Origin of the sequence: Streptomyces sp. NPDC005808, assembly GCF_042871385.1 — a bacterium.
Taxonomy (GTDB): domain Bacteria; phylum Actinomycetota; class Actinomycetes; order Streptomycetales; family Streptomycetaceae; genus Streptomyces.
On sequence record NZ_JBIAIK010000002.1, the window covers coordinates 285,097 to 341,433 of the forward strand.

Below are 56,337 nucleotides of genomic sequence, written 5' to 3' on the forward strand. Positions count from 1 at the left end.
GTGAACTCACCGACGGGCGCCACCGGTTCGTCACCGGACCCCGGCTCTCGCCGGACGGCGGGCGCGCGGCCTGGCTCGCCTGGGACCATCCGCGGATGCCCTGGGACGGCACGGAACTGATCGTCGCCGAAGTGGCCGACGACGGCACGCTCCAGGAGGCCCGCACGGTCGCCGGCGGGCCCGACGAGTCGATCGCCCAGGCCGAATGGGCCCCCGACGGCTCGCTGCTGTACGCCGGGGACCGCACCGGCTGGTGGAACCTGTACCGGGACGGTGTGCCACTGTGCCCGCGCGAGGAGGAGTTCGGCGGCCCGCTGTGGAAGATCGGCTACCGCTGGTTCGCTCCGCTGGAGGACGGGCTCATCGCCGTCGTCCACGGCCGGGGTGCCACCGCGCTCGGCATCCTGGACCCGGAGACCGGCGAGGTCGTCGACGCGGCCGGCCCCTGGACCGAGTTCGCCCCGACGCTCGCCGCACACGGCAGCCGCGTCCTGGGCATCGGGGCCGGCCCCCGCAGCGCCTACGAGGTCGTCGAACTCGACGCCCGCACCGGGCGGACCCGGGTGACCGGCGCCGCACACGTCGACCCGGTGGACCCCGCGTACTACCCGGAGCCGCAGATCCGCACCTTCACCGGACCCGCCGGACGCGAGATCCACGCACACATCTACCCGCCGCACCACCCGGGCCATGTCGCACCCGACGACGAACTGCCGCCGTACGTCGTCCACGCGCACGGCGGCCCCACCAGCCGCGCCCCTCTCGTACTCGACCTGGAGATCGCCTACTTCACCTCACGCGGCATCGGCGTCGCCGAGGTCAACTACGGGGGATCGACCGGGCACGGACGGGAGTACCGCAACCGGCTGCGCGAACAGTGGGGCGTCGTCGACGTCGAGGACTGCGCGGCCGTCGCGCTCGCCCTCGCGGACGAGGGAACCGCCGACCGGCGACGGCTCGCCATCCGCGGGGGCAGCGCGGGCGGTTGGACGGCCGCCGCGTCCCTGACGAGCACCGACGTGTACGCCTGCGGCACCATCCTCTACCCGATCCTCGACCTCGCCGAATGGGCGTCGGGGGAGACCCACGACTTCGAGTCGCAGTACCTGGAGACCCTGGTCGGGCTGCTCGCCGAGGTGCCGGCCAGATACGCGCAACGGTCACCGGTCGAGCACGCCGACCGGATCAACGCGCCCTTCCTGCTGCTCCAGGGCCTCGACGACGTCATCTGCCCGCCCGCGCAGTGCGAGCGGTTCCTCGCCCGGCTGGAGGAGGAGGGGCGCCGGATCCCGCATGCCTACATCGCCTTCGAAGGAGAGGGGCACGGCTTTCGGCGGGCCGAGACGACGGTACGGGTCCTGGAGTCCGAACTCTCGCTGTACGCACAGGCCCTGGGACTGAACCCGCCCGGCATCCCGACTTTGGAGCTCGCCAAGTGAAGCCGACCGTCCCCACCACGGAGTCCGCCCAGTGAAGTCCCTGACCCGCCCCGCCCGTCTCGTACCCGGAGCCCGCGTCGCCGTCGTCGCGCCCAGTGGGCCCGTGATCGAGGAGCGGCTCCAGGCCGGCCTCGACATCCTGCGCGGCTGGGACCTCGACCCCTTCGTGGCGCCCCATGTCCTGGACCGGCACGCCGAGTTCGACTATCTCGCGGGTACGGACGCCGACCGGGCCGCCGACTTCCAGGCCGCCTGGTGCGATCCGGACGTGTCCGCGGTGCTCTGCGCGCGGGGCGGATACGGGACGCAGCGCATGGTCGATCTGCTCGACTGGGACGCGCTGCGGACCGCCGGCCCGAAGGTGCTCCTCGGCTTCAGCGACATCACCGCGCTGCACGAGGCGTTCGCGAATCGCCTTGGGCTGGTCACGCTGCACGGGCCGATGGCCTCGGCCGTCGACTTCCTCAAGAACGCGCGGGCGCAGGAACATCTGCGGGCGACGCTCTTCGAACCGGAGTCGGTGCGGACCATCGAGTCCGCCGGGCGCGGGGTACTGGTGCCGGGGAGAGCCCGCGGAGTGACCCTCGGCGGCTGTGTCAGCCTGCTGGCCGCCGACCTGGGAACTCCGCACGCCCGGGCCGGTGCCGCGGGCGGACTGCTGCTGATCGAGGACATCGGCGAGGAGGCGTACCGGCTCGACCGGATCCTCACCCAGCTCCTGCGGGCCGGCTGGCTCGACTCCGTCGCCGGGATCGCGCTCGGCTCGTGGAAGGACTGCGGTCCGTACGAGGATCTGCGCGCCGTGTTCGCCGACCGGCTGGGCGGGCTCGGCGTACCCGTCGTCGAGGAGTTCGGGTTCGGGCACTGCGAGGGGGCGCTCACGATCCCCTTCGGGGTCGGGGCCGAACTCGACGCGGACGCGGGGACGTTGACGCTGGACGAGCCTGCGCTTGCTTAGGGGCCGGCCTTGCCGTCGCCTGACGGCGGATCCCAGGCGCTTGGCGGCCGTTCTCGTCCCGCCCGGCGGTGATTTGGCTGAATAACCGTCAGGAAACACCCGGCGCGGTGATTGACCCCGCTCGACAGCCGCCCCAACATGATTACTGGTCGGTAAGTACCGGCTGTCGTAGTCGGGTTGTCCTCAAGGTGGAGGTCCTCGTGTCCCGTCGTTCTCGTGTGTCCGGATCCCGTGCGGCGCTGGCTCTGGCGGTCGGCGCGGCGCTCACGGCGCCGCTCGCGTTCACCGCGCCCGCCGCCGCGGCCACCGGTCAGTACACCGTCACGGCCCTGAAGTTCACCGTCCGGGCCGGTGCCGGCACCTGCACGATCGACGCCGACCTGTACCGGCCCGCGGGCGTGGACCGCCGGCACACCGCTCCTGCGGTACTCGCCACGAACGGCTTCGGCGGGAGCAAGTCGGACGGCTCCACGGACGCCATCGGCAAGGCGTTCGCGGCCCGTGGATACGTCGGGCTCGTCTACTCGGGGCTCGGCTTCGGCGGCTCGGGCTGCCTGATCTCCCTCGACGACCCGCGTGTCGACGGGGCCGCCGCATCCCGTCTCGTCGACTTCCTGGCCGGCACCCGCGCCGCCGACGACGGAACGAAGGCCGACTACGTCACCCGCGACGGCAGGGACGATCCCCGTGTCGGCATGATCGGCGGCTCGTACGGGGGCGCCATCCAGCTGGCCACCGCCGCCGTGGACCACCGCGTCGACGCACTCGTCCCGCTGATCACCTGGAACGACCTGTCGTACTCGCTGGACCCCAACAACGCCGGCGTCCGTGCCGTGCCCGGCGCCTTCAAGTGGCAGTGGACCAACGCCTTCTACCTGATCGGCGAACACCAGCCGGTGACGGCGCCGAATCTGGACCCCTCCCGGATCAACTCCATCCCCTGCCTGCACTTCGTGAGCAACGCCTGCGAAACCATGCGGACCCTGAACACGGGGAGTTACCCGGACGACAAGATGGGACCCCTGCGCAGTTGCGCGGACAGCGTGTCGCCCGTCTCCTATCTCAGCAAGGTGGAGGCACCGACTCTGCTGGTCCAGGGGCAGGCAGACAGCCTCTTCAACCTCAACGAGGCGACAGCGACGTACAAGACCCTCAAGGCGCAGGGCACCCCGACGAAGATGATCTGGCAGTCGTGGGGGCACAGCGGCGGCCGCACCGACCCGGCCAGCGGTGAACTCAACCTGAGCCAGGGCAACTTGGAGACGAGTTACGTCGGCAGGCGGATCCTCGCCTGGTTCGACCGCTACCTCCAGCACCGCAGGGGCGTCGACACGGGGCCCTCCTTCGCGTACTACCGCGACTGGATCGCCGACCCGAACAGCACCTACGCCACGGCCTCGCGAGTGCCCGCGCTCAGCGACAAGCTCTACCTCTCGGGGGACGGCAAGCTCGTCGACAACCGCGGGAAGGTCGTGCCCGGCAGCCGCGAGTACCGTAACGCGCTGGTGCCCACCAGCCACTCCGAGAACTCCCTCGCCGGGGCGGCCGGTCTGCCCGATCCCGCGCCGTACGACACGGAGGGGACCTACCTCGGGTGGACGAGCGAGCCCCTGACCCGCTCGGTCGATGTCATCGGTGCGCCCAAGGCCACGCTGAGGGTGACCTCGCCGGCGACCGAGCTGGTGCAGAACTCCGGTGACGCCGCCGACAAGCTGGTCCTCTTCGCCAAGCTGTACGACGTGGCACCCGACGGCACGAAGACGCTGGTGCACCGGCTGGTGGCGCCGGTGCGGGTGCCGGACGTGACCAAGACCCTGACCATCTCGCTGCCGGGGATCGTGCACCGGTACGAGGCGGGGCACCGGCTTCAGTTCGTCGTCGCGGCGAGCGATGACGCGTACTTCGGGAACAAAGGGGTGAAGCCGGTGACGATCACCAACTCGCCCCGGCACACCGGGGTGCTGGAGCTGCCGGTGGTCGGCGACTGAGGCGCCGGCGTCGAACGGAGTGAGGAGCGGACAGGCGTTCGCGTAGGCTGGCGGGATGCCTGAGAACGCCCCCGACCATGTCGCCACAGGTCCTCGTGTGGGCATACGGCCGTTCACTTATGAGGACGGCGCGGAGTTCACCGCCCGGGCGCGGGAGAGCAAGGATCTGCACCAGCCGTGGCTGTTCCCGCCCCTCGGCGCCGGTGCTTACGCCGCGTACGCGAGGCGGCTCATCGAGGATCCGACGAAGGCCGGGTTCCTGGTGTGCGAACTCGGCCCCAGCCCCGAAAGCGCGGGAGATGCTCCCGGCGGCCGGGCGATCGCGGGGTTCATCAACATCAACAACATCGTCGAGGGCGGCTTTCTGTGCGGCGCCCTGGGGTACGGCGCCTTCGCACACGCGGCCGGGCGGGGGCTGATGAGCGAGGGGCTCGGGCTTGTGGTGCGGCACGCCTTCGGGAAGATGGGGCTGCACCGGCTCGAAATCAATGTGCAGCCCGGTAACGCCGCCTCGATCGCGCTCGCCCGGCGCTGCGGGTTCCGGCTCGAAGGGTTCTCGCCGGACTTCATCTACCTGGACGGGGCCTGGCGGGATCACGAGCGGTGGGCGATCACCGCGGAGATGACCCGCTCCCGCTGACGTCACCGGATCCCGGCGGCGAGGACTGCACACCATGTGCAGCACCGTCGTCCTGGACGCTCCGTCCTACTCCCCGGCCAGCCGGTCCACGTACTCGTACACCGCACCGTCGGGATGCCTCGCGATCAGGTTGCGGCCCACCGGGGTGGCCACCGGCCCCGCCAGTACCTGGGCACCCGAGTCGGTGAGGACGTGGTGGGCTTCCTCGACGTTCTTGACGGCGATGGTGGCGGCGACCTTGCGGAGGACCTCCAGTTCGGCCTCCGGTCCGCTCATGAGCAGGAAGCAGCCGACCGCGGCGACCGATACACCGCCGCGCTCGAAACGCAGGGCCTGCCCGCCCGCGAGTTTCTCGTAGAACGGGACCGAAGCATCGAGGTCGTCGACGCAGATACGCAGCGTGGCTCCCAGAATCTCCATACCCCTGAGCCTAGTTGGGACGAGCCGGAAACGAGATCGCTTCGGAAAGATCGGGCCGGGCTCAAACGCCCGGCGCGCACGCGTTTGGGTGCCTTGACCAGGGGGACGCGGAAAGTCCGGAACGAGCGACACCCCCAAGGCGCCCGAGAGTCGGCGTCCGGAAGGAAAGCCATGGACACCCGTCAGCTCATCGACCTCGCGCAGCAGCTGCGCGTCGACAGCATCCGCGCCTCCGACGCGGCGGGCTCAGGCCACCCCACTTCCTCGATGTCCGCCGCAGACCTGATGGCGGTTCTACTGGCCAATCACCTCCGCTATGACTTCGAACGCCCCCGGCATCCCGGCAACGACCGCTTCATCCTCTCCAAAGGGCACGCCTCCCCTCTCCTGTACGCGGCGTACAAGGCGGCCGGGGCCGTCGGAGACGACGAGCTGCTCACCTTCCGCAAGCTGGGCAGCCGGCTCGAAGGACACCCCACGCCCCAGCGGCTGCCGTGGGTGGAGACCGCCACCGGCTCGCTGGGGCAGGGACTGCCCGTCGGGGTCGGCATCGCGCTCGCCGGGAAGCGGCTGGACCGTACGGGATACCGCGTCTGGGTCCTGTGCGGGGACAGCGAACTCGCCGAGGGATCGGTGTGGGAGGCCGCCGAGCACGCCGGATACGAGCACCTCGACAACCTCACCGTGATCGTCGACGTGAATCGCCTGGGCCAGCGTGGACCCACCCGGCACGGGCACGACCTGGACGCCTACGCGCGCCGGTTCCAGGCCTTCGGCTGGCACACCGTGGAGATCGACGGACACGACGTCGACGCCGTCGACCGCGCGTACGCCGAGGCCGAGTCCACCAGGGGGCAGCCGACCGCGATCCTCGCCCGCACCCTCAAGGGCAAGGGCGTCGAGTCCGTCGAGGACCGCGAGGGCCTGCACGGCAAGCCGCTGCCGGACGCCGAAGAGGCCATCGCGGAACTCGGCGGAGTCCGCGACCTGCGGGTGGAGGTCCCGCAGCCGCCCGCCGCCAGGATGCTGCACGCCGTCCGGGCGGGCCATATCGACCTGCCGCGCTACGAGACCGGCGACGAGGTCGCCACCCGCGACGCCTACGGGCAGGCGCTCGCCGCGCTCGGCACCTCCCGCGGCGACATCGTCGCGCTGGACGGCGAGGTGAGCGACTCCACGCGCGCCGAGTACTTCGCCAAGGAACACCCTGAGCGGTTTTTCGAGTGCTACATCGCCGAGCAGCAGCTGGTCGCGGCGGCCGTCGGGATGGCGGCGCGCGGCTGGGTGCCGTACGCGTCCACGTTCGCCGCGTTCCTCACCCGGGCGCACGACTTCGTGCGGATGGCCGCGGTCAGCGGCGCCGGGATCAACCTCGTCGGCTCGCACGCGGGTGTCTCCATCGGCCAGGACGGGCCCTCCCAGATGGGCCTGGAGGACCTGGCGATGTTCCGGACGGTGCACGGCTCGACCGTGCTGTACCCGTGCGACGCCAACCAGACGGCGAAGCTCGTCGCCGCCATGGCCGACCTGGACGGCGTCCGCTATCTGCGCACCTCGCGAGGGGAGGCGCCCGTCGTCTACGGCCCCGAGGAGGAGTTCCCGATCGGCGGAAGCAAGGTGCTGCGCCGCTCCGAGGAGGACCGGCTGACCCTCGTCGCGGCGGGCGTCACCGTCCCCGAGGCGCTCGCCGCCGCCGAGTCGCTCGCCGGTGAGGGTGTCCGGGTGCGGGTGATCGACCTCTACTCGGTCAAGCCCGTAGACCGCCGCACCCTGAGCGAGGCCGCCGAGGAGACCGGCTGTCTCCTCACCGTCGAGGACCACCGCGAGGAGGGCGGCCTCGGTGACGCGGTCCTCGACGCCTTCTGCGACGGCCGTCCGGTGCCGCGTCTGGTGCGCCTCGCCGTCCGTACGATGCCGGGCTCGGCGACCCCGGCCGAGCAACTGCACGCCGCAGGCATCGATGCCGAGTCGATCGCGGCGGCGGCCCGGCTGCTGGTCGAGACGGCTGTCGTGCGCTGAGCGCATTGCGCTCAGGCTGCGGCCCGAGATCCTGAATACAGGCGGCGGCCCGAGGTCCTGAATCAGGACCTCGGGCCGTTCAACCTATTTCCGTTTCCGGATACTTCTGCTTCCCCAGCAATGCCCCGGGGAATTGGCTTACGGGAGCAGGGTCACCACCGATACCAGCGACCCCGGGATCCGGTGGCGCTTGTGCCGCGTACCAGGAAGCCCAGTAGCCACACAGCGAGAACGATCAAAGCGATCCACCAGAGAATCTTCACCGCGAATCCGGCACCGAAGAGAATCAGAGCCAGAAGCAGTACCAGCAGGATGGGAACCATAGTTTTCAACCTCCTGCGTTCCCGGGTTTCCCGAAGTCGACGGATTAGACGTCCTTGCGGCAGAGAATTTCTCCGTGCGGTACGGAGAACCAGCCGTCCTCCTGTCGCGCCCACTCCCGCCAGGCGTCCGACACGGCCACCAGCTCCTCCGTGGTCGCGTGACCACCCTCCGTGGCGCGGTCCGCGTACTCCGAGGCGAGCGTGCGGTCCGCCCAGAGACCGCCCCACCACTCCCGCTCGTCGTCGGTGGCGAAGGTCCAGGTACTCGACGTGGCCGTGATGTCCCGGATACCTGCCGCCGACGCCCAGGATCCGAGATGCCGTCCCGCGGCGGGCTCGCCGCCGTTGGCGCGGGCGACGCGCAGGTACAGGTCCTGCCAGTCGGTCATGCCGGGCACCTCGGGATACCAGGTCATTGCCGCATAGTCCGCGTCGCGGACGGCGATGAATCCGCCCGGCCTGGCCACCCGGTACATCTCGCGCAGCGCCTGGACCGGGTCGCCGACGTGCTGGAGCACCTGGTGGGCGTGGACCACGCAGAAGGTGTCGTCCGGATACTCCAGCGCGTGCACGTCCGCGACCGCGAACTCGACGTTCTCCAGGCCGCGTTCGGCGGCCGTGGCGCGAGCCAGGTCCAGGATTCCCGGCGCCTGGTCGACGGCCGTGACCTGCCCGTCGGGGACCAGTTCCGCCAGGTCGGCGGTGATGGTCCCCGGGCCGCAGCCGATGTCCAGGATCTTCATGTGGGGCTTCAGAGAGCCGAGGAGGTACGCCGCCGAGTTGGCGGCGGTCCGCCAGACGTGCGAGCGCAGCACGGACTCGTGGTGGCCGTGCGTGTAGACGGCGGTCTCCTGCGGCTTCGGCATGACCGGTCCCCTTCTCGTCTTCTCGCTGGGTACGGATCACGGTACGCGTGCATGCCGAATGATGAGACCTGCGTCTTGAAGCTTGGACACTCCTGTCAGGGGCGTGGGCGGTACACGGTCAGTGCCTCCGGGATCTTCTGCAGGGTCACCTCGCCCGCCACCTCCGTGACCTCACCGTCGTACGCGAGGAGGGTGCCGGCCGCGACGCCGTCCACCCGCAGGCGGCGCACGCGTACCGCCGCGTGGGCGGGGGAGCGCGTCAGCGGTCCAGCGAGGGCGGCGGCCAGCAGACGGAGGGCGGGGCGACGGCCGCCGTGCACCACCCGCACGTCCAGGCGTCCGTCCGCGAGGTCGAAGCGGCGGGCGGGGGCGAGCCCCATCCGGTGATAGGTGCCGTTGCCGGCGAACAGCAGCCACAACGGGTGGCTGCGGCCTCCGAGTTCGGCCCGCAGCGGATGGCTGTCCGTGCGCAGGACGCGCAGGGCGCCGAGCACCCCGGCAGGCCATCCGCCGATCCGCCGGGACCAGCGCTCCCGCTCCCGCACCAGTTCCGGGTAGACGCCCAGGCTGCAGGTGTTGAGGAAGATGCCCTCCTTGCTGCCCGACGAGAACCTGCCCACGTCCACCCGTATGGCGTTGCCCTCCTGAAGGGCGCGGACGAGGTCGCGCGGCCCCTCCACGCCGAGATCGTGGGCGAAGTGGTTCAGGGTGCCGCCCGGCAGGACAGCGAGAGGGAGGCCGTGGCGCAGGGCGATCCGCGCGGCGGTGTTCACGGTGCCGTCGCCACCGCACACGCCGAGCACCACGGCGCGAGCCGCCGCCTTCTCCAACTCGGCCTCGACGTCGGCCGGTTCGCTCACCACGGTCTCCGCGAGCGGCAGGGCGTCACGCAGCGCGTGTATCAGGTCCGGAGTGCCCGAACCCTTGTTGGCCACCATGACGAGCCCCGCCCCGTCGGCCGACGCGGGCGCCCCCGCACTGGACCGATGGGGCCGGGGAACCTGGTCGCGGGTCGGAACCAGGGCGCGCACGACGTACGCGGCGCCCACACCCAGGGCCGCGCCCGCCAGGACGTCGCTCGGGAAGTGGACACCCGTGTAGACCCGGGACACGACGACCGCAGTGGCCAGCGGTGCCACGGCCGCGCCCCAGCCCCGGGACTCCAGGGCCACGCCCGCCGCGAAAGCCGCGGCGGAGGCGGCGTGACCCGACGGGAACGACGTGGTGATCGGCTGCCGCTTCAGCTGCCGGATCAGCGGAACGGGGTCCAGGACAGGCCGGGGGCGGCGCACCGTGCGCTTGCCCACGGTGTTGATCGTGGCCGACGCGAGGGCCAGTGAGGCGAGGCCCCGGGCGGCGGCGGCACGGGCCCTGGGGGTGCGGACCACCGCGATCGCCGCGGCCGTGGTGAACCACAGCACGCCGTGGTTCGCGCTGCGGGTCAGCCTCGGCAGGACGTGGTCGGCGCCCGGCCAGTGCCGGGAGGCGACCGCCTCGAACAGACGGTAGTCGGCGTTGAGGAGCCGGTCCCGGAGGATGCGGGGGCCCGGGGGGCGAAGGGTGAGGTCCACGTCTGGGATCGGATTCATGGGGGTGCGTATACCCCGGGTCGGGCTTTTCGCTCAGGGCCGCAACGGACGGGCCGGGGCGGAGGGGCGAGGAAAGGCGTTTGCCCCGCACGGTCCCGCCCCCGGAGAATGCACCCCCATGGGACACCTCGAAGCCGCACACCTTGAGTACTACCTTCCCGACGGGAGGGCGCTGCTCGGCGATGTGTCGTTTCGGGTGGGCGAAGGGGCCGTCGTCGCCCTGGTGGGTCCCAACGGCGCCGGGAAGACGACATTGCTGCGGCTGATTTCGGGGGAGCTCAAACCGCACGGGGGAACCGTCACCGTAGGGGGCGGCCTGGGGGTGATGCGCCAGTTCGTGGGATCCGTACGGGACGAGACGACCGTACGAGAACTGCTCGTGTCGGTGGCCCCGCCGCGGATCCAGCAGGCCGCGAAGGCCGTGGACGCGGCCGAGCACGCCATGATGACCGTCGACGACGAGGCCGCCCAACTCGCTTACGCGCAGGCCCTGTCCGACTGGGCCGAGGTGCGGGGATACGAGTCGGAGACCCTCTGGGACATGTGCACGGTGGCCGCGCTCGGCATTCCGTACGAGAAGGCGCAGTGGCGGCAGGTGCGGACGCTCTCCGGCGGCGAGCAGAAGCGGCTCGTACTCGAAGCCCTGCTGCGTGGCACCGACGAGGTGCTGCTCCTGGACGAGCCGGACAACTACCTCGACGTCCCCGGCAAGCGCTGGCTGGAGGAGCGGCTCAAGGAGACCCGCAAGACCGTCCTGTTCGTCTCGCACGACCGGGAACTGCTGGCCCGCGCCGCCGAGAAGATCGTCAGTGTCGAGCCAAGCCCCGCCGGAGCGGACGCCTGGGTGCACGGCGGCGGTTTCGCTACGTACCACGAGGCGCGGCGGGAGCGGTTCGCCCGCTTCGAGGAACTGCGCAGGCGCTGGGAGGAGAAGCACGCCCAGTTGAAGAAGCTGGTGCTGAACCTGCGTCAGGCGGCCTCCATCAGCCACGAGTTGGCGTCCCGCTACCAGGCCGCGCAGACCAGGCTGCGGAAGTTCGAGGAGGCCGGGCCGCCTCCGGAGCCGCCGCGCGAGCAGGACATCAGGATGCGGCTGCACGGCGGCCGTACCGGCGTAAGGGCCATCACCTGCAAGGGACTTGAGCTCACCGGCCTGATGAACCCCTTCGACCTGGAGGTCTTCTACGGCGAGCGGGTCGCGGTCCTCGGCTCCAACGGTTCGGGCAAGTCGCACTTCCTGCGGCTGCTCGCGGGGGACACCGTCGCGCACACAGGGGAGTGGAAGCTCGGTGCCCGTGTCGTGGCGGGGCACTTCGCGCAGACGCACGCTCATCCGGAGCTGGAGGGCCGGGCACTGCTCGACATCCTGTGGTCCGAGCACGCGCAGGACCGCGGCGCCGCCATGTCCCGGCTGCGCCGCTACGAACTGACCGCGCAGGCCGAGCAGCGCTTCGAGAGGCTCTCCGGGGGCCAGCAGGCCCGTTTCCAGATCCTCCTGCTGGAGCTGGCGGGCTCCACCGCGCTGCTTCTCGACGAGCCCACCGACAACCTCGACCTGGACTCCGCGGAGGCCCTTCAGGAAGGTCTGGAGGCGTACGAGGGGACGGTCCTCGCGGTCACCCACGACCGCTGGTTCGCCCGCTCCTTCGACCGCTACCTGGTCTTCGGCTCCGACGGCCGGGTGCGGGAGACGCAGGAGCCGGTCTGGGACGAACGGCGCGTGGAGCGGGCCCGGTAAGGCCTGGAATCAGCGGCCCGGTCCCGGAGGACCGCCGCCCCGGATGTTCGTAGAGTGGAGGGAGACGGCGGGATCCACGGCTCCCTCCCGGACGCCGCTCGGGGCAAGTTCGCCGGGCGGGTGTCCGGGCCGCGCCGAAGGCCACGACGAGCGGGGTACCACCATGACCGGAGTCGATCCGGGACGGCTGGACGACCAGCAGCTGATGAAAGAGCTGGAGACCATCCACCGCACGCGTCACGACACGCTGCTGCACGGTTCGAACGACGCGCTGCGGGCCCACAACGACCGCATGGCGCAATTGGAGGGCGAGTACCTGCGCCGCCATCCGCGCCGCCCGGTCGCCGCGGGCCGGACCCGTGAGGGTGCACGCGAGCGGGGCCCCGCCGGGGAATGACCGAAGCAGGGCGGCAGATCTACGCGGCCCGCCCCCCGACCTCGCTCTTCGCCGGGGAAAGGGCCGGGCCGACCTGAGCGGACCCCCTGTGGGAGAATGAGCGGGTGTTTGCCCCGCGAGTGCGGGGGCAGGCGCAATCCCAGTGCTTCGGACAGGAGGCACGTCCGTGGGAGCGGTGTATCACGCGCCCCGGGTGTCCCCGTCCGGCGTACGGATGAGCTCCCACGGTGACTGTCCATACCAGGCACCTGTAAGGGAGTTGCGACGCATCATGCGAACCCAAGTGAGCGCGAAGCGCCATCCGCACGACGACGCACCCGACACCGCGGAGTCCTTCCGCGAACTCGCCGCCCTCCCCGAGGGCCGGCAGCGTGACGCGCTCCGCGAGGAGATCGTCGAAGCCTGGCTGCCGATGGCCGAACGGCTCGCGGGACGGTTCCGCAACCGGGGCGAGAGCTCCGACGACCTGCGTCAGGTCGCGGCGCTGGGCCTGGTCAAGGCCGTCGACCGTTACGACCCGGCCCTGGGCAACGCCTTCGAGAGCTACGCCGTACCGACGATCACCGGCGAGATCAAACGGCACTTCCGCGACCACATGTGGACCCTGCACGTACCGCGCCGCGTCCAGGATCTGCGCAACCGCGTGCGGTTCGCGAGCCAGGACCTGTCGGGGTCCATGACGGGCCGCAGGCCCACCGTCGCCGAGATCGCCGAGCGCGCCCAGTTGAGCGAGGAGGACGTCCGGACCGGCCTGGAGGCCCTGGAGAGCTTCACCGCGCTCTCCCTCGACGCCGAACTTCCCGGCAGCCAGGACGGCTACTCGCTCAGCGACGCTCTCGGCTCGGCCGATCCGGCCCTGGACACCGTCATCGACCGCGAGTCCGTGAAACCCGGTCTGCGGGCGCTGCCCGAGCGGGAACGCACCATCCTCTACATGCGGTTCTTCAGCGACATGACCCAGAGCAGCATCGCCGAGGAACTCGGCATCTCCCAGATGCACGTCTCCCGGCTGATCACCCGCTGCTGCGACCGACTGCGCGAACAGGTCATGCACGACGCCGTCTAGGAGGCGCGGCAGGGAAGGGAGGGCTCCTCCGACGGCACCCGGGAATTGCGCCGGATCTCCCAGGGCACCAACCGTCCGAGGTGGCCGCCCGCCGTCGTGGACAAGCGTGGCCGAGGCCTGAAAGGGAAGCGGGTCTCGCTGTCCGACTCAGCCACATCGGAGGGTCGGCACGGAGGGCAACAGGGGAGCGAGCGCGGGACACCCCGAACGGCAACCGAAGGCCCCGCACCGTCACCCGCCCGGCGGTGCGGGTAGCGCAAATGGTGTCCGGCGGCGGGCGCCCGTCGCCCCGGCGGGCTGTGATGGGCCCGGGGGCACGACGGCCGTGCCCCTTCAGCGCCCGTCGAAGGAGCCCGGCCCATGCGCCGTACCGCCCGTGTCCTGTCCGCCACCGCCCTGGCCGGTGCCGCCCTTGGGGCCGCCGCCTCGGCCGCGTACGCGGACCCGGCCGCCGAGGTCACCCCGGGCTCCGTCGAGCCCGGCGGCACCGTCACCATCTCCGTCACCTGCGACGCGATCAGCGGCGCTCCGCCCGATTACATCGAGGCCACCTCGGAGGGCTTCGAGGAGGGCAAGGTCCAGCTACGCCGCGTCACCGGAAATGACGAGACCGTGGCAGGCGCCGCCTACAGCGGCACGGCCCGCATCCCGCCCGACGGGGACGGCGGAAGTGGTGGGGACGGCCGGAGTGGTGGGGACGGCGGGAGCGGTGAGGAGAGCGGAAGTGGTGGGGACGGCGGGAGCGGTGAGGAGAGCGGGAGCAGTGGGGACGGCGGGAGCGGTGAAGACGGCGGAAGTGGTGGGAACGGCGGGAGCGGTGAAGACGGCGGAAGTGGTGGGAACGGGGGCGGCGGTGAGATCTACGACGACGACGGCGGCGACGCGGCGAGCCGCCCCGAGTCCGAGTGGGGCGTCGACGGCGCTTGCCCCGGGGCATCCGGCGGACGCGGGAAACAGTGGACCGCCTCGTACACCGTGGCCCGAGTCAACGCCACCGCCCAAGGCACGGCGGAGCACCCCGCCCCAGTCCAGCGCGGCGTCCACGCCGGTGAGGGCGGCGCCTTCACCGGCTCGCTACCGGCCCTGATCACCGGCGGCGTCCTGATCACCGGCGCGCTGGGCGCGGCCGTGTACCGGCTGCGGACCAAGGACACGTCGGCGGACGGCTGACAGGTCATCCGGCGCCCGACGACAGAGCGGCGCCGGCCCCACACCTGAGCACCACCCGGCACTGCACCACAGAATGCGCGTAACGCGCGGAGGCACCTATGCGGCGGACGCATCCGGAAGGGCACGGGCCCGTCCGCTACGGGCCGCCGCTCCCCGATCAGGGTCTGCCCGTGCTGCCGGAACTGCGTGCCGTGCTCGCCGCCGCCGCGGACCGGCCCGAGACCGAGCCCTCGGGCGGCGGGCCCGCGCTCCTGGACGCGGCCTGCGGCTACTGGGCCCGGCGTGGACTGCCCACCGCTCCGGAGGGGGTGGCCGCCGCACCCGGCGCCCCCGCGTTGCTCCTCGCGCTGACCGGCGCACTCGGCGGCGACGTCCTGCTGCCGCGGCCCTGCGCCGCCTGGTGGGCGCCACAGGCACGCCTGTTGGGAAGATCCGTGTTCCATGTGGCGACGCCCGCGGAGTGCGGCGGCGTGCCGGATCCCTACGCCCTTCTGGAGACCGTACGCAGAGTGCGCGCCGAAGGCGGCGACCCCCGGCTGCTCGTTCTCTCCGTCGCGGACGACCCCACCGGCACCGTCGCGCCCCCCGAGGTGGTCCACGAGACCGTCGAGGCCGCGGCGGGCGAGGGACTGCACATCGTCAGCGACGAGACCTGGCGCGACACCCTGCACCAGCCGCACGACACCGTGCTGCTCAGCCCGGCCGAGATGCTCCCCGGCGAGGTCACCGTCCTCACGGATCTCGCCGGCCCCTTCCTGCCGCAGGGCTGGCCCGCCGCCGTCGCCCGTTTCGCCGACAACGAATCGGGGGCCCGACTGCGCGCCCGCGTCCTAGACGTACTCACCGCGCTCGGCGCCCCGGTCGCCGAACCCGTCGCCGCTGCCGCCGCGTACGCGCTCGGCGAGCCCGAGGCGATCACCGGGCGGCTCACGGCGTCCGTACGCCTCCACGCGCGCGTGGCCGCCGCCGCGCACCGGGCGGTGGTGGGCTCGGGCGCCCTCGCGCGGCCACCGCAGGCCGGCAGACACCTGTACGTGGACCTCGGACCGCTGCGCTCCGCGCTCGGCGCGCACGGTGTGGGCGACGCACAGGATCTGGAGGACTTCCTCACCACCCGGCTCGGCCTGCCCGCGCCGGGCGGCCACCGGTTCGGCGACGAACTCGCGGCGCTCCGGGTGCGGCTGGCCACCGCGCCGCTGCTCGGGACGACGGACGAGGAGCGGGTGGAATGCCTCACGTCACCCTCGCCGTTGGAACCGCCGCATGTGCAACGCGCGTTGACCCTGTTGGAGTCGGCCTTCGACGATCTCCGAGATGACGCTCAGCGATGGGAGCCTCCTCGATGACGCAGCAGTCCGAGTCGACCACGAGCAGCTCTACGACATCCACGACCACGCGGGACGCGGATGATCCGGCGTCCACCCCGGCACCGGCCCTGGCCCCGGCGCAGCCCGAGGCCGGTGCCGGTGCTCCTCCGCCTTCTCAGTCCCCACTGTCCCCACTGTCCCCGCTACCCCCACTGTCCCCACTGTCTCCTCCCGTTCCGCTCGCCGAGCCCCGTCCGCTCGCCGAACGGCGTGTCTGGCCACGGTCCTTCGCGGACCGGCTGACGGCGCCGCTGCCGGGGCTGCGGGCCCTGGCGCGGTTCGCTCGCGAGGGCGCGCTGCGGCCGCGCCCCGATGGGCTGGCGGACATCCCGGCGCTGCCGTTCGAGCCGGGGCCGCTGCCGCGGGTGGGTGCGCAGACCGTCGCCGTCTCCTGGGCGGGGCACGCGAGCTGGGTGATCCGCGTCGGCGGCCTCACCGTCCTCACCGACCCGGTCTGGTCCCGCAAGATCCTGGGTACCCCGGCCCGGATCACGCCCGTCGGCGTGGCCTGGAGTGCGCTTCCGCGCGTCGACGCGGTCGTCATCAGCCACAACCACTACGACCACCTGGACGCCCCGACGCTGCGCCGACTCCCGCGCGACACACCGGTGTTCGTACCGGCCGGGCTCGCACGCTGGTTCAGGCGCCGCCGGTTCACCCAGGTCACCGAGCTCGATTGGTGGGAGGCGGCCGAACTGGATGGTGTCCGCTTCGACTTCGTCCCCGCCCACCACTGGTCCAAGCGCAGCCTCACCGACACCTGCCAGACGCTCTGGGGCGGCTGGGTCCTCACCGCGCCCGACGGACAGCGGGTGTACTTCGCGGGCGACACGGGTTACGGCCACTGGTTCGCCCACATCGGCCGCCGCTATCCGGGCATCGACCTCGCGCTGCTCCCCATCGGTGCGTATGACCCCCGGTGGTGGCTGAGTGACGTCCACTGCGATCCGGAGGAAGCGGTCCGCGCCGCCGTCGATCTCGGCGCCCGTCGCATGGCCCCCATGCACTGGGGCACCTTCGTTCTCTCCGCCGAGCCGGTTCTCGAACCGTTGATCCGGGTCCGGGCGGCCTGGGAGAGGGCGGGGCGGGACCGGGAGGATCTGTGGGACCTGCCGGTGGGGGGTTCCCGGGTTCTGGGGTGATCGCGGAGGCCGCGTGACTGCGGCATGTTCCGGGTTGCTCGTGCAGTTCCCCGCGCCCCACGGGGCCCCTTATAGGGCTGCGCTCCTAAGAGGGCTGCGCCCCTACTGGGGCGCGGTCCTGCGCACCCGGCGCCACACACCCGGCAACAGGCTGATCGCCACCGTCAGGACCACCGCCGCCACGACGCCCTCCCAGGGCTCGCTGAAGAGGGAGCCGCCCAGGACGCCGATGAGCTGGTAGGTCGCTGCCCAGGCCAGACAGGCGGGGATGTCGCCACGGGCGAAGGTGCGCAGGGGCATCTTCGCCAGCAGGCAGGCGAGCATCACCGGGATGCGGCCGGCGGGGACGAGGCGGGAGAGGACCAGTACGGCGATGCCGTGGTCGCCCAGTTTCTCCTGGGCCTGGGTGAGGCGGTCCTCGGGGGCGCGGGCGCGGATCGCCTCCAGCCAGCGTGAACCGTTCTTGGAGCCCATCCCGCGCCGCCCCAGCCAGTACAGCGCGACATCACCGAGGAACGCGGCGAGTGCCGCCACCACGAAGACCAGCAGCATCGCGAACGGCGCCGTCTGATGGAAGGCCACCACGGCCGCCGAACTGACCAGCGCACCCGTCGGTACCACCGGCACCAGCGCGCCGAGCAGCACCAGCACGAAGAGCGTGGGATACCCGATCGCCTGCTGCGCGGTCTCCGGTGCCGTGGTCGAGGCCGCGGCCAGGAAACTCACCGGACCACCGCCGGAAGCACACACAGCCCCGCGGCCTCCGAGGCGGCCGGAGCGGAAACGGCCATCACTTCGCGGCACCTGGGTATGCGTGCGCGCCCGGGGCCGCGGCGGTCGGAGACCGTCACCTCGCGACCTCCGGCCGTACGCACTCGCCGTGGCCGAGCAGGTGCACCGCGACCTGGGGCGCACGTTCGGCGGCAAGGCGCACGAACTCCTCGCCCGGCGCGTAGAACTCATGGGGGCGCACGGCGTCCAATCCGATCGGCCAGTACGTGCCGTAGTGCACCGGCACAGCGCTGCGTGGCATCAGCCGGACGAGCGCCTCGGCCGCACGCCCCGCATCCAGATGTTCTTCCCCGAGATGCGGCCCCCATCCGCCGACCGGCAACAGCGCCACATCGACCGGTCCGACCTCCTCGGCCATCGACTCGAACAGCCCGGTGTCCCCGGCGAAATACGTGCGTGCCTCGCCCTCCACTACGAACCCCAGGGCGGGCACCCGGTGCGGACCGAGCGGCAGCCGCCGCCCGTCATGGCGCGCCGACACGGTACGTACCACCAGGTCACCGGTTGCCGTTCGGTCGCCGGGCGCCACCTCGGTGAGCAGCAGGTGGTCCAGCCTGCGCAGCGCGGGCACCGCGCGTGGGGCACCCCTGGGCACCAGCACGTGTGTCCCGGGCGCGAGCCGCGCCAGCGAGGGCAGATGCAGATGGTCGGAGTGCAGATGCGAGACGAGCACCACGTCGGCGACCGCGGCCGACGGTGGGGGCGGCGCCCCGCGCCTGCGCCTGAGGTGTGCGAGCCGGCGCGCGAAGAGCGGGTCCGTGAGCACGCGCGTGCCGGAGTCCTCCAGCGTGCAGGTGGCGTGCCCCCACCAGGTGATCTCCACCGGCACTTCTTTGCCTCCTTCGCGCGACTCCCCCCGAGCCTACGGGCAGGAGTAGGGTCTGCGACGAAACCCGGAGGTGAGGGGGACGCCATGGGAGAAGTGCGCGATGCCGCCGGCATGCACGCGCTGAGGTGCCCGCCGGGCCGGCCGGGGCCCCTGTCGCTGCGCGTGACGGCGATCGCAAGCCTGACGCCCCTGGAGGAACTGGACGCGGACCCGTTCCTGGTGGACTCCCGCAGCCAGCACGCGATGTGCGCCCGCTGGGCCGCCGAACACGGCTACATCGTCACGCGCGAGTTACTCGTACGGGGTCTGCGCCCCGACCACCGCACCCTCTGGGCCGACGTCGAGGCGGGCCTCGTCGACCTGTTCGTCGCGCCCAGCCATCGCGTCCTGGAGCGCGCCCTCGCCTCGGTGGACGAGTTCACCGCCGAGTGCTTACGCCGCGGTGTACGGGTCGAGACCGTCGGCAGCGCGGAACCCTCGTACGACACCGAGATGAAGGCCCGGGTCCATCGCCGCCTGTCGATGCCGACGGCCGGGTACGACGGCCGCTGAGCGACGGAGCCTCCTGAGTCGCGGCGCCCGCTGGGTTGCTGGGTCTGCTGAGTCGCGGCGCCCGCTGAGTGACAGAGCCCCCTGAGTGACAGAGCCCGCTGAGTACCTCCGCTGAGCCGGGGCCCAAGCTGAGCCGCTGACCTGCGATCCGTTCCGTGACCTGGTGACGATCGGCCGTGTCCGTCCGTTGTGACAGGGTGGAAGCAGGCCTCGCGGACCGGGCGGGCCGGGATGCGAGGTGGCAGGGCGTGGGCGGCGGGGGTTGGCGGCGGGTTCTCGGCGGGCTGTGGCGGAGTGCCGTCGTGTGGGGCGTCTCCACGATCACGATGCTCGTCCTTGCCGGTGTGCTGCCCGACTTCCAGCTGGAGACGGACGCCGGCGACAGCGCCACCCGGATCGCCGTCACCGCGGGGATCGGCGCGGGCGTCTTCGGCCTGCTGTCGTCATTGGCGTGGCCGCTGTTCGTCAGGGCGCTGCTGTTGGTGCCCGCGTTCGTCCTCGGGCTGCTCGTCTTCTTCCTCAACGGGTCCTTGCTGCTGATAGCCCTGCGGATCAATCCCTCCGGGCGGGGCGAGGCCGCACCGGAGACCGCCGTGGTCGTCGCCGCGGTGATGTCCGCCGTCGCCTCGGCCACCGGTGGTGCCCTCGCCGTACGGGACGACGACGCCTACCGGCGCAGGCTGTACCGGCTCGCCGACCGGCGTCGCAGGCGGGCCGACGGCCAGGCCGGCCCCTCGACCCCCGCCGCCCTCTTCCTCCAGCTCGACGGAGTCGGCCACGACGTGCTGCGGGAGGCCGTGGGCAAGGGACTCATGCCGACCGTGGCGCAGTGGCTGGGGAACAGCAGGCCGAGCGCCCGCGCCACCCACCGGCTCACCCCCTGGCGCACCGACTGGTCCAGTCAGACAGGCGCCAGCCAGCTCGGCATCCTGCACGGCACCAACCACGACGTCCCGGCCTTCCGTTGGTACGAGAAGGACAGCCAGGAGGTCATGGTCTGCAACCGGCCCAGCAGCGCCGCCGAACTCCAGCGCCGGGCCGTCGAGTACACGGGTGACGGTGGACTCCTCACCGTCGACGGCGCCAGCCGCGGCAACCTCTTCAGCGGCGGCGCCGACCAACTGGCCCTCGTGCTGTCCATAGCCGCGCGGAGGGGGAAGGAGAACCGTTCCCGGTCGGGCTACTTCGCGTACTTCAGCGACCCCGCCAACGCCGTCCGCACCGCCATGTCCTTCGGCGCCGAGGTGTTCCGGGAGATCGGCCAGTCCACCCGGCGCCGTGCCAGGAAGCAGCGCCCGCGCGTCAACCGCGGCGGGCTGTACCCCTTCATCCGTGCCTTCGCGACCGTCGTCGAGCGGGACGTCGTCGTCGCCGCGGTGATCGGCGACATGCTCGCCGGGCGCAACTCGGTCTACGCCGACCTGGTGGGGTACGACGAGGTGGCGCACCACTCCGGGCCGTGCAGCCGCGACGCGGAGAAGGTCCTGGCCCGCCTGGACCGCTCACTCGCGCTGATCGCGAAGGTCGCCGAGCACGCCCCCCGGCGGTACCGGATCGTGGTGCTCTCCGACCACGGCCAGAGCCCGGGGGAGACCTTCCTGACCCGCTACGGACTCACCCTCGGCAACCTGGTCCGGGCCGGCTGCGGGCTGCCCGTGCCGCGCAAGGCGCGGCGCACCCACAGCGGCGCCGAGGCGCGGGCGGCGGTGCGAGCCGCGCTGCACAGGCCCGTCGAGGAGGGCGGCGAACAGCACCGGCCCGCACGCCGCGCCGAGCCCATCGTGCTGGCCTCCGGCAACCTGGGACTCGTCTCCTTCCCCGACGTGCCGCACCGGATGAGCCGCGAGGAGATCGACCGGCGCCATCCCGCGCTGCTGTCCACGCTCGCCAACCACCCGGGCGTCGGCTTCGTCCTCGTACGCAGCGAGGAGTACGGCGGACTCGTCCTCGGCGCGCACGGAGCGGAGGTTCCGGTGGACGAGCTCGACGACGAAAACCCGGGCCCGCTGGCCGACTTCGGCCCCGGCGCCGCCGACGCGGTACGACGGACCCACTCCTTTCCGCACGTCGCCGACATCATGGTCAACTCCTGGTACGACCCCGCGGAGGGCGAAGTCCTCGCCTTCGAGGAGCAGATCGGCTCGCACGGCGGACTCGGCGGCGCCCAGGGACAGCCCTTCCTGCTGTCGCCACTCGCGCTGTCCCTGCCGGTCGAGGACGGCGCCGAACTGGTCGGCGCCGAACAGGTGCACCATGTACTGCGGCGGTGGCTGCGTGAGTGCGACGGGCCTCAAGTGCCGCTGGTGGTGCAACCGGGCGAGCGGGCCGCCTGAGCACGCCCTCGGGGCCGCCGCAAAAGCGAGCTGCGGTGCACCCCCGGGGACGCGCGAGACCGGTGTTCCGGGTGAGTTGAGCGGGCGCCGCCCCATCGGCTGGGTGGTCCGGGCGCAGGTGTGATCGGATGGGGGATACGGAACCCCGGTAACGGGACCACACCCGAAAGGACTCATCGTGGCAACCACGCGCTCTGCACACACCGTCTGGGAAGGCAACCTGCTCGAGGGCAACGGCGTCGTCACCTTCGACTCCTCCGGCGCCATCGACGAGCAGCCCGTGACGTGGGCGTCGCGCTCCCAGGACGCGAACGGCAAGACCAGCCCCGAGGAGCTGATCGCGGCCGCCCACTCCAGCTGCTTCTCCATGGCGTTCTCGCACGCCCTCGCGGGGGCCGGTACCCCGGCTACCAAGCTCGTCACCTCCGCCGACGTCAGCTTCCAGCCGGGCGAGGGCATCACCGGCATCCACCTCACCGTCGAGGGCACGGTGCCGGGCATCGAAGAGGACGCCTTCGTCGCCGCGGCCGAGGACGCCAAGGAGAACTGCCCGGTCAGCCAGGCGCTCACCGGCACGACGATCACCCTGTCGGCGAAGCTCGCCTGACAGCCCCGTAGGCAAGTACGACGCCGCGGTCCCTCGAAGGGGGCCGCGGCGTCGTCATGTCCGGGCCCGCGCGGAGCTCCCGCCCCATTGACAGAAACGCACTCAAGTTTTGTGCTGGGAGGCGGGCAGAGCCGGGCAGAGGTGGGTGGAAGGGGACGGACATGGCACGCGCGGTCGGGATCGATCTCGGTACGACGAACTCCGTGGTCGCTGTTCTGGAGGGCGGCGACCCCACGGTCGTGGCCAACGCGGAGGGCGCGCGCACCACGCCCTCCGTGGTGGCCTTCGCCAAGAACGGCGAGGTGCTCGTCGGGGAGGTCGCCAAGCGGCAAGCCGTGACGAACGTGGAGCGCACCGCGCGTTCCGCCAAGCGTCACATGGGCGACGCGGGCTGGCGCTTTCCGGAGACGGGCACCATCGACGGAACCCGGTACCGCGCGCAGGAGTTGGCGGCGCGCGTGCTGCAGAAGCTGAAGCGGGACGCCGAGGCGTATCTCGGTGAGGACGTCACGGACGCCGTGATCACCGTGCCCGCCTACTTCGACGACGCGCAGCGCCAGGCCACCAAGGAGGCGGGCGAGATCGCGGGGCTCAAAGTCCTGCGGATCATCAACGAGCCGACGGCCGCTGCCCTGGCGTACGGGCTCGACCGCGGCGAGGAGCAGACCGTTCTCGTCTTCGACCTCGGTGGCGGGACCTTCGACGTCTCGCTCCTGGAGATCGGCGACGGTGTGATCGAGGTCAAGGCGACCAACGGTGACACCCAACTGGGCGGCGACGATTGGGATCAGCGAGTTGTCGAGCATCTCGCCCAGCGGTTCAAGGCCTCGTACGGCATCGACCTCGGACACGACAAGATGGCGCTGCAACGGCTGCGCGAGGGCGCCGAGAAGGCCAAGATCGAGCTGTCCAGCGCCTCCGAGACCACCGTCAACCTGCCCTACATCACCGCCACCGCCGACGGCCCACTGCACCTCGACGAGAAGCTGACGCGCGCCCAGTTCCAGGAGCTGACCGCCGACCTGCTCGACCGCTGCAAGAACCCCTTCCACCAGGCGGTCAAGGACGCGGGCGTGCAGCTCTCCGTGGTCGACCGGGTCATCCTGGTCGGCGGCTCGACCCGGATGCCCGCCGTCACCGACCTGGTGAAGGAACTCACCGGCAAGGAGCCGCACAAGGGCGTCAACCCGGACGAGGTCGTCGCCGTGGGCGCCGCGCTCCAGGCAGGTGTCATCCGCGGTGACGTCAAGGACGTCCTGCTGCTCGACGTGACCCCGCTGTCCCTGGGCATCGAGACCAAGGGCGGCATCATGACCAAGCTCATCGAGCGCAACACCACGATCCCGACCCGGCGTTCGGAGATCTTCACGACCGCCGTGGACAACCAGCCGTCCGTCGGCATCCAGGTCTACCAGGGCGAGCGCGAGATCGCCGCGTACAACAAGAAGCTCGGCGTCTTCGACCTCACCGGGCTGCCGCCCGCGCCGCGCGGGGTGCCGCAGATCGAGGTCGCCTTCGACATCGACGCCAACGGGATCATGCACGTCTCCGCGAAGGACCTCGCCACGGAACGCGAGCAGAAGATGACCGTCACCGGCGGCTCCGCGCTTCCCAAGGACGACATCGACCGCATGATGCGCGAGGCCGAGCAGTACGCGGACGAGGACCGGCGGCGCCGTGAGGCCGCCGAGACCCGCAACCAGGCCGAGCAACTCGTCTACCAGACCGAGAAGTTCGTCCAGGAGAACGAGGAGCGCATCCCCTCCGACACGAAGCCGGAGGTCGAGTCGGCCATCGCGGAGCTGAAGGAGCTCCTGGAGGAGACCGCCGACACGAGCGCGCTGCGGGCCGCCGTCGAGAAACTCGCCACCGTGAGCCAGCGGATGGGCCAGGCGATGTACGCACAGGCCCAGCAGGCGCCGTCGCAGACGCCTCCGCAGGACGAGCCGGCGACCGCCGAGCACGCCCCGAGCGAGGAGGAGGGCGTGGTGGACGCGGAGATCGTGGACGAAGAGAGGGAAAGAGGTGGAGATGGTGACATGGGCAAGGACGGGAGGGGTGGCGCCGTCTAGTACACCGGTGCCTCGCGTTGCCCGCTGTTCGGCCGCCCGTCACCCGGTATCCCTAACGTGCGGGTCATGAAGAGACTTTCGATCACGGTCAGCGCGGTCGCGCTGACCGTCGGACTCGCGTCGCCCGCCATGGCCGACCGCGACTCCGAGGACTCCGGTCAGGCCACGGCCTCCGGTCAGGCGACGGCCTCTGGTCAGGCCACGGCCTCCGGTCAGGCGACGGCCTCTGGTCAGGCCGCGGCCTTCGGCCAGGCCACGCTGACCGGTTTCGCCTCCCTTCCGGCCGAGACGTTCGTCCCGAACAGCGAGCCGTCCGGCTCGGCCATCGGCGCGGGTCCGTTCAACGGCATCACCGGTCCGTTCGCCGACCAGCCCGTCCAGGGCTTCAGCGGCGCCGTCAACCGCCACGACGGCAGTTACGACGTGCTGTCCGACAACGGCTACGGCAACAAGGCCAACAGCGCCGACTTCCTGCTGCGCGTGCACCGCGTCAAGCCGGACACGAAGACCGGCAAGGTCGAGGTCCTGGGCGGCTTCAACCTCAGCGACCCGTACCACAAGGTGCCGTTCCCACTCACCCGGACCGACCGGGTGCTGACCGGCGCCGACTTCGACGTCGAGTCCATCGTGCGGGCCTACGACGGCTCGTACTGGCTGGGCGACGAGTTCGGTCCGTTCCTGTTGCACTTCTCCTCGACCGGCAAGCTTCTCCAAGCCCCGATCTCGCTCGACGGAGTGCAGGCGCCGGAGAACCCGTACCTGAACGGCGCCCAGCCCACCACCGGCAGCAGCAAGGGCTTCGAGGGCACGGTGCGCGCGGTCGACGGCCGGCACCTCTACCCGCTGCTCGAAGGCACGGTCAACGGCGACACCCCCGGTGACCTGCGCTTCAGCGAGTTCGACCTGAAGACCCGGGGCTACACGGGGAAGCGTTTCACCTACCGCCTGGAGTCGCCCTCCAACGCCATCGGTGACGCCATCGCCGTCGACAAGAACCGCTTCCTGGTCATCGAGCGTGACGGTGGCCAGGGCGCCGACGCCAAGTTCAAGCGGATCTACCTCGCCGACACCCGGGACCGCAACGGTGACGGGGTCATGGACAAGACCCTCGTCGCCGACCTGATGAACATCGCGAACCCGAAGGGCCTCGGCGGCTTCGGCGAGACCTTCACCTTCCCGTTCACCACGATCGAGGACGTGGTCCTCCTCGACAACCGGACGCTGGCAGTCCTGAACGACAACAACTTCCCGTTCTCCTCCGGCCGTACGCCCGGCAAGGCGGACAACAACGAGTTCATCACCATCAAGCTCACCGAGAGCCTGAAGGCGGACAAGCGCGCCCTCAGGTAACGGCGCACCGGCGGCGCACCGGACGGGCCGACGCCTCCGTACTCTCCCTGTACCGCCACTTCGGCCGTGGCCCGAGCTGCCTCGGGTCGCGGCCGCGGTGCACCACGTACCGGCGGAACAGGTAACAGGTACGGACACCTGCGGGGCCGGCCGCACTACATGTGCACCGCCTGGCTCGCGGCCTGCTGCGCGGGCACCCCGCGCCGGTAGAGCGCCGGCGTCACGACGAACCCGATCGCGAAGAACAGCGCCGACCACCAGTACGCGGTCGAGTAGCTCTCCATCGAGGCCTGTGCCTCTACCTGTGCCGTGGGCTGCTTGCCGACGAGGTAGTTCGTCGCGGCGCTCGTGGCAAGGGTGTTGAGCAGGGCCGTACCGATCGAACCGCCCACCTGCTGACTGGTGTTGACCATCGCGGAGGCCACGCCCGCATCGCGCGCGGCGATGCCGGACGTGGCCAGGTTCATCGCCGTCGCGAAGATCATGCCGAGGCCGAAGCCGGCCGTCAGCAGCGGGGGCAGCACGTGCTGGGCGTAGTTGCTGTCGAGGCCGAGCGCGGTCAGCCAGGCCATCGCGCCGGAGGCCAGCGCCATGCCGAGCGGCACGATCGGTTTCGGCCCGAGCTTCGGCACCAGGTAGTTGGTGGTGACCACGGACATCACGACCATCACGGCGACCATGGGCAGGAACGCCAGCCCCGTCCTGATCGGTGAGTAGTCCAGGATCTCCTGTAGGTAGTAGGTCAGGAACAGGAAGACGCCGAACATGCCGGCACCGGAGATGAACATCGCGAGGAACGACGCCCCGCGGTCCCGGTCCAGGACCACGCGCAGCGGCAGCAGGGGGTGTTCGGTCCGCGTTTCCCACCAGGCGAATCCCACGAGGAGGACCGCGCCGACCACCAGGAAGCCCCAGGTCTTCACGTCGCTCCACGAATCCGTCTCCGCGTTCGAGAACCCGTAGACGATGCAGAACAGCCCGCCCGACACCAGGAGCGTGCCCGGCACATCCAGCTTCGGCCGGTCCGCGGGTTTTCCGGCGTGCAGGAGTCGCGCCCCGCCGGTCATGGCCACCGCGGCGAAGAAGACGTTCACGTACAGACACCAGCGCCAGTCCAGATACTCGGTGAGCACGCCGCCCAGGAGCAGTCCCACCGCGCCGCCCGCGCCCGCGATCGCGCCGTAGATGCCGAACGCCTTGGCGCGCTCGCGAGGATCCGTGAACGTTGTCGTGAGGAGCGAGAGCGCGGCCGGTGCGAGCAACGCGCCGAACAGACCCTGCAGGGCGCGGGCCCCCACCAGCATCCCGAAGCTGGTCGCGGCACCGCCGAGCGCGGAGGCCAGGGCGAAGCCCGCGAGTCCGGCGAGGAACACGGCCTTTCGGCCCACCAGGTCCGCGATGCGCCCGCCGAGCAGGAGCAGGCTGCCGAAAGCAAGCGCGTACGCGGTGACGACCCACTGCCGGTTGCCGTTGGTGAATCCCAGGTCCCGCTGCGCGGACGGCAGCGCGATGTTCACGATCGTCGCGTCGAGGACGACCATGAGCTGCGCGATCCCGACCACCGCGAGGATCAGCCAGCGGTGCTCGTGGCTGCCGCCGCCGGCCTGCGGCACACCGCCGCCGGGCGGCGCGGCCGGTATGCCTGACTCGGTACCCGACGTGGCTTCGGACGAGCGGTCCATGCTGGCCTCCAGACCCCCGTACACCCCGTCACACGCTAAACGCAGGGCTCATGGACGGCGACCGGGGACGGCGGCGGCCCGGCAGCCGGCCGAAGTGCCGACCGCCGCCGCGGCGGCTCGCGGCAGAACCGCCTCGTCCCGGCCGACGCGGGCCGTGTACGGGTGGACCGGGCCCTGTACCGGTGGACCGGGCCGTGTACGGGTGGCCGCGCACCGGGTCGGTGAGACCTGTGCCAGGAGAAGGTCGCGCCGGGATTACCAGGAGAAGGCCGCGCCGGGATTCGATCGATTGAGCGGGCCCGCGCAAGCGGGCCCGCTCACGGCGTCCACACGGGTCAGGGCTTGCGGGCGACCCCCGCGTACAGCGGCACGATGCCCTCCGCCTTGGCGGCCACGTCCACCGGTTCCGGCCGCCAGTCGACGGCCGGGACGACGCCCGGCTCCAGCAGCTCCAGGCCGTCGAGGAAGCGGGAGAACTCGGCGTGGGTGCGCGGGTGGAAGGGCGTGCCGCTCTCCCGGAAGAGTGCCGCCACCTTCCCGATGGTCGCGGCGCTGAGGTCCGGGGTGACCTGCGAGAGGATCAGGAAGCTGCCGGGGGCGAGGGCGGTGACGTACCTGTCGACCAGGCCGTACACATCGTCGCCGTCGGGAGCGTCGTCGAGGTAGTGGGTGAGCGCGACCAGCGACAGCGCGACGGGCCGGCCGAGATCCAGATGCTCGGCGGCCAGCCCCAGGATGGTGTCCGGGTCGCGGACGTCGGCGTGCACGTACTCGGTGGAGCCCTCGGCGGTGCCCCGCAGCAGGGCCTCGGCGTACCGCAGGACGATCGGGTCGTTGTCGGCGTAGACCACCCGCGACTCCGGGGCGATCGTCTGGGCGACCTGGTGGAGGTTGGGCTCGGTCGGAATGCCCGTCCCGATGTCCAGGAACTGACGTATCCCGGCCTGGGCGGCGACCCGGGTGGCCCGGTGCATGAACCGGCGGTTGGAGCGCGCACTGCGCACCGCGGCCTCGTCCACGCCGAGGATCCGGCGGGCGAGTTCCTCGTCCACCTCGTAGTTGTCCTTGCCGCCCAGCCACCAGTCGTACACCCGGGCCGGATGCGGTCGGCTGGTGTCGATACGGAGGGATTCGGCGTCACTTCCGGTCACAACGGTGCTCCTGGGTGTCGGGACTTCAATGGATTCAGCGACCAGGGGGTACGTTTCTGCAGCTCAGAAGCGTGCCCGGAACTCCTGGAGGATCTGCTTGGTGCGTTGGGCGGAGGCCGCGTGGGCCGTCATGTGGTCCAGGACCTCCAGGTGCAGGGCCACCTCGATGCGCGAGTCGAGGTAGAGGGCACCGGACACGTACTCGCTGTAGACCATGTCGGGCAGCTCCCGCTCCGCGAAGCGGAACAGCGCGAAGGACGTGTACGTCCCCGGGTGCGGGCCGTTCGCGAACTCGGCGACCTGGAGCGTGATGTGAGCGCGCTCGACCTCTTCCAGAAGCCGGTCCACCTGGTCGCGCATGACCCTGCTGTCGATGCTCACGGGACGCCGCAGCGCCGTCTCGTCCATGATCACCCAGAGGCGGGGCGGCCTCTCGCCGGTGAGCAGCCCCTGCCGCTTCATACGCAGCGCCACATGCCGCTCGATGGCTTCCGAACCCGTGTGTCCGACGGTCCCCGCCTCCAGCACGGCCCGCGCGTAGTCCTCGGTCTGCAACAGCCCGGGCACGAAGTGAGGTTCGTACGAGCGGATCAACTGGGCGGCACCCTCCAGGCTGACGTACAGGCTGAACCACTCCGGCAGTACGTCGTGGAACCGCTGCCACCACCCCGGCCGGTTCGCCTCCTCGGCAAGAGCGATGAAGGCGGCCACCTCATCGGGGGCGATGCCGTAGGTCGTCAACAGCACCTGTACGTACGGGATCTTGAGCGCGACCTCGGCCATCTCCATCCGCCGCACGGTCGCCGGGGCCACACGCAGCACGCGCGCGGCCTCCTCCCGCTTGAGGCCCGCTCTCTCCCGCAGTTCCTGGAGCCTTCGCCCCAGAACCACCTGGCCCACGGTGGGCGCGGGCCGCCGCTCACTCACGCCACGCCTCCCCAAGCGCCGAAGTACACGCGCAGTGTGTCATGTTCCCCACTGACCTCACAGGGTCGGCCGGGCCACCCTCACAGGGTCGGCCGGGCCGCCTCGGCCGCGCGTCAGGAAACCGGATTCTGAAGGTACTTGGCCGTTGCCGGGTCCGCCGGGAGGAACGTCTCGATGGCCAGCTCGGAGACCGTCACGTCCATCGGGGTGTTGAAGGTCGAGATGGAGGAGACGAAGGACAGGACGCGGCCGTCGTGCTCGATCCGCATCGGGAGCGCGAAACAGGCAACGGCGTCGAAGGGTTCGTCCGCGTGGGCGGGCTCCGGGACCGGGTACGCGGCCACCTCCTCGTACAGGGCGCGCAGCGGCGCGGAGCGGCTGAGCGCGACCTGGCGTTCCATCTGGGCGAGCAGGTGGCCGCGCCAGGCGTGGAGGTTGCGGATGCGCGGCGCCATGCCGTCCGGGTGGAGGGTGAGACGCATCGCGTTCAGCGGGGGCGCGAGCAGGGCCTCGGGGATGCCGTGCAGGAACATGGCGACGCCCTGGTTCGCGGCGAGCACGTTGTAGGTGGCGTCGATCACCAGCGCGGGGTACGGCTCGTAGCCCCGGATCAGCCGTTCCACGCCCTCGCGCAGGGCGTCCATCGCCGGGTCGTCGAGCGGGGTCTCCGCGTAGTGGGGCGCGTACCCGGCGGCCAGCAGCAGCGCGTTGCGTTCGCGGACGGGGACCTCCAGGTGCTCGGCGAGCCGCAGCACCATCTCCTCGCTGGGCCGGGAGCGGCCCGTCTCGATGAAGCTGATGTGCCGCGACGACGAACCGGCCCGCAGCGCCAGCTCCAGCTGACTCACCCGCCGCCGCTCCCGCCAGCCGCGCAGCAGCGGGCCGACACCCTTGCCGGCGGGGGCACTTGGAAGCGGGGAGGCACCGGGCGCGACAATGCTCATACGAGGACCGTAGCCGAGGAGTGGTGCGTGAACGAGACAATGGGGAACGGGCGGCCGGGCCGCGAGGCCGAGGCGGTCTACCGGGCACGGGTACGCGGCTGCCTGCTGGGCGGGGCGATCGGGGACGCGCTCGGCTATCCCGTCGAGTTCGACTCGCTGGACCGGATCCGCGCCGCGCACGGGCCCCGCGGTGTGACCGGCCTCGTCCCCGACGGGAGCGGTGTCGTGGGCCGCGTCAGCGACGACACGCAGATGACCCTGTTCACGGTGGAGGGCATCCAGCAGGCGCACGCGCGCGAGCGGCTCAAGGGCATCGGGGGCGGCTGGCCCCAGCTGGTGCGACGGGCGTACGGGCGGTGGCTGGACACCCAGCTCAAGGCCGGGCCCGGCAGCGACGTCCAGGGCGGACTCGCCGCGCAGACCTGGCTGTACGCGCGACGGGCCCCCGGCAACGCCTGTCTCTCCGGACTTCAACATGCGGACCACGTCCCCGACCCGGCGGTCGAGCTCGGCCCGCCCGGACCGGTCAACTCCGACTCCAAGGGCTGCGGCGCGGTCATGCGCTCGGCACCCTTCGGGCTGACCAGGACATCTGCCGAATCCGCGTTCGGCATGGCCGCCCGCTGCGCCCGGATGACCCACGGCCACCCCACGGGCTACTACGCCTCCGGCGCCCTCGCCGCGATCGTCACGCACCTGGTGTCCGGCGACTCCCTGGAGGGCGCGGTCCTGCGCACGCTGCGGCTGCTGGCCCGCCACCCCGGCCACGAGGAGACGACGGCCGCCCTGGACAGGGCCCTCGACCTGGCCTCCGAAGGCGCCCCGAGCGCCGCGAAGCTCGAATCCCTCGGCGCCGGCTGGATCGCGGAGGAGGCCCTGGCCATCGGCGTCTACAGCGCCCTCGCCACCCCCGGGGTCGCCGACGCCCTCCTCCTCTCCGTCAACCACTCCGGCGACAGCGACTCCACCGGCTCCCTCTGCGGCAATCTCCTCGGCGCCCTGCACGGCGACCACGGGCTGCCGCAGGAATGGCTGGAGCGGATCGAGGGACGCGCCACGATCACTGTGCTGGCGGACGACTTCGCGGCGGAGTGCGTACGTGCCTGAGTCACCCTGAGCCATTCCGAGTCGGGCAGTCCCGGAGCCGAGTTCCGGGGACTGTGGCACGCTGAGGAACAGCCCCTCGCGCACCCTGCCGCCGGATGAATGGAGCCCAGGTCATGGCCGTCGAACCGCTGGAGCAGAAGGAGATCGAGGAGCAACTGGCGGACCTGCCGGGCTGGTCGCTGGACGGCGACCGGCTCGCCCGCACCTACCGGCTCGGCTCGCACTTCGCGGCGACCGGCCTTGTCGTGCACATCGCTCAGGTGCAGGACGAACTCGACCACCACTCCGACCTCACCCTCGGCTACAACACCGTCGCCCTCACCGTGAACACCCACAGCGTCGGCGGCGCGGTCACCGAGCTCGACCTCACGCTCGCCCGAAGGGTGGAGGAACTGGCTCCCGGGCACGGCGCGCGCTGACCCGCAAAGCTGGAGCTGGAGCTGGAGCTGGAGCTGGAGCTGGAGCTGGAGCTGGACCTGGACCTGGACCTGGACCACGACAAGGAAGCCGACGCGTACGACAGCACCCGCGGCGGTGAGTCGACGGCCATGGCGACCGCCTACGCCGTACTGGCCGAGAAGTAGGGCAACTCGTAGCTGGCGATCCCGGGGCCGGGCCGCTCTGGCCGGCCCGGCGGACCGCAGCCGCGCCGCCCGGGATTTTGCTGTTTGCGCAACACGAGTAGCCGTTTCCGGGAGTGGGGGAGCACGCTGTCCACACCCCGACGAGAGGCTTGGAACATGGCACACGATCATGACCAGAGGCATGAGAGTCACGCCGCGCACGACCACGCGCACATGGACTTCGCCAAGATGCTCCCCTACCTGGAACAGGAGGCCGAGCTGTCCTCCCCGCTCTACGCGAGCGTGGCGGACTGGCTGCGGGAGTGGCAGCCCGAGCCCGAGATGATCGTGGACGCGGGCAGCGGACCCGGCGTCGTCTCCTGTCTCCTCGCCGGCACCTTCCCGCAGGCGCGGGTCGTCGCCGTGGATGCCGTGGAACCTCTCCTGGACCGGGCCCGCGAGCGTGCCGAAAGGCTCGGCGTCGCCGACCGCTTCAGCACCCTGCGGACCGAGCTCGACGACGGTCTTGACGACCTGGAATACCCCGCCGACCTGCTGTGGGCCAGCAGGTCCCTGCACCACGTCGGCGACCAGCGGGCGGCTCTCGCGGGTTTCGCACGGGCGCTCGCACCCGGCGGCGCGGTGGCCCTCCTGGAAGGCGGACTGCCCGCCCGCTACTTCCCGCGCGACATCGGCATCGGCCGCCCCGGCCTGCAGTCCCGCATCGACGCGATCCAGGAGGCGGGGTTCGCCACGATGCGGGCCGAACTGCCCGGAGCCGTGGCCGAGACGGAGGACTGGCCCGCCCTGATGAACGCCGTCGGGCTGTGCCACACCGCCACCCGCACGTTCCTCCTGGACCTGCCCGCCCCTCTCACGGACGATGCCCGCACCTTCGTGGTCTCCTCCCTCACCCATCGCCGCGAGGTCCTCGGCGAGCGCCTCGACGCCGACGACCTCGCCACCGTCGACAGGCTGCTCGACCCGGAGGACAAGGCGAGCGTGCACCACCGACCGGACGCGTTCCTGCTGATGGCGCACACCGTGTACGTAGGAGTGAAGCCGCAGTAGCCACTCGTCCGGCGGCGTCCAGCGGCGTCTCGCCCTCGGACCGGGCGGCGAAACGGGCGGCGAAACGGGTGGCAAAGCGGCCGGCGAAGCGCTCGATCAGACCGGGCGGATCAACTCCCAGGTGTCGACGGCGAAGTCGAGAGTCATGCCGTGCCGTTCGTACAGCGCGAGCGCACCCGTGCTGTTGTCCGTGTCCACGCCGAGGCCGATGCGGTCGCGGCCCAGCGCCGCGAAGTGCGCGAAGGCGTGGCGGAGCAGGTAGCCGCCAAGCCCCTGGCCCCGAGCCTTGCGCACGACGCCGATGCTGGCGATCCAGGCCATCGAGTCGCCCTTGTTGTTGCCGCGCAGCGCTGCCACGTCCCCGAAGCCGTCGAGATGCGCGATCCAGATCAGTGACCAGTCGACACGCTCGGCGTCGATGTCGTCCAGCCACTGCTCGTAGGTACGCGGCTGGAAGTCGAAGTGTTCGGCGAAGGCTTCCTGGAGCAGTGCGTGGGCGCGTCGGCGGTCCGGCTCCGTCAGGCAGGGGCGCAGGGTCACACCAGGCGGAGGGGTGGGCGAAAGGCCGGTGGTGCCTGACAGTTGACGGTCCATCACGTTGTAGCGGCGGACGGGACACCAGCCCCGTCCGCGCAGCGTCCGCAGGTCGATGGTGGGGGCGGCGTTGAGGTACAGGTGCACCACCGCTCGGGCTGCCCCGTTGGCGGCCGCCCGCTCCGCGGCCCGGGCCTCCATCAGGTCGAACAAGTGCCGGACCTCGTGCGGACGGTCGGGCAGCGCGTAGAGGTCCATGTCGATCCGCTCGCCGCCGGACTCGTCCCACAACAGGCCGTATCCGATCAGCTTGCCGCCGTCGAAGAGCAGCCAGGAGTCGCGCTCCAGATCCATCTCGGGGTGCTTCAAGTCCGTCTGGATCTCGGTCAGTTCGGTGTCGGCGCGACCGATCTCCAGCAGGTCGATCTCGTTGAGCAGCGCGTGCACCGCCGCCGCGTCGTCGAACGTCGCCGGGCGCACGGTCACGCTGGACGGTGGGGTGGGCGTGCTCATGAATCCACTGTCCGTCGGCGCCGGTCCGGCGCGCAACGGAGTTTCCCGCCGGTGGCGTCAGCGCCGGTCGGGCTCCGCGGGGCCGCGGTTGAGGCCTCTTGACTTCGAGAGCGCTCGAAATGATGGACTCCCGGTGTTCACCTGAACCGCCTGGCAAACGTATGGGGGAAACCATGACCGACTCACCTGTGGCGCTCATCACCGGCGGCGGCAGCGGCATCGGCGCCGCGGTCGCACGGAGGCTCCTCGCCGACGGGCACCGGGTGACGGTCACCGGGCGGGGCGAGGCGCGGCTGCACGGATTCGCCGAGGAACTCGGCCGCCCCGCGGGCCTGTTGACGATCGCCGGGAACGCGGCCGAGTACGACCACGTGCAGGCGGCGGTCGAGGCGACGATCAAGGAGTTCGGGCGGCTCGACACCGTCATCGCCAACGCCGGCTTCGCCACGCACGACACCGTCGCCGAGGGCGACCCCGCCGGCTGGCCCGAGATGGTGCTGACCAACGTGCTGGGTCCCGCGCTGCTGATCAGGGCCTCCATCGACGCCCTCAAGGAGACCCGGGGCCGGATCGTCCTGGTCGGCAGCGTCGCCGGCCATGTGCACGGCCCCGGCAACATCTACGGGGCGACGAAGTGGGCCGTGACCGGGCTCGCCGAGAACACCCGGCGGCAGGTCACCGAGTTCGGGGTGGGGGTGACCCTGATCTCGCCCGGGCGCGTGGAGACCCCGTTCTGGGACAGCTACGGCAGCCTGCCGCCCGGCCATCTGCTGACCGCCGACCAGCTCGCGGAGTCGATCGTCTGGGCGATCCGGCAGCCGGAAGGCGTCGATGTGAACACGGTGGTGGTACGGCCGATCGGCCAGCCTGTCTGACGCACCCTCTCTGACACGCCCTCTCTGACACGCCTTCTCTGACACGCACTCTGAGAACGACGTCGGCCCGGACGCGCGGTGCGCATCCGGGCCGATCCTGGCGTCCGTGTGGGTCAGGCGCCGTTGAACGTCGCCGGGTCGGGACCCAGGCGGCGGTTCTCGTTCAGGGCGGAGATTGCCGCGATGTCCTCGGCGTCCAGGGAGAAGTCGAAGACGTCGAGGTTCTCCTTGATCCGGGACGGGGTCACGGACTTGGGGATCACGACGTTCCCCAGCTGGAGGTGCCAGCGCAGCACGATCTGGGCCGGGGTGCGACCGTGCTTCTGGGCGACGGCGACGATCGCCGGCACTTCGAGGAGGCCCCTGCCCGAGCCGAGCGGGGACCAGGCCTCGGTGGCGATGCCCTGCTCCGCGTGGTACTCACGCGCCGCCAGCTGCTGGAGCTGGGGGTGCAGCTCGATCTGGTTGACGGCCGGGATGACGGACGTCGCCTCGATCAGCGACTCCAGGTGCTCCGGAAGGAAGTTGGAGACGCCGATGGCCTTGGCGCGGCCGTCCGCGTAGATCTTCTCGAAGGCCTTGTACGTGTCGATGTACTTGCCCCGCTCCGGCGTGGGCCAGTGGATCAGGTACAGATCCACGTACTCCAGGCCGAGCTTCTCCAGGGACGTCTCGAACGCGCGCAGGGTCGAGTCGTACCCCTGGTCGCTGTTCCACAGCTTGGTGGTGACGAAGAGATCCTCACGGGCGACTCCGGAGGCGTTGATCGCCTTGCCGGTGCCCTCTTCGTTGCCGTAGATCGCGGCCGTGTCGATGCTGCGGTACCCGGCCTCCAGCGCGGTGGCGACCGCCCTCTCCGCCTCGTCGTCCGGCACCTGCCAGACGCCGAAGCCAAGCTGCGGCATCTCGACGCCGTTGTTCAGGATGATCGGGGGGACCTTGCTCACGAGCTCTCGATCCTTCAGTCGTCGGTTGATACCACCATCGTCAACGATCAGGGGCTGTGTCGCATTCCTGGTCGGCTCACGCCTTGTACAGGGCCTCGACCTCCGACGAGTACGCGTCCTCGATCGCCTTCCGCTTCAGCTTCAGCGAGGGCGTCAGCAGCCCGTGCTCCTCGGTGAACTGGTGCGCCAGTATCCGGAACGTACGGATCGACTCGGCCTGTGACACCAGGGTGTTCGCCGCGACCACCGCGCGCCGCACCTCGGCCTCCAGGCCGGGGTCGCGCACGAGATCGGCGGGGGACATCTTCGCCTTGCCGCGCATCTGGAGCCAGTGCTCGACGGACTCGGAGTCGAGGGTGACGAGTGCGGCGATGTAGGGGCGGTCGTTGCCGACGACGATGCACTGGGCGACCAGCGGATGGTCGCGTACGCGCTCCTCCAGCACCGCCGGCGAGACGCTCTTGCCGCCGGAGGTCACCAGGATCTCCTTCTTGCGCCCGGTGATGGTGAGGTAGCCGTCCTCGTCGAGCGAGCCCAGGTCGCCGGTGGCGAGCCAGCCGTCGTGCAGGGTGGCGTCGGTGGCCTTGGGGTCGTTCAGATAGCCCTGGAAGACGTTGGCGCCGCGCAGCCAGATCTCGCCGTCGTCCGCGATGTGCACGGTGGTGCCGGGGATGGGCTGCCCCACGGTGCCGAACCGGGTGCGCTCGGGCGGGTTGGCGGTCGCGGCCGCCGTGGACTCGGTGAGCCCGTACCCCTCGTAGATGAAGACGCCCGCGCCCGCGAAGAACAGCCCGAGCCGCCGGTCCATCGCCGAACCGCCCGACATCGCGTGCTTGACCCGGCCGCCCATCGCGGCCCGGACCTTGGAGTAGACGAGCTTGTCGAAGAGCTGGTGCTGCATGCGCAGACTCGCCGAGGGGCCGGGTCCGATGCCCCAGGCCTTCGCCTCGATCGCCTCCGCGTACCGCACGGCGATGTCGACGGCCTTTTCGAAGGGGCCCGATCTGCCTTCCTTCTCGGCCTTGCGGCGGGCCGCGTTGAAGACCTTCTCGAAGATGTACGGGACCGCGAGGAAGAACGTCGGCTGGAAGGCGGCCAGGTCCGGCAGCAGGGCCGCGGCGTTGAGCTGCGGCTGGTGCCCGAACTTGACCCGCCCGCGGATCGCGGCGACCTGCACCATGCGTCCGAAGACATGCGCGAGCGGCAGGAACAGCAGCGTGGCCGCCTCGTCGCCCCGCTTGGAGTGGAAGACCGGCTCCCAGCGCTCGATGACGGTGTCCGCCTCGAACATGAAGTTCGCGTGGGAGATGAGACAGCCCTTGGGGCGCCCGGTGGTGCCCGAGGTGTAGATGATCGTCGCGACCGACTCGGGCGTGACCGCACGCCGGTGCCGGTGCACCACCTCGTCGTCGATGTGCGCACCCGCCTCGTACAGCTCGTGCACCGCGCCCACGTCGAGTTGCCACAGCTTCTGGAGCTGCGGGAGCCGGTCGACGACCGTGGCGATCGTCATCGCGTGGTCCTCGTGTTCCACCATGACGGCCGACACCTGTGCGTCGTGCAGCATCCAGAAGACCTGCTCGGCCGAGGAGGTGGAGTAGATGGGGACGACCTGGGCGCCGATCGTCCACAACGCGTAGTCGAAGAGCGTCCACTCGTAGCGCGTACGGCACATGATGGCGACCCGGTCCCCGAACCGGATCCCCTGGACGAGCAGCCCCTTGGCCAGCGCGAGCACCTCGTCGCGGAACTCGGCGGCGGTCACATCACGCCACTGCCCCTGATCGTCCTTGCGGCCGAGTGCGATGTGGAGGGGGTCCTCCTGGGCATGATCGAAGACAACGTCGGCCAAACCGCCCACCGGCGGCGCCGACGCCAACGGAGGGTTGGTGAACTCGCGCAATCCCGCTCCTAGTGGCGCTCCGCACAGCGCCGTGAAAGCTACCTCACCGTGCGGCGGGGCGGGAGGGGGGTCGGAGCGCCGAAAGGTAAGGCATACCTACTGGTCAGTCGCGGAAATGCCCACACATGTCACGGAAATGCCCGCACAGGGGGAACCGCCGGACGGAAAACCTTACGGTTCCGTAGGTTTCCGCCCCGCAATCTCCACCGAATCTGTACGACCCGTATCGCACCGGATGTGGAGCGCAGGTTCCACTTCCAGTGATCGTGTTACCCGCTGTCAAGGGAGCGTGCCCCACTGTCGTCGGCGAGGCGAGGCGAGGCGAGGCGAGGCGAGCCGGCCCCGGCCCCGGCCGGAGGAGGGCACGTCCTAAGCCCGACGCAACCGGTCCCCGCCCCCGAGGATCGCTGCCGCCAGTGCGTCCGCCGCGCCCTGGGCCGCCCTCCGGCGCCGCCCGTGCAGCAGGACGAAGTCGACCTCGCCCAGCTCCGGCAGTCCCGCCCGCTCCGGGACCCGCACCAGCCCCGGCGGGATGAGACCCCTTGAGTGGGCCATGACGCCCAGCCCCGCCCGGGCCGCCGCGATGAGTCCGTTGAGGCTTGCGCTTGTGCACGCGACGCGCCAGGACCGGCCCTGGCGCTCCAGGGCTTCCAGCGCCAGGGCCCGCGTGATGCCCGGCGGCGGGTAGACGATCAGCGGGACCGGCCGGTCGGGGTCCAGGCGGAGGCGTTCCGCGCCGATCCACACCAGGCGGTCGTGCCGGACGAGTTCGCCGCGCGGGTCCTCCGGCCGCCGCTTGGCCAGCACCAGGTCGAGCTTGCCCGCCGCGAGCTGTTCGTGGAGCGTGCCGGACAGTTCGACGGTCAGCTCCAGGTCCACCTCGGGATGGCCGTACCGGAAGCTCTCCAGGATCTCCGTGAGCCGGGTGAGGACGAAGTCCTCGGAGGCGCCGAAGCGCAGCCGGCCGCGCAGCCGGGTCCCCGTGAAGAACGCCGTGGCCTGCTCCTGGACGTCCAGCAGCCGGCGGGCGAATCCGAGCATCGCCTCGCCGTCCTCCGTGAGCTCCACGGAGTGCGTGTCACGCGTGAACAACTGCCGTCCGGTGGCGTCCTCCAGGCGGCGTACGTGCTGGCTGACCGTGGACTGGCGCAGCCCCAGGCGCCGGGCGGCCTGGGTGAAGCTCAGCGTTTGCGCGACCGCGAGGAAGGTACGCAATTGGGACGGGTCGTACATGGTCCGGACGTTATCGCAAAACGCGATGACAGTCAGAGCCGTGTGAAGGATTCCCGATTGCGCTTAAGGGGAGGAGGATGGAGAGGGCACGACCCACTTCAGACAATGACGTACTGAATCGCACGCAGAACAGCAGTGGAGAACCGTGAGACGCCTGAAGTGGCCGGCTTGGATGCCCATTGACCCGTACCTCCTGATGCTGCTCGGAACTGTGGGCCTCGCCGCGCTGCTCCCCGCGCGGGGTACGGGCGCCGACGTCGCCTCGGGCGCGTCCGAGGGCGCGATCGCCTTCCTGTTCTTCCTCTACGGAGCGCGCCTCTCCACCCGTGAGGCGATCGACGGACTGCGCCACTGGCGGCTGCACACCACCGTTCTCGTCTGCACCTTTGTGGCGTTCCCGCTGCTCGGCCTCGCCGCCCGCAGCCTCGAACCGGTGTTCCTGACCGACCCGCTCTATCAGGGCCTGCTCTTCCTCACACTCGTCCCCTCGACCGTCCAGTCGTCGATCGCCTTCACCTCCCTGGCGCGCGGCAACGTGCCCGCCGCGATCTGCGCGGGCTCCTTCTCCTCGTTGGCCGGCATCGTGGTCACGCCGCTGCTCGCGGCCTCGCTGCTCGGCGACAGCGGCGGCTTCTCCGCCGACGCGATCGTCGGGATCGTGTTCCAGCTGCTCGTGCCGTTCGTGGCCGGACAGGTGCTGCGGCGCTGGATCGGCACCTTCGTCGCGCGGCACAAGAAGTTCCTCGGATACGTCGACCGCGGCTCGATCCTCCTGGTCGTCTACACGGCGTTCAGCGCGGGCATGGTGCACGGCATCTGGCACGCGGTCAGCCCCGCCCGGCTGGCCGGGCTCCTGCTGGTCGAGGCCGTGCTGCTCGCCGTGATGCTCACGGTCACCTGGTACGGCGCGAAGGCGCTGGGCTTCAACCGGGAGGACCGGATCACCGTCCAGTTCGCCGGGTCGAAGAAGTCCCTCGCCTCCGGACTCCCCATGGCCGGCGTGCTGTTCGGCGCGCAGGCCTCACTCGCCGTGCTGCCGCTGGTGCTCTTCCACCAGATGCAGTTGATGGTGTGCGCGGTGATCGCCAAGCGGCGCTCGCGCGATCCCGAGGTGGTCAGGGAGCGGACCCCAGTCGCAGGGTCACAAATCGTGGCCGGTACAGCGACACGTTCCGGCTGAGGTTCGCCTGCGCCGAAGCACCTGTCGCGTCCAGCCAGTTGACGTCGTAGCTCAGCACCAGCCGGTCGTCGTCGCTCAACTCCACGTGCACCTGCGGGTTGTACGCCGCCACCTCGCCCTGCGGCAGCCGCGGGCTGAAGCTCCGGGTGGGCCCGTGCCAGGGTCCCGTCGGCGAGCACGCCCAGTAGGACGTGACCGTGGTCAGTCCCGCGGCGCCCGCCGCCATCGTGAACAGCACGTAGGTCCCCTCGTCGCGCACCACGCTGAACGCGCTGCCCACCCCCGTGCGCTGCCCGTCCCCGAGGACCGGCTTCGGAGCCGTCCGCACCGCCCAGCGCTCGCCGTCCCAGTACTCCCATGCCCCCGGCTCGGCGAGCCCGCCGCGCGGCACCCGCGCCACGTACGCCTTTGAGACGGGGCGGGAGGCGGCCTGTCCGTCGTCGCCGCCGAAAACGTACGTCCACTCGCCCGCGTCGACCGTCGTGGTGCCGAACAGCACGCGCCGGGAGGGATCCGCCACGGAACTCTGGTCCAGGACCGTCGTGATGCCTTCGAGCCGCAGGTCCGGTAGAGAGAGCGTGGCGACCTCGGTGGCGGTGGGCACCCCGTAGATCCACGGGTCCTGGCCCGCCGTACGGGTCCACAGCAGGACGCGTACCACCTCCTCGGAGGCACCCGGGAAGCGCGGTTCGACGCGCGCCGCGACAGGCCAGCGCCACTGCTGCGGCGCCGGGTCGGGGAAGACCGGCGCGGGGAGCGTGGTCTCCAGGCGTCCGGACTCCGACATCACCACGGCGGAGTTGCGCACCAGCGGAGTCGACGCGTCGCGCCAGGCGAAGGACTCGCCCACCGGGTTCGGCGGCGCGTACACCTGGCCGAGATAGGTGTCCGAGAACAGCCACAGCAGCCGCCCGTCCGGCAGCCGCACCGAATGCGTGCCGTCGCCGCCGGTCCAGTCGTCGACGCGAGAGGCGTCGTCCCCGTACCGGGCGAACTCGTCCGTGATCCGCTCCTCCGGGGCCCAGGACGTCAGCGTACGAGCCGGGCACACGTCGCCGCCCTCCCGGTCGTCGTCCGGGAGGGCGGTGAGCAGTACGGCGGCGCAGACCAGGGCCAGCAGGATGCCGAGCCCGGTCCCGTTCTGACGTCGTGCTCCTGCGTCGTCCGGCACGCACGGGACGTTAGCGGCCGTCGCTCACGTGGTCCATGGGCAGCCACAGCACGGTGTCCTGCGTCACAGGGAGGAAGTTGTCCGTGCGCAGGTCGGTCAGCTCGTCGTCGGTCAACGCGCGGGCGTCCACCCGGACGTCGTCGATCGCCCCGGCGAAGTGCGCCCGGCCGTCCATCCGTTGGCCGACGTGCACCCCGAACGGCGAGTTACGGCTGACCGATCCGGGCAGGTCGGCCGCGCTGAGCGCCTTACCGTCGATGAACAGCGTCAGGTGCCCTTCACCGCGGCGCAGCGCCAGATGGTGCCACTGCCCGTCGTTGTACGCGCCCATGGTGCGCACGGACGTCGTGGTCGGGGGCGCCGCGCCGTCCCGGGTGGTGATCAGGCCCGTGATACGGCCGGAGGCGGGCTCGCCGCGCAGCCACACCTGCGGCTGCGAGTTGCCGGACCCGCCCATCCACAGCAGCGGCTGTTCACCGGTGGTGGCCGTGTAGCGGAACCAGAGGGAGGCGGTGAAGGCCTTGGCGCCGAGCGGGAGCTGTTCCCGGTAGGGGAGGCGTACGGCGTCGTCGGTGCCGTCGAACTGGAGCGCGCCGCCGAGCACGCCCGGCGTCTCCCGGGCGCCACCGAGGACAGCTGCCGGCTCGGCGCCCGGTGCCAGGTCGAGGGTTGTCGGGTCCGCGCCGCGGTTCGGGCTCAGCCAGTCCTCGGTGAAGCGGGCGAAGCGGATCTCGTCGCGCGCGTCGACCGCGCCGCCCTCGTAGAGCAGCCCGACGGTGCCGGAGTCGATCGCCACCATGTCCGAGTAGCCGGACCAGTCCGTGGTGACGACCGTGCCGCGGTCCACGCTCTCCCAGGTCGCCCCCTCGTCGTAGGAGGAGCGGATCATCATCGTCCGGCGGCGGTCCGGGTCACCGGGGCAGGCGAGCAGCAGCCGGTTGCCCAGGCGCAGCAGCGAGCCCTGGACCTGGGGCGCGTAGAGATCCGGGATGTTCCTGAAGGGCGTGGTGAAGCTGTCACCGCCGTCGCTGCTGACGGCCTGGGTGCGGTGCCCGAGGTCGGAGCCGTCCTGCTCGCGCCCGCTGACCAGGACGGACCCGTCGGCGCGCTCCGTGAGCGCGATCTCGGACGGCTTCTGGCGGAAGGTCCCGTCATCGGCGATGGGCCACGAGTCCGTCGCACCGATGGCCCAGTGGTCGCCGCCGTCGTCACTGGTGATCAGTGCGGCGTGGTTGGTGGTGGGCCGGCTCCCCTCCCACGTCTCGGTGTTGACGCCGAAGACGAGGCGTCCGGCGTACGCGCCGGCGGTCAGCTGGATGCCGTGCACGGGACCGGTGGCGTACCAGGAGTTCCAGTGGGCCGGCAGGAGTTCCTTGCTCAGGTCGCGCGGCTGCGACCAGGTGAGACCGTCGTCGTCGCTGTGCTGCATGTGCGGGGTGCGGTCGCAGGGGACCGCGCAGTTCGCGCTGTCCGCCCGTCCCGTGTTGTACGTCTCGGCCAGCAGGATGCGGCCGGTCTCGCGGTCCACGAGGGGCGCCGGGTTCCCGTGGGTGTCGCCGTCTCCGTCGTTGACGACCTGGAGTGGGCCCCAGGTGCGTCCGCCGTCGGTGGACCGCTTGACCACGATGTCGATGTCGGCCGCGTCCCCGCAGTTGAGAACCCGTCCTTCGGCGAACGCCAGGAGCGTGCCCTTGACTGTCTGTACGACGGCGGGGATGCGGAAGCAGGAGTAGCCGGGATCCTGCGGGGCCTTGAAAAGCACCTGCTGCTCGAACTCGCCCGCTGCGGCGGCCCCTTGGGCTCCGGCCGGGACCGGCAGCGCGAGCAGCGAGGCGGTGGTGAGCGCGGCGGTGACGGTACATCTGAGACGAGCGCGGAGACTCGACGGCATGGTGCGGCCCTGCCCTTCATACGTCTGGACATCTGGTGACGAGGTGTCAGGGCCGGGGTATCGCTGTGCCGGGGGTACTCCGCGGTGCGGTCACGCAGCGTCCTCCTGAGGGCACCGATTCATTGGGAGCCCCAACGATATCCAGAGAACCGTTGGGATGTCCAATGATTATTGGATAGGATGTTTGTGTGTCTGCGTCTCTGTCCGCCATTCGCGCCCTCCCCAGCTGGCTCCTCGGCCGGGCGGCCGCCCGTGGCCGCGCGCTCGTCGCCGAGGCGCTGGCCGCCGAGGGCATGAAGATCTGGCACCACGTGGCGCTCTCCGCGGTCTCGGACCTCGGCCCCGTCGCCCAGGCGGAGCTGGGGCGCGGTATCCGGCTCGACCCCAAGGACCTGGTCGGCGTCCTCAATGACCTTCAGTCCGCCGGCCTGGTCGTCCGGGAGCCGGACCCCGCGGACCGCCGCAAGAACGCGGTGTCGATCACCGAGGAGGGGCGCCGCCTCCTGAGGCGCTGCGAGAAGGCGGCGCGCGAGGCGAACGACGAGCTGCTCGCCTCGCTGTCGGCGGCCGAACGGGAGCAGTTCATGGGCTTGTTGATCCAGATTTCCGGTACGGACGGCTGACACGGGCTAACGTTCCGTCATGAACGCACCCGAAGCCGAACCCAAGCTCGCTCTCGACCCCGCACGCACCGCCCTCGTGCTCGTCGATCTGATGGACCGCATCGTCGGGCTGCCCCTGGAACCCCGCAAGGGAACCGAAGTCCTCGCTGCGGCCGAGGAGTTGGCGGCCGCGTTCCGCGAGGTGGGGGCGCTCGTCGTGCTCGTCCGGGTGGAGCGGCCCGGGATTCCCCGGCAGCCGCCCGGCAGTGAACTCGTCGCCGGGCTTGCGGCGGAGGGCGACGTGGAGATCGTGAAGCGGACGATCGGCGCCTTCCAGGGCACCGGGCTCGACGAGCGCCTGCGTGAACGCGCCGTGACCACCCTGGTGTTCGGCGGCGTCGCCACCAACCTGGGCGTCGAGTCCACCGCCCGCGCGGCCGGCGACCTCGGCTACGACCTCGTCTTCGTGGAGGACGCGATGGCCGCCCTCACCGCCCCCGAGCACGAGGCTGCGGTGGGCCTGAACTTCCCGCGTCTGGGCACGGTGGTGACCTCGTCGGAGGTGCGGTTCGCCTAGGGGGTGAGGTGGGGCTGAGGCGGGACCTCTCCGGCGCAGGGGGCGCTCCCCGCCGTTCGAGGCCCCGCCACCGTGACGCGGGGAAGCCGGTCAGCCCTGGGCGGCCGCGGCCTGCAGGGCGATGCGGTGCTCGCCCGCGTACACGTTCATGGAGGCGCCGCGCAGGAACCCGACCAGTGTCAGGCCCGTCTCCGCGGCCAGGTCGACCGCGAGGGACGACGGGGCCGAGACCGCCGCGAGCACCGGAATGCCCGCCATCACCGCCTTCTGCGCCAGCTCGAAGGAGGCCCGCCCCGAGACCAGCAGAACGGTCCGGGACAGCGGCAGCGTGCCGTTCTGCAGGGCGCGGCCGACCAGCTTGTCGACCGCGTTGTGCCGGCCCACGTCCTCCCGCACGTCGACCAGCTCGCCCTCCTCGGTGAAGAGCGCCGCCGCGTGCAGACCCCCGGTCCGGTCGAAGACCTGCTGCGCCGCCCGCAACCGGTCGGGGAGGAGGGCGAGGAGCTCGGGCTCCAGCCGTACCGGGGGAGTGTCGTCGATCGTCCAGCGGGCCGTCGTACGGACCGCGTCCAGGCTCGCCTTGCCGCACAGACCGCAGGAGGACGTCGTGTACACATTGCGTTCGAGCGTGATGTCGGGCATCACGAGGCCCGGCGCCGTCCGCACGTCGACGATGTTGTACGTGTTGGAGCCGTCCACCGTGGCGCCCGCGCAGTACACGATGTTGGCGAGCTCGTCCGCCCGGCCCAGCACCCCCTCGCTGACGAGGAAGCCCGCCGCCAGCGCGAAGTCGTCACCGGGGGTGCGCATCGTGATGGCGAGCGGTTTGCCGTTGAGCCGGATCTCCAGGGGCTCCTCGGCGACGAGTGTGTCCGGACGGGTGGAGACCGCCCCGTCGCGGATACGGAGCACCTTGCGTCGTTCCGTGACTCGTCCCATGTTGATCAGCCCCGGTTCTGTACGTGCTGGTGGCCTGAGCGGCCCTTGCTGTGGAGGTTGCCGTGAGTGGCCGGACGGTCGTGCGGCTGGGTGACCTTCACCCAGCCATTGTCCTGCACCCGCGCGATCAGGGGGCGGCGCACTCCACCCCCTCGTCCGCCGGCCGTCCGGTCACGGCCGGCAGCCTCTCGATCCTGACCGCAGACGCCGTGAATTCCGCCGTACCGGCGATGGGACTGTTCGCCCCGGTCGCCAGCAGGCCGGTTTCCACCTCATCGGGAACGTGCGTGGCCGCCATGAAGGCCAGTCCGGGCCGCAGCTCGGTGTCGACCCATACCGGCGCCACCACCGAGCCCTGCCGCGAGGAGACCCGGACCTGCTCGCCCACGACCACGCCGTAGCGCTCGGCGTCCTCCGGGCACAGCTCGACGTACTCGCTCCGCTGCCGTGGCGGCGTGACACCGCCGCCGCGCACAGCGGTGCCGAGACGCCTACCCGTGGTGAGCCGGATCGGGTACCGCTCGTCCGTCAGGTCGAGCGGCGGGTCGTGCCGGACGAGCTCGAAGGCCGCCCGGTGACCGACTCCCGCGCCCGAGTGCCCCGTCAGCAGCGCCAGGTTGGCCAGCGCGCGAGCGTGCTCCGTGCCGTCGCCGCCCTGCCGCACGGCGCCGCCGGGCGCCCGGTCCTGCCGGGCGTACGACTGCGCCAACTGCCGTACGGCGGACGCCGGTACGCCCGTCACCTTCGCGGCCAGCGACGGTGTCCACGGTTCGACCAGCTGTCTGTACTCCTCGAAACCGCTCGTGGCGCTCTCGATGAAGGCCTGGTCGGCGAGGCCCGCGTGGATGATCTCGCGGGCGACCGCGTGAGCCAGCGCGATGTCGCTGCCGACGTCCAGGACCAGTGGACGGGTGGCCCTGGTGTGGAGCTGCGGTTCGGGTCGTCTCATGCGGCGGTCCGCAGCGCGAGCAGATCCGAGATGGCGTGCACGGTACGGAGTGTCGGCACCGGGACCCCCGTGATCTCCGCCAGCTCCACGACGGCCGCGAGCAGCACGTCGAGTTCGAGCGGTTTGCCGCGCTCCAGGTCCTGGAGCGTGGAGGTGCGGTGGTCGCCGACGCGCTCCGCGCCGGCCAGCCGCCGCTCGATGGAGATGCCCACCTTGCAGCCGAGGGCCTCCGCGACCGCGAGTGTCTCGGCCATCATGATCTCGATGACCCTGCGTGTGCCGCCGTGCAGGCACATCTGGCGCATCGTCGCCCGGGACAGCGCGCTGATCGGGTTGAAGGAGATGTTGCCGAGCAGCTTGAGCCAGATGTCGTTGCGCAGGTCCTGCTCGACCGGGCACTTGAGCCCGCCCTCCCGCATGGCCTCGCTGAACGCCTTGCAGCGCTCGGAGGTGGACCGGTCGGGCTCACCGATGGAGAACCGGGTGCCTTCGAGATGGCGGACGACTCCCGGCCCTTCCAGCTCTGTTGCGGCATATACCACGCATCCGATGGCCCGTTCGGGCGCGAGCACCGCACTGACCGCGCCGTCGGGGTCCACACTCTCGACACGGTGGCCGTCGTGCGGCCCGCCGTGCTGGTGGAAGTACCACCAGGGGATGCCGTTCTGAGCGGCTATCACCGCGGTCTTGTCATGCAGCAGTGGCTCGATCAGCGGCCCGCACGCCGCGTACGAGTTGGCTTTGAGACCCAGGAAGACGTAGTCGACCGGACCGATGTCGGCCGGGTCGTCGGTGGCGTGGGCTCGCGCGGTGAAGTCACCGCGGGGGCTGAGCACGCGGACTCCGTGCTGCCTCATGGCCGCGAGATGCGGTCCACGGGCGACGAGGTGCACATCGGCGCCTGCGCGGTGCAGCGCGGCGCCGACGTAGGCGCCGATCGCACCGGCGCCCAGAACTGCGACTTTCACTGTGTGGCGCTCCGTTCGGTCGAGGGTACCGAGGAACTGCCGAACTCTGTCGACGAAATATTGTCTACAGGATGGAATGAGGGGCGGCAAGGGCTGGGACAGCACGTGAGGGGCCGACAACGCTGCCTTTGCACGGCTTTTGCGCGGCCCACGCGCTGCGTTGGGCCAATGCTCGCGTCATGCCGGGCCGGTGGCGCGATTGTGCTGGCGTGAACCGTTCGTCGAACAGCGGCTGCCGTTCGCCGCGTCAGGCTTACCGCTCATCGCATACGGTCGACGAGTTCTGCCGCTCGGCTTCCCCAACGAGCAACCGCTTCCTATCGTTTGGGATCATGAGCCCCCCTGTCGCACCCCCAGGCTGGAGCCGCTGGCTCGTACCGCCGGCGGCCCTGTCCGTCCACCTTTCCATCGGTCAGGCCTACGCCTGGAGCGTCTTCAAGCCGCCGCTCGAATCCGCGCTCGGCCTCAGCGGTACCCAGAGCGCGCTGCCCTTCCAGCTCGGCATCGTCATGCTCGGCCTGTCCGCCGCGTTCGGCGGCACGCTCGTGGAGCGCAACGGGCCGCGCTGGGCGATGACCGTCGCCCTGGTCTGCTTCTCCTCCGGCTTCCTGATCGCCGCGCTCGGCGCCTACACCGAGCAGTACTGGCTGATCGTGTTCGGCTACGGATTCGTCGGCGGCATCGGCCTCGGCATCGGCTACATCTCGCCCGTCTCGACCCTGATCAAGTGGTTCCCGGACAGGCCGGGCATGGCCACCGGCATCGCGATCATGGGCTTCGGGGGCGGTGCGCTGATCGCCTCGCCGTGGTCCGCGCAGATGCTGGAGTCCTTCGGTTCCGACTCCTCCGGGATCGCGCTCGCGTTCCTGGTGCACGGGCTGACGTACGCCGTCTTCATGTCGCTCGGTGTGCTGCTGGTCCGCGTGCCGCGCAGCGAGAAGCCCGTCGCGGCCGGCCCCAGCTCTCTCGACGGAGTGCAGGTCTCGGCCCGGAACGCCGTACGCACCCCGCAGTTCTGGTGCCTGTGGGTGATCCTCTGCATGAACGTGACCGCGGGCATCGGCATCCTGGAGAAGGCCGCCCCGATGATCACGGACTTCTTCGGGGACTCCTCCACACCGGTGTCCGTCTCGGCCGCCGCCGGATTCGTCGCGCTGCTCTCCGCGGCCAACATGGCGGGCCGTATCGGCTGGTCCTCGACGTCCGACCTGATCGGACGCAAGAACATCTACCGCGTCTACCTCGGCGTGGGCGCCCTGATGTACGCGACCATCGCCTGGTTCGGCGACTCCTCCAAGCCGCTCTTCATCCTCTGCGCCCTGGTGATCCTCTCCTTCTACGGTGGCGGCTTCGCGACCGTCCCCGCCTATCTGAAGGACCTCTTCGGCACCTACCAGGTCGGCGCGATCCACGGCCGACTGCTCACCGCCTGGTCCACGGCAGGCGTGCTCGGTCCGCTGATCGTGAACTGGATCGCCGACCGGCAGGAGGAGGCGGGCAAGTCCGGCTCCTCGCTGTACGGCCTGTCGTTCCTGATCATGATCGGCCTGCTCGTCGTCGGCTTCGTGGCCAACGAGCTCGTACGACCCGTCCACGTCCGGCACCACATTCCCGCCCCCAGGGAGGCCACCGATGTCCAGCAGCAGTCCGCCTGACACCTCCAGCGGCGGTCCGCCCGACCGGCGGGCGCTGATCGCCTTCGCCTGGCTCTGGGTGGGGGCGCCACTCGTCTACGGGGTGTACGAACTCGTACAGAAGGCGACTCAGCTGTTCACCGGATGACTGTTCGGGTGTCCGGGGAATTGTCAGACAGGCCCCAGGGGCTGACAGAAGCCGACAAGCCTGGCGCCCCAATCCTGTGGCATCACTTGGCGTCGTACCCATGGGTCACTGATCACACTGGAGGATCCCGCTACCCAAGGCAACGAGGGGGACCCACCCATGAACGGCTCACGGATCGCCGCCGTCGGTCACTACCAGCCCGCCAAGGTGCTCACCAATGAGGACCTGGCGGAACTGGTCGACACCAGCGACGAGTGGATCAGAAGCCGGGTGGGCATCCGCACACGGCACATCGCCGGGCCCGACGAGCCCGTCGACGAGCTGGCCGCGTACGCCGCCGCCAAGGCGCTCGCCGCGGCGGGCCTGACCCCGAGCGACATCGACCTGGTCCTGGTCGCCACCTCCACGGCCGTCGACCGCTCCCCGAACATGGCTGCCCGCGTCGCGAACCGGCTCGGTATCCCCTCGCCGGCCGCGATGGACGTCAACGTCGTCTGCGCCGGCTTCACCCACGCGCTGGCCACCGCGGACCACGCCGTACGCGCGGGCGCCGCGACCCGCGCCCTGGTCATCGGCGCCGACAAGATGTCCGACGTGGCGGACTGGAGCGACCGGACGACCTGTGTGCTCGTCGGCGACGGGGCGGGGGCCGCCGTGGTCGAGGCGTCCGACGACCCGGGGATCGGCCCGGTGCTGTGGGGCTCGGTGCCCGAAATGGGCAACGCGGTCCGCATCGAGGGCACCCCCTCGCGCTTTGCGCAGGAGGGACAGAGCGTCTACCGCTGGGCGACGACCCAGCTCCCGGCCATCGCCCGCAAAGCCTGCGAACGCGCGGGACTCTCGCCCGAGGACCTCGCCGGCCTCGTCCTGCACCAGGCGAACCTGCGGATCATCGAGCCCCTCGCCGAGAAGATCGGCGCGGTCAACGCCGTCGTCGCACGTGATGTCGTCGAATCGGGGAACACGTCGGCGGCGAGTATTCCGCTCGCCTTCTCCAAGCTCGTGGAGCGCGGGGAACTCTCCAAGGGTGACCCCGTCCTGCTGTTCGGCTTCGGCGGGAACCTGTCGTACGCCGGACAGGTCGTCCGTTGCCCGTGAACAGCTCCCTCATCATGGTGTAACGAGCCCAACTCCTGTGCCCACTGGCCTTTGTGCGCCGTAGACTGTAGGCGAAAGACAATTCATAATTGCCTTTCGCAATGCAGCGACAACGCTGCCCAGGAGGGGACCGTGATGTTGTCGACAGGGACAGGGCTGCCACAGGGAGCGGTGCCCAAGCTCGAACGGCCCGGTCCGTTGCGCGACCGCGTCTACGAGGCGCTGCTCGAGCTCATCACCACCCGCGCCCTGGCACCGGGCCAGCACCTCGTCGAGAGCGAACTCGCCAGGCACCTCGGGGTGTCCCGGCAGCCCGTCCGCGAGGCCCTGCAGCGGCTCAGCACCGAGGGATGGGTCGATCTGCGGCCCGCCCAGGGTGCCTTCGTGCACGAGCCGACGGAGGAGGAGGCGGACCAGCTCCTGACGGTCCGCACGCTCCTGGAGGCCGAGGCCGCCCGGCTCGCCGCCGCCAACGCCGGTGCCGAGGCCATCGCCACCCTGGAAGCGCTGTGCGCGGAGGGTGAGCGCGCGGTCGCCGCCGACGACGTGGACACCGCGGTCGCGACGAACGCCCGGCTCCACGCGACGGTCATGGAACTCGCGGGCAACACCGTCCTCGCCGAGCTGGCCGCACAGGTCGACCGGCGGGTCCGCTGGTACTACACACCGATCGCCCGGCAGCGCGGCCGCCAGTCCTGGATCGAGCACCGCGAGCTGATAGCGGCGATCGCGGACCGTGACGAGCAGCGCGCCACTGCGGTCATGCGCACCCACACGGAGCACACGCGGAAGATGTACCACGAGCGGGAGAAGTAGTCCGGCCGCGTCCCGGCCATCAGGAGAGCGGGTCACAGCCTCGGCTGTGACCCGTTTTACGTGCCTGCGGATGCTTCTTTGTCCTGTCAGTGGAGAAAGTTGGCAGCAATCTCTGCGTTACTTCTTCCCACCCCAGGCAACCGCTGCTACGTTCCACTCGAAAGCAGGCCCGGCGAAGTGGCCGGAACTGGTGGACGCAAGCCAATTGAGGCGGGGAGGGGCCTGTGAGACGTATGACGGCACGACCCGCCAACGCGCACCAGGCGCGGCTGCTGCGGCTGTTGCGTGACGGCGGCCCCAACTCCCGCGCTCAGCTCGGCGATCAGGTCGACCTCTCGCGGTCGAAGCTCGCCGTCGAGGTGGACCGGCTCCTGGAGACCGGACTCGTGGTCGCCGACGGACTCGCCGCTTCCCGCGGAGGCCGCCGCTCCCACAACATCCGGCTCGCACCGGCGCTGCGCCTCCTGGGCGTCGACATCGGCGCGACCTCGATCGACGTGGCCGTCACCAACGCCGAGCTGGAAGTCCTCGGGCACATCAACCAGCCCATGGACGTACGCGAGGGCCCGGTCGCGGTCTTCGAGCAAGTCCTCGCCATGGCGGCCAAGTTGAGGGCCTCGGGGCTAGCGGAAGGGTTCGACGGCGCCGGAATCGGCGTACCGGGACCCGTCCGGTTCCCCGAGGGCATCCCCGTCGCCCCGCCGATCATGCCCGGCTGGGACGGCTTCCCGGTCCGGGAGGCGCTCAGCCAGGATCTCGGCTGCCCGGTCATGGTCGACAACGACGTGAACCTGATGGCCATGGGGGAGCAGCACGCGGGCGTCGCACGCTCCGTGGGCGACTTCCTCTGCGTCAAGATCGGTACCGGTATCGGCTGCGGCATCGTCGTCGGCGGTGAGGTCTACCGCGGTACGACGGGAAGTGCGGGCGACATCGGGCACATCCAGGCCGTACCCGACGGCCGCCCGTGCGCCTGTGGCAACCGGGGCTGCCTGGAAGCCCACTTCAGCGGTGCCGCGCTCGCCCGCGACGCCACGGACGCCGCCCAGCAGGGACTTTCGACCGACCTCGCGACCCGCCTGGAGGTGAACGGCAGCCTGAGCGCGGTCGATGTCGCCGCCGCGGCCGCCGCGGGTGACGCCACCGCGCTCGACCTGATCCGCGAGGGCGGCAACCGGACGGGTCAGGTCATCGCCGGCCTTGTCAGTTTCTTCAATCCGGGCCTGGTGGTGATCGGCGGCGGGGTGACGGGTCTCGGCCACACCCTGCTCGCCGCGATCCGCACCCAGGTCTACCGCCAGTCGCTGCCCCTGGCGACCGGCAACCTCCCCATCGTGCTGGGTGAGTTGGGCCCGACCGCCGGAGTCATCGGCGGTGCCCGGCTCATCAGCGATCACCTGTTCTCACCTGCGTAACCACTCTCGGTTCAACGGATAACCAGCACAGCGCCCTGCTCTGCCCTGCCCGAAACCCGCCTGCTCCGCACGCGCACCGCCCTGAATCCGGCCCGCACGCCTGCCAAAGGGAACCGCCATGGCACCAGAACCACCGCTGCTCACCATGTCCGGCATCACCAAATCGTTCCCCGGAGTCCGGGCCCTCGACGGCGTCGACCTCGACGTCCAGGCCGGCGAGGTGCACTGCCTGCTCGGCCAGAACGGTGCCGGAAAGTCCACACTGATCAAGGTCCTGGCCGGCGCCCACCAGCCCGACGACGGCACCATCAGCTGGCGCGGCGACCACGTCACCCTCCGGTCGCCGATCGCCGCCATGCGCCTCGGTATCGCCACCATCTACCAGGAACTCGACCTGGTGGAAGGCCTGTCGGTGGCCGAGAACGTGCACCTCGGGCATGAACCCACGGCCGCCGGTTTCGTCGTACGAGGAAGGGCGGCGAAGGAGTCGACCGCCGCTCTCCTCAAGCGACTTGGGCACTCCGAGATCGATCCGGCACGGCTCGTCGGTGAGCTGTCGGCCGCCCAGCAGCAGATCGTGTCCATGGCGCGGGCCCTCTCCCACGACGTACGGCTCATCGTCATGGACGAGCCGTCCGCCGCCCTGGACCCCGACGAGGTCGACAACCTCTTCCGCATCGTCGGTGACCTCACCGCGGACGGTGTCGCCGTCGTCTACATCTCGCACCGCCTGGAGGAGATCCGCCGTATCGGCGACCGCGTGACCGTGCTGAAGGACGGGCGTGCGGTGGCGGGCGGGCTGCCCGCGAAGTCCACGCCGACGCGTGAGGTGGTGGCGCTGATGACGGGGCGCAACGTCGAGTACGTCTTCCCGGACCGGCCCACGGCACGGCCGCCCGGCGAACCCCTGCTCCGAGTCCAGGGCCTGGCCCGTGCGGGGGAGTTCGAACCGCTCGACCTCGACCTGCGGCCCGGCGAGATCGTCGGACTGGCCGGGCTCGTGGGCTCCGGACGCTCCGAGATCCTGGAGACGATCTACGGAGCGCGCAAGGCGACACAGGGCCAAGTCATCGTCGACGGGCGTTCGTTGCGACCCGGCAGCGTACGCGCCGCCGTCCGCGCCGGGCTCGGGCTCGCGCCCGAGGAACGCAAGGCGCAGGCCCTGCTGATGCTGGAGTCCGTCACCCGCAATGTGTCGGTCTCGTCCATGTCCCGCTTCTCCCGCGGGGGTTGGATCGACCGCGGCGCCGAACGCGGCGCGGCGCGGGCGGCGACCCGCGAGCTGTCCCTGCGCCCGGACAACCCGTCCGTGCCGATCCGGACGCTGTCCGGCGGCAACCAGCAGAAGGCGGTCCTCGCGCGCTGGTTGCTGCGCGGCTGCCGGGTGCTGCTGCTCGACGAGCCGACCCGAGGCGTCGACGTCGGCGCCCGCGCCGAGCTCTACGCCGTCATCCGGCGGCTGGCCGACGAGGGCCTCGCCGTCCTGCTGGTCTCCAGCGAAGTGCCCGAAGTGCTCGGCCTCGCCGACCGGGTGCTCGTCCTGCGCGAGGGGCGGGTCGTCCACACGGCCCCGGCCCGGGAGCTCGACGAACACCGCGTCCTCGACCTCGTCATGGAAGGAACGTCAACGTCATGACGCAGCCAGCGTCACCTCCCAGGCCCGGTGACACCCGCAAGGTCCCGCCGGTGGACCGGACAAGCCCGTGGCGGACGGTCGCGGCCCGCGCCGACGTCCGTACGCTCTCCCTCCTCGGGGTGCTGGCCGCCCTGGTCATCATCGGCGGCATCACCAAGCCCGACGAGTTCCTCGACACCCGCAACCTCCAACTCGTCCTCACCCAGGCCTCGGTGATCGGCGTCGTCACCGTCGGCATGACCTTCGTCATCACCTCCGGCGGCATCGACCTGTCGGTCGGCGCGATCGTCGCCCTCGCCTCGGTGTGGGCGACGACGGTCGCCACCCAGGACTTCGGCTTCGCGGGCGTCCTCTTCACGGCCGTGCTCGTCGGCGTCGGCTGCGGTCTGGTCAACGGCATGCTCATCGCGTACGGCGCGATGGTCCCGTTCATCGCGACGCTGGCCATGCTCGCCTCGGCCCGCGGACTGGCGCTCCAGATCACCGACGGAAAAACCCAGATCGTCACCATCGACGGCATCCTGAAGCTCGGCGAGCGGGACTCCTACGTGCTCGGCATACCGCCGCTCGTGCTGGTCTTCGCCGTCGTCACGATCATCGGCTGGCTGCTGCTCAACCGCACCACCTTCGGCCGCCGCACGGTCGCGGTCGGCGGCAACGCGGAGGCGGCACGGCTCGCGGGCATCGACGTACGACGGCAGCGGCTTTACCTGTATCTGCTCTCCGGACTGTGCTGCGGCATCGCCGCGTTCCTGCTGATCATCCTGTCCGGATCGGGCCAGAACACCAACGGGAACCTCTACGAACTCGACGCCATCGCGGCCGCGATCATCGGCGGCACCCTGCTCACCGGGGGCCGCGGGACCATCGTCGGCTCGGTGCTCGGCGTCCTGATCTTCACCACGATCACCAACATCTTCGCGCTCAACAACCTGCAGAGCGACGTCCAGCAGATCGCCAAGGGCGCGATCATCGTGGCCGCCGTGCTCGTCCAGCGCCGTACCGCCAGCACGACTTGAGGGAAGGGTCCACCGCCATGCCAGAGCTCACGAGCCGCAGGGGACTGCTCTTCGGGACCGCCGCCGTCGGGGCCGGTGTCCTGCTCGCCGGGTGCACCAGCAACGAGTCCGACGACGACCCCGCGGCGAACGACCAGCCGGCCGCCTCCGACACACCCGGCAAGGAGGTGACGATCGGTTTCGCCGGGCCGCAGGCCGACCACGGCTGGCTCAACGCGATCAACGACAACGCCAAGAGCCGGGCAGAGAAGTACTCGGACGTGACGCTGGAGATCACCGAGGGCTCCAACGACACGGCGGCCCAGATCGGCCAGATCCAGACCCTGATCAACAAGAAGGTCGACGTCCTGGTCGTGCTGCCCGCAGACGGCAAGGCACTCACTCAGGTGGGCCTCCAGGCCATGCAGGCGGGGATACCGGTCGTCAACCTCGACCGGATCTTCAACTCACCGCAGGCATACCGCTGTTGGATAGGCGGCGACAACTACGGCATGGGCCTCAACGCCGGTCGCTACATCGGTGAGAAGCTCAAGGGCAAGCAGGGTGCCCAGGTCATCGAACTCGCCGGGCTCGACAACCTGGAGCTGACCCAGCAGCGCACCCAGGGCTTCGACGCGGCCCTGAAGAACTACCCGAACATCACCAAGGTCGCCCGCCAGGCCGCCGAGTTCACCGTCGAGTCGGGACAGGCGAAGATGTCCCAACTCCTGCAGGCCCAGTCGGACTTCGACGCGCTGTGGAACCACGACGACGACCAGGGAGTCGGCGCCCTGCGCGCCATCGAGCAGGCCGGGCGGGACGACTTCCTGATGGTCGGCGGCGCGGGCGCGCTCTCCGCCATGCAGGCCATTGAGGCGGACGACGGCGTCCTGAAGGCCACCGTCCTCTACCCGCCGACCATGGCCGCCTCCGCCATCGACCTCGCCCGCGCGCTCGGCCAGAGCAAGGGCATCGGCGGCCTCGCCGAGTTCGAGATCCCCGCCTCGCTGACGCTCTACTCGGCCGTCGTCGACAAGGAGAACGTCGGCCAGTACATGGCCACCGGCTTCAAGTGAGTCGGCCCGCAGCAGGGGCCTGACCCACGGATCAGGCCTTCAGGGGCCGGCCCACGGATCAGGCCCTCACCCCCCACCGTGTCACGATCACGAGGAGGACATCCGCATGGGACAGCCGCACCAGGGCGACGA

Annotated in this window: 51 protein-coding genes and 1 pseudogene (2 of these 52 cut by a window edge); 32 read left to right on the plus strand and 20 right to left on the minus strand. The window is 70.8% G+C overall.

Annotated elements, in window-relative coordinates:
* From ACFYPC_RS04830 to ACFYPC_RS04845, 4 genes are all read left to right on the plus strand, one after another.
* Positions 1–1,439: the 3' portion of a prolyl oligopeptidase family serine peptidase gene (locus ACFYPC_RS04830; RefSeq protein ID WP_388670783.1), read on the plus strand. The gene continues 523 nt to the left of window position 1, outside the view; only the last 1,439 of its 1,962 coding nucleotides appear in the window; the start codon falls outside the window, past its left edge; its stop codon occupies positions 1,437–1,439.
* 31 nt (positions 1,440–1,470) lie between these two features.
* Positions 1,471–2,397 (plus strand): LD-carboxypeptidase, encoded by a 927-nt coding sequence (locus ACFYPC_RS04835; protein ID WP_388670786.1) that lies wholly within the window; start codon positions 1,471–1,473, stop codon positions 2,395–2,397.
* 188 nt (positions 2,398–2,585) lie between these two features.
* Entirely contained in the window at positions 2,586–4,385 is a 1,800-nt protein-coding gene (locus ACFYPC_RS04840) for a CocE/NonD family hydrolase (RefSeq protein WP_388670789.1), read from the plus strand.
* A gap of 55 nt (positions 4,386–4,440) precedes the next feature.
* Positions 4,441–5,025 carry a GNAT family N-acetyltransferase gene (locus ACFYPC_RS04845; RefSeq protein ID WP_388670792.1) on the plus strand — a complete coding sequence of 195 codons (585 nt, stop codon included), beginning with the start codon at positions 4,441–4,443 and terminating at the stop codon, positions 5,023–5,025.
* A gap of 66 nt (positions 5,026–5,091) precedes the next feature.
* On the opposite strand, the gene ACFYPC_RS04850 is transcribed toward ACFYPC_RS04845, so the two are convergent.
* The gene (locus ACFYPC_RS04850; protein ID WP_388670795.1) at positions 5,092–5,445 is read right to left on the minus strand and encodes a VOC family protein; all 354 of its coding nucleotides are present in this window, start codon (positions 5,443–5,445) and stop codon (positions 5,092–5,094) included.
* A 171-nt stretch (positions 5,446–5,616) separates the two neighbouring features.
* On the opposite strand from ACFYPC_RS04850, the gene ACFYPC_RS04855 reads away from it, so the two are divergent.
* Positions 5,617–7,464: a transketolase gene (locus ACFYPC_RS04855; RefSeq protein ID WP_388670798.1), complete on the plus strand. Its 1,848-nt coding sequence runs from the start codon at positions 5,617–5,619 to the stop codon at positions 7,462–7,464.
* A gap of 152 nt (positions 7,465–7,616) precedes the next feature.
* Here the strand turns inward: ACFYPC_RS04855 and ACFYPC_RS04860 are convergent, their stop codons facing one another.
* The 3 genes from ACFYPC_RS04860 to ACFYPC_RS04870 form a co-directional block, all read right to left on the minus strand.
* Entirely contained in the window at positions 7,617–7,787 is a 171-nt protein-coding gene (locus tag ACFYPC_RS04860) for a hydrophobic protein (RefSeq protein WP_385725860.1), read from the minus strand.
* A 44-nt stretch (positions 7,788–7,831) separates the two neighbouring features.
* Positions 7,832–8,653 carry a methyltransferase domain-containing protein gene (locus ACFYPC_RS04865; protein ID WP_388670801.1) on the minus strand — a complete coding sequence of 274 codons (822 nt, stop codon included), beginning with the start codon at positions 8,651–8,653 and terminating at the stop codon, positions 7,832–7,834.
* A gap of 95 nt (positions 8,654–8,748) precedes the next feature.
* Positions 8,749–10,242: a bifunctional phosphatase PAP2/diacylglycerol kinase family protein gene (locus ACFYPC_RS04870; RefSeq protein WP_388670804.1), complete on the minus strand. Its 1,494-nt coding sequence runs from the start codon at positions 10,240–10,242 to the stop codon at positions 8,749–8,751.
* A gap of 118 nt (positions 10,243–10,360) precedes the next feature.
* Here ACFYPC_RS04870 and ACFYPC_RS04875 point away from each other — a divergent pair, with 118 nt between their 5' ends.
* From ACFYPC_RS04875 to ACFYPC_RS04900, 6 genes are all read left to right on the plus strand, one after another.
* Positions 10,361–11,980, plus strand: coding sequence for an ATP-binding cassette domain-containing protein (locus ACFYPC_RS04875; RefSeq protein ID WP_388670807.1), 1,620 nt, complete (start codon positions 10,361–10,363; stop codon positions 11,978–11,980).
* A 163-nt stretch (positions 11,981–12,143) separates the two neighbouring features.
* Complete coding sequence (locus tag ACFYPC_RS04880) at positions 12,144–12,377, plus strand: DUF6158 family protein (protein ID WP_388670810.1); 234 nt, start codon at positions 12,144–12,146, stop codon at positions 12,375–12,377.
* A 271-nt stretch (positions 12,378–12,648) separates the two neighbouring features.
* Complete coding sequence (locus ACFYPC_RS04885; protein WP_388670813.1) at positions 12,649–13,443, plus strand: RNA polymerase sigma factor SigF; 795 nt, start codon at positions 12,649–12,651, stop codon at positions 13,441–13,443.
* A gap of 360 nt (positions 13,444–13,803) precedes the next feature.
* Positions 13,804–14,613 (plus strand): hypothetical protein, encoded by an 810-nt coding sequence (locus ACFYPC_RS04890; RefSeq protein WP_388670817.1) that lies wholly within the window; start codon positions 13,804–13,806, stop codon positions 14,611–14,613.
* A gap of 98 nt (positions 14,614–14,711) precedes the next feature.
* Positions 14,712–15,959 carry an aminotransferase class I/II-fold pyridoxal phosphate-dependent enzyme gene (locus tag ACFYPC_RS04895; protein WP_388670820.1) on the plus strand — a complete coding sequence of 416 codons (1,248 nt, stop codon included), beginning with the start codon at positions 14,712–14,714 and terminating at the stop codon, positions 15,957–15,959.
* Positions 15,956–17,122, plus strand: a complete 1,167-nt coding sequence (locus ACFYPC_RS04900; RefSeq protein ID WP_388670823.1) for an MBL fold metallo-hydrolase — start codon at positions 15,956–15,958, stop codon at positions 17,120–17,122. Before ACFYPC_RS04895 ends, ACFYPC_RS04900 begins: the two co-directional genes overlap by 4 nt.
* Before the next feature lie 102 nt (positions 17,123–17,224).
* Here ACFYPC_RS04900 and ACFYPC_RS04905 read toward each other — a convergent pair whose 3' ends face one another.
* Positions 17,225–17,848 carry a DedA family protein gene (locus ACFYPC_RS04905; protein WP_388670826.1) on the minus strand — a complete coding sequence of 208 codons (624 nt, stop codon included), beginning with the start codon at positions 17,846–17,848 and terminating at the stop codon, positions 17,225–17,227.
* 121 nt (positions 17,849–17,969) lie between these two features.
* Complete coding sequence (locus tag ACFYPC_RS04910) at positions 17,970–18,743, minus strand: MBL fold metallo-hydrolase (protein ID WP_388670829.1); 774 nt, start codon at positions 18,741–18,743, stop codon at positions 17,970–17,972.
* Positions 18,744–18,854: 111 nt separating this feature from the next.
* On the opposite strand from ACFYPC_RS04910, the gene ACFYPC_RS04915 reads away from it, so the two are divergent.
* From ACFYPC_RS04915 to ACFYPC_RS04935, 5 genes are all read left to right on the plus strand, one after another.
* On the plus strand, positions 18,855–19,295 hold the full coding sequence (locus ACFYPC_RS04915) for a hypothetical protein (RefSeq protein WP_388672002.1): 441 nt from the start codon (positions 18,855–18,857) through the stop codon (positions 19,293–19,295).
* Positions 19,296–19,543: 248 nt separating this feature from the next.
* Complete coding sequence (locus ACFYPC_RS04920; RefSeq protein WP_388670832.1) at positions 19,544–21,628, plus strand: alkaline phosphatase family protein; 2,085 nt, start codon at positions 19,544–19,546, stop codon at positions 21,626–21,628.
* 178 nt (positions 21,629–21,806) lie between these two features.
* Entirely contained in the window at positions 21,807–22,235 is a 429-nt protein-coding gene (locus ACFYPC_RS04925) for an OsmC family protein (RefSeq protein ID WP_388670835.1), read from the plus strand.
* Positions 22,236–22,396: 161 nt separating this feature from the next.
* A complete protein-coding gene (gene dnaK, locus ACFYPC_RS04930) occupies positions 22,397–24,307 on the plus strand; it encodes a molecular chaperone DnaK (RefSeq protein WP_388670838.1) in 1,911 nt (636 codons plus the stop codon).
* Between the two features lie 66 nt (positions 24,308–24,373).
* Positions 24,374–25,657 carry an esterase-like activity of phytase family protein gene (locus tag ACFYPC_RS04935; protein WP_388670841.1) on the plus strand — a complete coding sequence of 428 codons (1,284 nt, stop codon included), beginning with the start codon at positions 24,374–24,376 and terminating at the stop codon, positions 25,655–25,657.
* Positions 25,658–25,812: 155 nt separating this feature from the next.
* Here ACFYPC_RS04935 and ACFYPC_RS04940 read toward each other — a convergent pair whose 3' ends face one another.
* The 4 genes from ACFYPC_RS04940 to ACFYPC_RS04955 form a co-directional block, all read right to left on the minus strand.
* A complete protein-coding gene (locus ACFYPC_RS04940; protein ID WP_388670844.1) occupies positions 25,813–27,339 on the minus strand; it encodes an MFS transporter in 1,527 nt (508 codons plus the stop codon).
* Between the two features lie 335 nt (positions 27,340–27,674).
* A complete protein-coding gene (locus tag ACFYPC_RS04945) occupies positions 27,675–28,490 on the minus strand; it encodes an SAM-dependent methyltransferase (protein WP_388670847.1) in 816 nt (271 codons plus the stop codon).
* A 63-nt stretch (positions 28,491–28,553) separates the two neighbouring features.
* Entirely contained in the window at positions 28,554–29,417 is an 864-nt protein-coding gene (locus ACFYPC_RS04950) for a helix-turn-helix domain-containing protein (protein ID WP_388670850.1), read from the minus strand.
* 113 nt (positions 29,418–29,530) lie between these two features.
* A complete protein-coding gene (locus tag ACFYPC_RS04955) occupies positions 29,531–30,361 on the minus strand; it encodes a helix-turn-helix domain-containing protein (RefSeq protein WP_388670853.1) in 831 nt (276 codons plus the stop codon).
* 39 nt (positions 30,362–30,400) lie between these two features.
* On the opposite strand from ACFYPC_RS04955, the gene ACFYPC_RS04960 reads away from it, so the two are divergent.
* The 3 genes from ACFYPC_RS04960 (at position 30,401) to ACFYPC_RS04970 (ending at position 33,102) form a co-directional block, all read left to right on the plus strand.
* On the plus strand, positions 30,401–31,468 hold the full coding sequence (locus ACFYPC_RS04960) for an ADP-ribosylglycohydrolase family protein (protein WP_388672005.1): 1,068 nt from the start codon (positions 30,401–30,403) through the stop codon (positions 31,466–31,468).
* A 113-nt stretch (positions 31,469–31,581) separates the two neighbouring features.
* Positions 31,582–31,887: a 4a-hydroxytetrahydrobiopterin dehydratase gene (locus ACFYPC_RS04965; RefSeq protein ID WP_388670856.1), complete on the plus strand. Its 306-nt coding sequence runs from the start codon at positions 31,582–31,584 to the stop codon at positions 31,885–31,887.
* A 321-nt stretch (positions 31,888–32,208) separates the two neighbouring features.
* Positions 32,209–33,102, plus strand: a complete 894-nt coding sequence (locus tag ACFYPC_RS04970) for a class I SAM-dependent methyltransferase (protein WP_388670858.1) — start codon at positions 32,209–32,211, stop codon at positions 33,100–33,102.
* 96 nt (positions 33,103–33,198) lie between these two features.
* On the opposite strand, the gene ACFYPC_RS04975 is transcribed toward ACFYPC_RS04970, so the two are convergent.
* The gene (locus ACFYPC_RS04975) at positions 33,199–34,149 is read right to left on the minus strand and encodes a GNAT family N-acetyltransferase (RefSeq protein WP_388670861.1); all 951 of its coding nucleotides are present in this window, start codon (positions 34,147–34,149) and stop codon (positions 33,199–33,201) included.
* Positions 34,150–34,322: 173 nt separating this feature from the next.
* On the opposite strand from ACFYPC_RS04975, the gene ACFYPC_RS04980 reads away from it, so the two are divergent.
* Complete coding sequence (locus tag ACFYPC_RS04980) at positions 34,323–35,024, plus strand: SDR family oxidoreductase (protein ID WP_388670864.1); 702 nt, start codon at positions 34,323–34,325, stop codon at positions 35,022–35,024.
* Between the two features lie 113 nt (positions 35,025–35,137).
* On the opposite strand, the gene ACFYPC_RS04985 is transcribed toward ACFYPC_RS04980, so the two are convergent.
* The 3 genes from ACFYPC_RS04985 to ACFYPC_RS04995 form a co-directional block, all read right to left on the minus strand.
* Positions 35,138–35,929 (minus strand): aldo/keto reductase, encoded by a 792-nt coding sequence (locus ACFYPC_RS04985; RefSeq protein WP_388672008.1) that lies wholly within the window; start codon positions 35,927–35,929, stop codon positions 35,138–35,140.
* Between the two features lie 118 nt (positions 35,930–36,047).
* Positions 36,048–37,874: an AMP-dependent synthetase/ligase gene (locus ACFYPC_RS04990; protein WP_388670867.1), complete on the minus strand. Its 1,827-nt coding sequence runs from the start codon at positions 37,872–37,874 to the stop codon at positions 36,048–36,050.
* Between the two features lie 369 nt (positions 37,875–38,243).
* Positions 38,244–39,107, minus strand: coding sequence for a LysR substrate-binding domain-containing protein (locus ACFYPC_RS04995; RefSeq protein WP_388670870.1), 864 nt, complete (start codon positions 39,105–39,107; stop codon positions 38,244–38,246).
* Between the two features lie 172 nt (positions 39,108–39,279).
* Between ACFYPC_RS04995 and ACFYPC_RS05000 the strand changes: the two genes are divergently transcribed.
* Positions 39,280–40,287: a bile acid:sodium symporter family protein gene (locus ACFYPC_RS05000; RefSeq protein WP_388670873.1), complete on the plus strand. Its 1,008-nt coding sequence runs from the start codon at positions 39,280–39,282 to the stop codon at positions 40,285–40,287.
* Here ACFYPC_RS05000 and ACFYPC_RS05005 read toward each other — a convergent pair.
* Positions 40,223–41,458: a DUF4185 domain-containing protein gene (locus tag ACFYPC_RS05005; protein WP_388670876.1), complete on the minus strand. Its 1,236-nt coding sequence runs from the start codon at positions 41,456–41,458 to the stop codon at positions 40,223–40,225. The genes ACFYPC_RS05000 and ACFYPC_RS05005 overlap by 65 nt on opposite strands.
* Positions 41,459–41,468: 10 nt before the next feature.
* Entirely contained in the window at positions 41,469–43,349 is a 1,881-nt protein-coding gene (locus ACFYPC_RS05010) for an exo-alpha-sialidase (RefSeq protein WP_388670879.1), read from the minus strand.
* Between the two features lie 188 nt (positions 43,350–43,537).
* On the opposite strand from ACFYPC_RS05010, the gene ACFYPC_RS05015 reads away from it, so the two are divergent.
* Together ACFYPC_RS05015 and ACFYPC_RS05020 are read left to right on the plus strand one after the other, a co-directional pair.
* Positions 43,538–43,972, plus strand: coding sequence for a MarR family winged helix-turn-helix transcriptional regulator (locus tag ACFYPC_RS05015; RefSeq protein ID WP_388670882.1), 435 nt, complete (start codon positions 43,538–43,540; stop codon positions 43,970–43,972).
* 19 nt (positions 43,973–43,991) lie between these two features.
* On the plus strand, positions 43,992–44,528 hold the full coding sequence (locus ACFYPC_RS05020) for an isochorismatase family protein (protein WP_388670885.1): 537 nt from the start codon (positions 43,992–43,994) through the stop codon (positions 44,526–44,528).
* Between the two features lie 90 nt (positions 44,529–44,618).
* Here ACFYPC_RS05020 and fdhD read toward each other — a convergent pair whose 3' ends face one another.
* The 4 genes and pseudogenes from fdhD to ACFYPC_RS05040 all read right to left on the minus strand — a co-directional run bounded on the left by fdhD (position 44,619) and on the right by ACFYPC_RS05040 (position 47,384).
* Entirely contained in the window at positions 44,619–45,467 is an 849-nt protein-coding gene (fdhD, locus tag ACFYPC_RS05025; protein ID WP_388670888.1) for a formate dehydrogenase accessory sulfurtransferase FdhD, read from the minus strand.
* 5 nt (positions 45,468–45,472) lie between these two features.
* Complete coding sequence (locus ACFYPC_RS05030; protein ID WP_388670891.1) at positions 45,473–45,610, minus strand: hypothetical protein; 138 nt, start codon at positions 45,608–45,610, stop codon at positions 45,473–45,475.
* Positions 45,595–46,371 (minus strand): annotated as a pseudogene (locus ACFYPC_RS05035) (molybdopterin dinucleotide binding domain-containing protein); the annotation flags it as partial. The pseudogene ACFYPC_RS05035 and the gene ACFYPC_RS05030, both read right to left, overlap by 16 nt.
* A gap of 41 nt (positions 46,372–46,412) precedes the next feature.
* Positions 46,413–47,384, minus strand: coding sequence for a 2-dehydropantoate 2-reductase (locus tag ACFYPC_RS05040; RefSeq protein WP_388670894.1), 972 nt, complete (start codon positions 47,382–47,384; stop codon positions 46,413–46,415).
* A gap of 332 nt (positions 47,385–47,716) precedes the next feature.
* Between ACFYPC_RS05040 and ACFYPC_RS05045 the strand changes: the two genes are divergently transcribed.
* The 9 genes from ACFYPC_RS05045 to ACFYPC_RS05085 form a co-directional block, all read left to right on the plus strand.
* Entirely contained in the window at positions 47,717–49,039 is a 1,323-nt protein-coding gene (locus ACFYPC_RS05045; protein ID WP_388670897.1) for an OFA family MFS transporter, read from the plus strand.
* Positions 49,017–49,166 carry a hypothetical protein gene (locus ACFYPC_RS05050; RefSeq protein ID WP_388670900.1) on the plus strand — a complete coding sequence of 50 codons (150 nt, stop codon included), beginning with the start codon at positions 49,017–49,019 and terminating at the stop codon, positions 49,164–49,166. Before ACFYPC_RS05045 ends, ACFYPC_RS05050 begins: the two co-directional genes overlap by 23 nt.
* 159 nt (positions 49,167–49,325) lie before the next feature.
* A complete protein-coding gene (locus ACFYPC_RS05055; protein ID WP_388670903.1) occupies positions 49,326–50,264 on the plus strand; it encodes a beta-ketoacyl-ACP synthase III in 939 nt (312 codons plus the stop codon).
* Positions 50,265–50,399: 135 nt separating this feature from the next.
* On the plus strand, positions 50,400–51,080 hold the full coding sequence (locus ACFYPC_RS05060; protein WP_388672011.1) for a GntR family transcriptional regulator: 681 nt from the start codon (positions 50,400–50,402) through the stop codon (positions 51,078–51,080).
* A 233-nt stretch (positions 51,081–51,313) separates the two neighbouring features.
* Positions 51,314–52,495 (plus strand): ROK family protein, encoded by a 1,182-nt coding sequence (locus ACFYPC_RS05065; protein ID WP_388670906.1) that lies wholly within the window; start codon positions 51,314–51,316, stop codon positions 52,493–52,495.
* Between the two features lie 118 nt (positions 52,496–52,613).
* The gene (locus ACFYPC_RS05070) at positions 52,614–54,131 is read left to right on the plus strand and encodes a sugar ABC transporter ATP-binding protein (RefSeq protein ID WP_388670909.1); all 1,518 of its coding nucleotides are present in this window, start codon (positions 52,614–52,616) and stop codon (positions 54,129–54,131) included.
* Positions 54,128–55,150, plus strand: a complete 1,023-nt coding sequence (locus tag ACFYPC_RS05075) for an ABC transporter permease (protein WP_388670911.1) — start codon at positions 54,128–54,130, stop codon at positions 55,148–55,150. Before ACFYPC_RS05070 ends, ACFYPC_RS05075 begins: the two co-directional genes overlap by 4 nt.
* A gap of 17 nt (positions 55,151–55,167) precedes the next feature.
* Complete coding sequence (locus tag ACFYPC_RS05080) at positions 55,168–56,205, plus strand: substrate-binding domain-containing protein (protein WP_388670913.1); 1,038 nt, start codon at positions 55,168–55,170, stop codon at positions 56,203–56,205.
* Positions 56,206–56,311: 106 nt separating this feature from the next.
* Positions 56,312–56,337: the start of a Gfo/Idh/MocA family protein gene (locus tag ACFYPC_RS05085; RefSeq protein WP_388670915.1), read on the plus strand. Its footprint extends 1,252 nt past the window's final position; only the first 26 of its 1,278 coding nucleotides appear in the window; it begins with the start codon at positions 56,312–56,314; the stop codon falls past the right edge of the window.

Excerpts from the sequence above, each read along its gene's own strand:
- ACFYPC_RS04940 (WP_388670844.1), bottom strand. The coding sequence starts at position 27,339 with ATGGACCGCTCGTCCGAAGCCACGTCGGGTACCGAGTCAGGCATACCG.
- ACFYPC_RS05000 (WP_388670873.1), top strand. The coding sequence starts at position 39,280 with ATGCCCATTGACCCGTACCTCCTGATGCTGCTCGGAACTGTGGGCCTC.
- ACFYPC_RS04980 (WP_388670864.1), top strand. The coding sequence starts at position 34,323 with ATGACCGACTCACCTGTGGCGCTCATCACCGGCGGCGGCAGCGGCATC.
- ACFYPC_RS04885 (WP_388670813.1), top strand. The coding sequence starts at position 12,649 with ATGCGAACCCAAGTGAGCGCGAAGCGCCATCCGCACGACGACGCACCC.
- ACFYPC_RS05050 (WP_388670900.1), top strand. The coding sequence starts at position 49,017 with ATGTCCAGCAGCAGTCCGCCTGACACCTCCAGCGGCGGTCCGCCCGAC.
- ACFYPC_RS04880 (WP_388670810.1), top strand. The coding sequence starts at position 12,144 with ATGACCGGAGTCGATCCGGGACGGCTGGACGACCAGCAGCTGATGAAA.
- ACFYPC_RS04970 (WP_388670858.1), top strand. The coding sequence starts at position 32,209 with ATGGCACACGATCATGACCAGAGGCATGAGAGTCACGCCGCGCACGAC.
- ACFYPC_RS04985 (WP_388672008.1), bottom strand. The coding sequence starts at position 35,929 with ATGCCGCAGCTTGGCTTCGGCGTCTGGCAGGTGCCGGACGACGAGGCG.
- ACFYPC_RS05075 (WP_388670911.1), top strand. The coding sequence starts at position 54,128 with ATGACGCAGCCAGCGTCACCTCCCAGGCCCGGTGACACCCGCAAGGTC.
- ACFYPC_RS04915 (WP_388672002.1), top strand. The coding sequence starts at position 18,855 with ATGCACGCGCTGAGGTGCCCGCCGGGCCGGCCGGGGCCCCTGTCGCTG.
- ACFYPC_RS04895 (WP_388670820.1), top strand. The coding sequence starts at position 14,712 with ATGCGGCGGACGCATCCGGAAGGGCACGGGCCCGTCCGCTACGGGCCG.
- ACFYPC_RS04960 (WP_388672005.1), top strand. The coding sequence starts at position 30,401 with ATGGGGAACGGGCGGCCGGGCCGCGAGGCCGAGGCGGTCTACCGGGCA.
- dnaK (WP_388670838.1), top strand. The coding sequence starts at position 22,397 with ATGGCACGCGCGGTCGGGATCGATCTCGGTACGACGAACTCCGTGGTC.
- ACFYPC_RS05010 (WP_388670879.1), bottom strand. The coding sequence starts at position 43,349 with ATGCCGTCGAGTCTCCGCGCTCGTCTCAGATGTACCGTCACCGCCGCG.
- ACFYPC_RS05045 (WP_388670897.1), top strand. The coding sequence starts at position 47,717 with ATGAGCCCCCCTGTCGCACCCCCAGGCTGGAGCCGCTGGCTCGTACCG.
- ACFYPC_RS05080 (WP_388670913.1), top strand. The coding sequence starts at position 55,168 with ATGCCAGAGCTCACGAGCCGCAGGGGACTGCTCTTCGGGACCGCCGCC.
- ACFYPC_RS04875 (WP_388670807.1), top strand. The coding sequence starts at position 10,361 with ATGGGACACCTCGAAGCCGCACACCTTGAGTACTACCTTCCCGACGGG.
- ACFYPC_RS04870 (WP_388670804.1), bottom strand. The coding sequence starts at position 10,242 with ATGAATCCGATCCCAGACGTGGACCTCACCCTTCGCCCCCCGGGCCCC.
- ACFYPC_RS05065 (WP_388670906.1), top strand. The coding sequence starts at position 51,314 with ATGACGGCACGACCCGCCAACGCGCACCAGGCGCGGCTGCTGCGGCTG.
- ACFYPC_RS04965 (WP_388670856.1), top strand. The coding sequence starts at position 31,582 with ATGGCCGTCGAACCGCTGGAGCAGAAGGAGATCGAGGAGCAACTGGCG.
- ACFYPC_RS04850 (WP_388670795.1), bottom strand. The coding sequence starts at position 5,445 with ATGGAGATTCTGGGAGCCACGCTGCGTATCTGCGTCGACGACCTCGAT.
- ACFYPC_RS04855 (WP_388670798.1), top strand. The coding sequence starts at position 5,617 with ATGGACACCCGTCAGCTCATCGACCTCGCGCAGCAGCTGCGCGTCGAC.
- ACFYPC_RS04865 (WP_388670801.1), bottom strand. The coding sequence starts at position 8,653 with ATGCCGAAGCCGCAGGAGACCGCCGTCTACACGCACGGCCACCACGAG.
- ACFYPC_RS04975 (WP_388670861.1), bottom strand. The coding sequence starts at position 34,149 with ATGAGCACGCCCACCCCACCGTCCAGCGTGACCGTGCGCCCGGCGACG.
- ACFYPC_RS05060 (WP_388672011.1), top strand. The coding sequence starts at position 50,400 with ATGTTGTCGACAGGGACAGGGCTGCCACAGGGAGCGGTGCCCAAGCTC.
- ACFYPC_RS05070 (WP_388670909.1), top strand. The coding sequence starts at position 52,614 with ATGGCACCAGAACCACCGCTGCTCACCATGTCCGGCATCACCAAATCG.
- ACFYPC_RS04935 (WP_388670841.1), top strand. The coding sequence starts at position 24,374 with ATGAAGAGACTTTCGATCACGGTCAGCGCGGTCGCGCTGACCGTCGGA.
- ACFYPC_RS04955 (WP_388670853.1), bottom strand. The coding sequence starts at position 30,361 with ATGAGCATTGTCGCGCCCGGTGCCTCCCCGCTTCCAAGTGCCCCCGCC.
- ACFYPC_RS04845 (WP_388670792.1), top strand. The coding sequence starts at position 4,441 with ATGCCTGAGAACGCCCCCGACCATGTCGCCACAGGTCCTCGTGTGGGC.
- fdhD (WP_388670888.1), bottom strand. The coding sequence starts at position 45,467 with ATGGGACGAGTCACGGAACGACGCAAGGTGCTCCGTATCCGCGACGGG.
- ACFYPC_RS05055 (WP_388670903.1), top strand. The coding sequence starts at position 49,326 with ATGAACGGCTCACGGATCGCCGCCGTCGGTCACTACCAGCCCGCCAAG.
- ACFYPC_RS04860 (WP_385725860.1), bottom strand. The coding sequence starts at position 7,787 with ATGGTTCCCATCCTGCTGGTACTGCTTCTGGCTCTGATTCTCTTCGGT.
- ACFYPC_RS05020 (WP_388670885.1), top strand. The coding sequence starts at position 43,992 with ATGAACGCACCCGAAGCCGAACCCAAGCTCGCTCTCGACCCCGCACGC.
- ACFYPC_RS04900 (WP_388670823.1), top strand. The coding sequence starts at position 15,956 with ATGACGCAGCAGTCCGAGTCGACCACGAGCAGCTCTACGACATCCACG.
- ACFYPC_RS04995 (WP_388670870.1), bottom strand. The coding sequence starts at position 39,107 with ATGTACGACCCGTCCCAATTGCGTACCTTCCTCGCGGTCGCGCAAACG.
- ACFYPC_RS04890 (WP_388670817.1), top strand. The coding sequence starts at position 13,804 with ATGCGCCGTACCGCCCGTGTCCTGTCCGCCACCGCCCTGGCCGGTGCC.